The 56477-nt window shown below is 62.3% G+C and carries 52 protein-coding genes and 1 tRNA gene (1 of these 53 running past the window's edge); 22 read left to right on the top strand and 31 right to left on the bottom strand.

Translation table 11 applies throughout. From position 1 onward, the window contains the following. Positions 1–182 carry the 3' portion of a quinoprotein relay system zinc metallohydrolase 1 gene (locus tag ACP153_RS16475; RefSeq protein WP_424972113.1) on the top strand. Its footprint begins 760 nt before the window's first position, so 182 of the gene's 942 nt are visible here — the last part of the coding sequence; the start codon falls outside the window, past its left edge; its stop codon occupies positions 180–182. Positions 183–200: 18 nt separating this feature from the next. Here ACP153_RS16475 and ACP153_RS16470 read toward each other — a convergent pair whose 3' ends face one another. Then, the gene (locus ACP153_RS16470; RefSeq protein ID WP_424972112.1) at positions 201–779 is read right to left on the bottom strand and encodes a PQQ-dependent catabolism-associated CXXCW motif protein; all 579 of its coding nucleotides are present in this window, start codon (positions 777–779) and stop codon (positions 201–203) included. Between the two features lie 128 nt (positions 780–907). Here ACP153_RS16470 and hemP point away from each other — a divergent pair, with 128 nt between their 5' ends. Then, positions 908–1069 (top strand): hemin uptake protein HemP, encoded by a 162-nt coding sequence (hemP, locus tag ACP153_RS16465; RefSeq protein WP_424966194.1) that lies wholly within the window; start codon positions 908–910, stop codon positions 1067–1069. Positions 1070–1077: 8 nt separating this feature from the next. Continuing rightward, positions 1078–1335: a DUF1289 domain-containing protein gene (locus tag ACP153_RS16460; protein ID WP_424966195.1), complete on the top strand. Its 258-nt coding sequence runs from the start codon at positions 1078–1080 to the stop codon at positions 1333–1335. A gap of 27 nt (positions 1336–1362) precedes the next feature. Here the strand turns inward: ACP153_RS16460 and ACP153_RS16455 are convergent, their stop codons facing one another. The 6 genes from ACP153_RS16455 to ACP153_RS16430 form a co-directional block, all read right to left on the bottom strand. After that, a complete protein-coding gene (locus ACP153_RS16455; RefSeq protein WP_424972111.1) occupies positions 1363–1833 on the bottom strand; it encodes a Dps family protein in 471 nt (156 codons plus the stop codon). Between the two features lie 69 nt (positions 1834–1902). After that, the gene (locus tag ACP153_RS16450) at positions 1903–2319 is read right to left on the bottom strand and encodes a hypothetical protein (RefSeq protein ID WP_424972110.1); all 417 of its coding nucleotides are present in this window, start codon (positions 2317–2319) and stop codon (positions 1903–1905) included. A gap of 87 nt (positions 2320–2406) precedes the next feature. Next, positions 2407–3291, bottom strand: coding sequence for an L-threonate dehydrogenase (ltnD, locus tag ACP153_RS16445; RefSeq protein ID WP_424972109.1), 885 nt, complete (start codon positions 3289–3291; stop codon positions 2407–2409). Between the two features lie 3 nt (positions 3292–3294). Next, complete coding sequence (locus tag ACP153_RS16440) at positions 3295–4779, bottom strand: tripartite tricarboxylate transporter permease (protein ID WP_424972108.1); 1485 nt, start codon at positions 4777–4779, stop codon at positions 3295–3297. Then, entirely contained in the window at positions 4780–5235 is a 456-nt protein-coding gene (locus tag ACP153_RS16435) for a tripartite tricarboxylate transporter TctB family protein (protein ID WP_424972107.1), read from the bottom strand. A gap of 66 nt (positions 5236–5301) precedes the next feature. Continuing rightward, entirely contained in the window at positions 5302–6258 is a 957-nt protein-coding gene (locus ACP153_RS16430) for a Bug family tripartite tricarboxylate transporter substrate binding protein (protein ID WP_424972106.1), read from the bottom strand. Between the two features lie 125 nt (positions 6259–6383). Between ACP153_RS16430 and ACP153_RS16425 the strand changes: the two genes are divergently transcribed. Continuing rightward, positions 6384–7391 carry a LacI family DNA-binding transcriptional regulator gene (locus tag ACP153_RS16425; protein ID WP_424972105.1) on the top strand — a complete coding sequence of 336 codons (1008 nt, stop codon included), beginning with the start codon at positions 6384–6386 and terminating at the stop codon, positions 7389–7391. Here ACP153_RS16425 and ACP153_RS16420 read toward each other — a convergent pair. The 5 genes from ACP153_RS16420 to ACP153_RS16400 all read right to left on the bottom strand — a co-directional run bounded on the left by ACP153_RS16420 (position 7388) and on the right by ACP153_RS16400 (position 13860). After that, positions 7388–8710: an ABC1 kinase family protein gene (locus tag ACP153_RS16420; RefSeq protein ID WP_424972104.1), complete on the bottom strand. Its 1323-nt coding sequence runs from the start codon at positions 8708–8710 to the stop codon at positions 7388–7390. The two genes, ACP153_RS16425 and ACP153_RS16420, sit on opposite strands and share 4 nt — an antisense overlap. Positions 8711–8749: 39 nt before the next feature. Next, positions 8750–9391, bottom strand: a complete 642-nt coding sequence (locus ACP153_RS16415) for a DUF3047 domain-containing protein (protein ID WP_424972103.1) — start codon at positions 9389–9391, stop codon at positions 8750–8752. Between the two features lie 81 nt (positions 9392–9472). Beyond that, the gene (locus ACP153_RS16410; protein ID WP_424972102.1) at positions 9473–10333 is read right to left on the bottom strand and encodes a DMT family transporter; all 861 of its coding nucleotides are present in this window, start codon (positions 10331–10333) and stop codon (positions 9473–9475) included. Continuing rightward, the gene (locus ACP153_RS16405) at positions 10330–12675 is read right to left on the bottom strand and encodes a PIG-L family deacetylase (protein WP_424972101.1); all 2346 of its coding nucleotides are present in this window, start codon (positions 12673–12675) and stop codon (positions 10330–10332) included. Before ACP153_RS16405 ends, ACP153_RS16410 begins: the two co-directional genes overlap by 4 nt. A 12-nt stretch (positions 12676–12687) precedes the next feature. Continuing rightward, positions 12688–13860: an ROK family transcriptional regulator gene (locus tag ACP153_RS16400; RefSeq protein ID WP_424972100.1), complete on the bottom strand. Its 1173-nt coding sequence runs from the start codon at positions 13858–13860 to the stop codon at positions 12688–12690. A 114-nt stretch (positions 13861–13974) separates the two neighbouring features. Between ACP153_RS16400 and ACP153_RS16395 the strand changes: the two genes are divergently transcribed. The 10 genes from ACP153_RS16395 to ACP153_RS16350 all read left to right on the top strand — a co-directional run bounded on the left by ACP153_RS16395 (position 13975) and on the right by ACP153_RS16350 (position 24112). Further along, entirely contained in the window at positions 13975–15240 is a 1266-nt protein-coding gene (locus tag ACP153_RS16395; RefSeq protein ID WP_424972099.1) for an extracellular solute-binding protein, read from the top strand. Positions 15241–15348: 108 nt separating this feature from the next. Further along, positions 15349–16245 (top strand): carbohydrate ABC transporter permease, encoded by an 897-nt coding sequence (locus tag ACP153_RS16390; RefSeq protein ID WP_424972098.1) that lies wholly within the window; start codon positions 15349–15351, stop codon positions 16243–16245. After that, the gene (locus tag ACP153_RS16385; RefSeq protein WP_424972097.1) at positions 16242–17120 is read left to right on the top strand and encodes a carbohydrate ABC transporter permease; all 879 of its coding nucleotides are present in this window, start codon (positions 16242–16244) and stop codon (positions 17118–17120) included. Before ACP153_RS16390 ends, ACP153_RS16385 begins: the two co-directional genes overlap by 4 nt. A gap of 304 nt (positions 17121–17424) precedes the next feature. Next, the gene (locus tag ACP153_RS16380) at positions 17425–17856 is read left to right on the top strand and encodes a VOC family protein (protein WP_424972096.1); all 432 of its coding nucleotides are present in this window, start codon (positions 17425–17427) and stop codon (positions 17854–17856) included. Beyond that, positions 17853–19337 (top strand): argininosuccinate lyase, encoded by a 1485-nt coding sequence (argH, locus tag ACP153_RS16375; RefSeq protein WP_424972095.1) that lies wholly within the window; start codon positions 17853–17855, stop codon positions 19335–19337. Before ACP153_RS16380 ends, argH begins: the two co-directional genes overlap by 4 nt. Continuing rightward, entirely contained in the window at positions 19338–20390 is a 1053-nt protein-coding gene (locus tag ACP153_RS16370) for an ABC transporter ATP-binding protein (protein ID WP_424972094.1), read from the top strand. Next, positions 20387–21277, top strand: coding sequence for a carbohydrate kinase family protein (locus tag ACP153_RS16365; RefSeq protein WP_424972093.1), 891 nt, complete (start codon positions 20387–20389; stop codon positions 21275–21277). Before ACP153_RS16370 ends, ACP153_RS16365 begins: the two co-directional genes overlap by 4 nt. Positions 21278–21305: 28 nt before the next feature. Continuing rightward, positions 21306–22289 (top strand): SIS domain-containing protein, encoded by a 984-nt coding sequence (locus ACP153_RS16360; protein ID WP_424972092.1) that lies wholly within the window; start codon positions 21306–21308, stop codon positions 22287–22289. A gap of 303 nt (positions 22290–22592) precedes the next feature. Next, complete coding sequence (locus tag ACP153_RS16355; RefSeq protein ID WP_424972091.1) at positions 22593–23174, top strand: sulfotransferase family 2 domain-containing protein; 582 nt, start codon at positions 22593–22595, stop codon at positions 23172–23174. Positions 23175–23290: 116 nt separating this feature from the next. Then, positions 23291–24112 carry a sulfotransferase family protein gene (locus tag ACP153_RS16350; protein WP_424972089.1) on the top strand — a complete coding sequence of 274 codons (822 nt, stop codon included), beginning with the start codon at positions 23291–23293 and terminating at the stop codon, positions 24110–24112. Between the two features lie 15 nt (positions 24113–24127). On the opposite strand, the gene ACP153_RS16345 is transcribed toward ACP153_RS16350, so the two are convergent. Together ACP153_RS16345 and ACP153_RS16340 are read right to left on the bottom strand one after the other, a co-directional pair. After that, positions 24128–25450 (bottom strand): glycosyltransferase family 2 protein, encoded by a 1323-nt coding sequence (locus ACP153_RS16345; protein WP_424972088.1) that lies wholly within the window; start codon positions 25448–25450, stop codon positions 24128–24130. Beyond that, a complete protein-coding gene (locus ACP153_RS16340; RefSeq protein ID WP_424972087.1) occupies positions 25447–27102 on the bottom strand; it encodes a glycosyltransferase domain-containing protein in 1656 nt (551 codons plus the stop codon). Before ACP153_RS16340 ends, ACP153_RS16345 begins: the two co-directional genes overlap by 4 nt. A gap of 382 nt (positions 27103–27484) precedes the next feature. Here ACP153_RS16340 and ACP153_RS16335 point away from each other — a divergent pair, with 382 nt between their 5' ends. Next, the gene (locus ACP153_RS16335; protein ID WP_424972263.1) at positions 27485–28195 is read left to right on the top strand and encodes a dimethylsulfonioproprionate lyase family protein; all 711 of its coding nucleotides are present in this window, start codon (positions 27485–27487) and stop codon (positions 28193–28195) included. A gap of 62 nt (positions 28196–28257) precedes the next feature. On the opposite strand, the gene ACP153_RS16330 is transcribed toward ACP153_RS16335, so the two are convergent. The 3 genes from ACP153_RS16330 to ACP153_RS16320 form a co-directional block, all read right to left on the bottom strand. After that, entirely contained in the window at positions 28258–29538 is a 1281-nt protein-coding gene (locus tag ACP153_RS16330) for a PQQ-dependent sugar dehydrogenase (protein WP_424972086.1), read from the bottom strand. 162 nt (positions 29539–29700) lie between these two features. Then, positions 29701–30012 carry a c-type cytochrome gene (locus tag ACP153_RS16325; protein WP_424972085.1) on the bottom strand — a complete coding sequence of 104 codons (312 nt, stop codon included), beginning with the start codon at positions 30010–30012 and terminating at the stop codon, positions 29701–29703. Positions 30013–30070: 58 nt separating this feature from the next. After that, complete coding sequence (locus ACP153_RS16320; protein ID WP_424972084.1) at positions 30071–31495, bottom strand: helix-turn-helix domain-containing protein; 1425 nt, start codon at positions 31493–31495, stop codon at positions 30071–30073. Positions 31496–31781: 286 nt separating this feature from the next. On the opposite strand from ACP153_RS16320, the gene ACP153_RS16315 reads away from it, so the two are divergent. The 3 genes from ACP153_RS16315 to ACP153_RS16305 all read left to right on the top strand — a co-directional run bounded on the left by ACP153_RS16315 (position 31782) and on the right by ACP153_RS16305 (position 36750). Next, positions 31782–33677 (top strand): propionyl-CoA synthetase, encoded by a 1896-nt coding sequence (locus ACP153_RS16315; RefSeq protein WP_424972082.1) that lies wholly within the window; start codon positions 31782–31784, stop codon positions 33675–33677. A 22-nt stretch (positions 33678–33699) separates the two neighbouring features. Continuing rightward, the gene (locus tag ACP153_RS16310; RefSeq protein WP_424972081.1) at positions 33700–34884 is read left to right on the top strand and encodes an acetyl-CoA C-acyltransferase family protein; all 1185 of its coding nucleotides are present in this window, start codon (positions 33700–33702) and stop codon (positions 34882–34884) included. A 75-nt stretch (positions 34885–34959) separates the two neighbouring features. Next, positions 34960–36750: a PHA/PHB synthase family protein gene (locus ACP153_RS16305; RefSeq protein ID WP_424972080.1), complete on the top strand. Its 1791-nt coding sequence runs from the start codon at positions 34960–34962 to the stop codon at positions 36748–36750. A 66-nt stretch (positions 36751–36816) separates the two neighbouring features. Here the strand turns inward: ACP153_RS16305 and ACP153_RS16300 are convergent, their stop codons facing one another. From ACP153_RS16300 to pufB, 4 genes are all read right to left on the bottom strand, one after another. After that, the gene (locus ACP153_RS16300) at positions 36817–37839 is read right to left on the bottom strand and encodes a PucR family transcriptional regulator (protein WP_424972079.1); all 1023 of its coding nucleotides are present in this window, start codon (positions 37837–37839) and stop codon (positions 36817–36819) included. Further along, complete coding sequence (locus tag ACP153_RS16295) at positions 37836–39293, bottom strand: PucC family protein (protein WP_424972078.1); 1458 nt, start codon at positions 39291–39293, stop codon at positions 37836–37838. Before ACP153_RS16295 ends, ACP153_RS16300 begins: the two co-directional genes overlap by 4 nt. A gap of 83 nt (positions 39294–39376) precedes the next feature. Then, positions 39377–39727 carry a light-harvesting protein gene (locus ACP153_RS16290; protein ID WP_424972077.1) on the bottom strand — a complete coding sequence of 117 codons (351 nt, stop codon included), beginning with the start codon at positions 39725–39727 and terminating at the stop codon, positions 39377–39379. Positions 39728–39739: 12 nt separating this feature from the next. Continuing rightward, on the bottom strand, positions 39740–39895 hold the full coding sequence (pufB, locus tag ACP153_RS16285) for a light-harvesting antenna LH1, beta subunit (RefSeq protein WP_424972076.1): 156 nt from the start codon (positions 39893–39895) through the stop codon (positions 39740–39742). Between the two features lie 630 nt (positions 39896–40525). Here pufB and ACP153_RS16280 point away from each other — a divergent pair. Continuing rightward, positions 40526–40601 (top strand) — tRNA-Thr (locus ACP153_RS16280). 263 nt (positions 40602–40864) lie between these two features. Here ACP153_RS16280 and ACP153_RS16275 read toward each other — a convergent pair. The 7 genes from ACP153_RS16275 to ACP153_RS16245 all read right to left on the bottom strand — a co-directional run bounded on the left by ACP153_RS16275 (position 40865) and on the right by ACP153_RS16245 (position 50319). Continuing rightward, positions 40865–42115 (bottom strand): HNH endonuclease family protein, encoded by a 1251-nt coding sequence (locus ACP153_RS16275; protein ID WP_424972075.1) that lies wholly within the window; start codon positions 42113–42115, stop codon positions 40865–40867. A gap of 17 nt (positions 42116–42132) precedes the next feature. After that, entirely contained in the window at positions 42133–44838 is a 2706-nt protein-coding gene (locus ACP153_RS16270) for a DEAD/DEAH box helicase family protein (RefSeq protein ID WP_424972074.1), read from the bottom strand. A 4-nt stretch (positions 44839–44842) separates the two neighbouring features. Then, positions 44843–46882 carry a site-specific DNA-methyltransferase gene (locus ACP153_RS16265; protein ID WP_424972072.1) on the bottom strand — a complete coding sequence of 680 codons (2040 nt, stop codon included), beginning with the start codon at positions 46880–46882 and terminating at the stop codon, positions 44843–44845. A 646-nt stretch (positions 46883–47528) separates the two neighbouring features. After that, positions 47529–48137 (bottom strand): Arm DNA-binding domain-containing protein, encoded by a 609-nt coding sequence (locus ACP153_RS16260; RefSeq protein WP_424972071.1) that lies wholly within the window; start codon positions 48135–48137, stop codon positions 47529–47531. Positions 48138–48164: 27 nt separating this feature from the next. Continuing rightward, entirely contained in the window at positions 48165–48404 is a 240-nt protein-coding gene (locus ACP153_RS16255; RefSeq protein WP_424972070.1) for a hypothetical protein, read from the bottom strand. A 97-nt stretch (positions 48405–48501) separates the two neighbouring features. Next, a complete protein-coding gene (locus tag ACP153_RS16250; protein WP_424972069.1) occupies positions 48502–48825 on the bottom strand; it encodes a helix-turn-helix transcriptional regulator in 324 nt (107 codons plus the stop codon). A gap of 114 nt (positions 48826–48939) precedes the next feature. After that, entirely contained in the window at positions 48940–50319 is a 1380-nt protein-coding gene (locus tag ACP153_RS16245; RefSeq protein WP_424972067.1) for a tyrosine-type recombinase/integrase, read from the bottom strand. A gap of 401 nt (positions 50320–50720) precedes the next feature. On the opposite strand from ACP153_RS16245, the gene ACP153_RS16240 reads away from it, so the two are divergent. The 3 genes from ACP153_RS16240 to ACP153_RS16230 are packed head-to-tail and all read left to right on the top strand — an operon-like array spanning position 50721 to position 51538. Continuing rightward, positions 50721–51089: a hypothetical protein gene (locus tag ACP153_RS16240; RefSeq protein ID WP_424972066.1), complete on the top strand. Its 369-nt coding sequence runs from the start codon at positions 50721–50723 to the stop codon at positions 51087–51089. A gap of 3 nt (positions 51090–51092) precedes the next feature. Next, positions 51093–51428 carry a DDE-type integrase/transposase/recombinase gene (locus ACP153_RS16235; RefSeq protein ID WP_424972065.1) on the top strand — a complete coding sequence of 112 codons (336 nt, stop codon included), beginning with the start codon at positions 51093–51095 and terminating at the stop codon, positions 51426–51428. After that, the gene (locus ACP153_RS16230; protein ID WP_424972064.1) at positions 51344–51538 is read left to right on the top strand and encodes an integrase core domain-containing protein; all 195 of its coding nucleotides are present in this window, start codon (positions 51344–51346) and stop codon (positions 51536–51538) included. The genes ACP153_RS16235 and ACP153_RS16230 overlap by 85 nt, the downstream gene beginning before the upstream one ends. A 354-nt stretch (positions 51539–51892) precedes the next feature. Here ACP153_RS16230 and ACP153_RS16225 read toward each other — a convergent pair whose 3' ends face one another. The 3 genes from ACP153_RS16225 to ACP153_RS16215 all read right to left on the bottom strand — a co-directional run bounded on the left by ACP153_RS16225 (position 51893) and on the right by ACP153_RS16215 (position 56337). After that, the gene (locus ACP153_RS16225; protein WP_424972063.1) at positions 51893–53542 is read right to left on the bottom strand and encodes an FAD-binding dehydrogenase; all 1650 of its coding nucleotides are present in this window, start codon (positions 53540–53542) and stop codon (positions 51893–51895) included. 665 nt (positions 53543–54207) lie between these two features. Beyond that, entirely contained in the window at positions 54208–55416 is a 1209-nt protein-coding gene (locus ACP153_RS16220; protein WP_424972062.1) for an IS91 family transposase, read from the bottom strand. A gap of 6 nt (positions 55417–55422) precedes the next feature. Continuing rightward, complete coding sequence (locus ACP153_RS16215) at positions 55423–56337, bottom strand: tyrosine-type recombinase/integrase (RefSeq protein WP_424972061.1); 915 nt, start codon at positions 56335–56337, stop codon at positions 55423–55425. Positions 56338–56477 lie beyond the last annotated feature (140 nt).

Here is a 56477-nt window from a genome sequence, read left to right as displayed (position 1 = left end):
TGCGCTGGCTCGAGGAGACGTTCCGCGGTGCTGCCGCCTCGGGTCTCGATATGATCGAGGTGATGGATCTGGAACTGCCAGCGGAGTTCGCCCGGCTCGGCTCGGAACCGGAGGAGTTCTACCGCTCGGTCTCTCACCTCTATCCGCAGATCGAGCGGGAGGTGATGCCCCGTGCCAACTAGGCGCGGGCGCGTCCCGCATCAGTCCACATTCACGGGCACCGGGGTGGCGGGCACAAGGACCCGTTCCTCATCCAGCCAACCATCGGTGCCCAACCGGAACCAATAGACCGCGCTATAGCCCAGATCCGAGATCCGCTGCGCCGCGTTCCAGCTCATCCAGCAATCGGCAATGCAGAAGACCACGATCGGCTGCGCGAGGTTCCCCTCGGTCGCGGCGGCGAGATTGCTTTCCAGATAGGTCTGCATGGTCGGGCTCAGCCGTCCGCGCCCGGTTTCCGGCAGCCAGAGCGCGCCGGGCAAGCTGAGCCGTTCTTTTGACACGAGCCATGTGCCGTCCAGCTCATCGAATCGCGACTGGGCCGCGCCGAACACATCGAGCACCAGCGCGCCTGCCTCGATCAGCGCAGCGGCGGTTTCCGTGTCCACCAGCACCGCAGGCGGCGGGATATCCGTCGGCGTCGGCGCGCGCTGCCGCCCGATCCGGTATCCGGTCTCTGGATCAAACAGATCCGGACGTTTCGCGCGGGCTTCTTCATAGGTGGCGGCCAAGCCGGGCAGCGGGGCGAGCAGGGCAAGACAGAGCAGGATCCGGAGCATGGTGCAGCCTAGCCCGGCGCTCTGCGCAAAACCATGCTCGAGACAACTGAGTAAAAGACTCGGAATTGACTTTCCCGACTAAAGCTGTCAACTTTGAGTCCAACACCTCCAAACCCAAGAGCCCCGGCATGAAAATCGAGATGACGACAATCGCGGAAGGACCCGTCCGGATCCCGGAAATAGATGTTCGAAAGATGCTGGGCGACGATTTGCGCGCTTACCTGCGCCTTGATGAGCAGATCTACACTCTTCGCATCACACGCAACGGCAAGCTCATCCTCACGAAATAGGAGCGGATATGGCCAAGACCCCCAGCCCCTGCATTGATGTCTGCAAGTTCAAGCGGCAAGGCCATTGCATCGGCTGTTCCATGACGAAGGCTCAGAAGTCGCTGTTCAAGAGCCTCAAGAAGGACAGTCACCGGGAGGCGTTCGTGGCCATGCTGGTCCAGCAGCAGAAAATGCTCGGAAAATACAAGCATTGGGCGCCGGTCTATATGCGGAAATGTCTGAAGAAGAAGGCCAAGCCTGTGCAGGCCGTGCGCGACGCAGCCTGAGGCCCCGTCGCGCCAGATCGTAAGGGTTCAGCGCAGGTGCGAGCGCAGGAACCAGGCAAATTTTTCATGGGTCTGACCGCGCGCGATGCAGAGATCCTCGGTCAGGGTATCGCCATGCTCGGCGGCCAACTCTCCGCAGCCCGCCAGGGTCGCGGCCAGGGTCTCCTGCGCAGCTTGCATCGCCGCGATCATGGATGTTGCATCCCCATGGCCGTCATTCTCGGCGACTTTCGAGCGCGCGATCATGCCCGCGAGCGTGCCTTCGGCATGGGCATCCAGCGCCTTGATCCGCTCGGCCAGATCATCCTGGGCCTGAAAGTGGTCTTCATAGATTTCCTGAAACAGAGCGTGGAGCGGGCCAAATGCCATGCCGGTCACGTTCCAGTGGAAGTTTTGCGCGAGCATCGTGGTGACAGCGGTCTCAGCAACGGACTGATTCAACGCGTCTGCAATCGCCGTTTGCGCGTCCTGTGACAAGGCGGCGGCGGTTTGGGTCATGCTACCCTCCGTAAAGTATGTATGATTTTTGGCTGGCGTCGGGCTGGCTGTCACCCAAACCTAGACTTGTTATAAGTCTTGGCAAGCACCAAGCAGCATGCGCACCGCGACACGGGCGGGTCGGCACACGCGTCGCGCGATCAAAAAGTGCAAACTATCCCAATCGGTTGCATCGATCCGGTCCAGCATGGCCAGGATCCAGGCCTCGTCGAAGGACAGACTATCCTCTCCGACTCGGTAGATGGTCAGACGCCGGTCGATGGCTTCGGGCAGACAGGCGGTGAGGCTTTCGAACGGATGCGCCCGGTGTCGGTCCAGAAGGCAGGTCTGCTCCAGCGAGCGATAGGGCCGGAACCGTGTGGTGCGCGCAGCCTCCCGCAGAGCGGTGAGGTGCGCTTGGCTCCTCTTCGACAGCGACGCAACTGGTCGCTCAGGCGCCTTGGCGGGACGGAGGTCGGAGGAAAGAGGCACAGCGTGCAGGGGCATTGCGACGGTCTTCTGTCGAATCTATTCCCGAGTAGATTTATCGGAAATCGACCTGTTTGGCAATGCATCCGGGTAAAATTGTCAGGATTACGTGTCACCCGGAAGTGTTAATCCCGCATTACGGGCATAGACCTTGGCCACAGCCGCATCATCCTCGGATCCAAGCCCGGAGCCCGCCGCCGCCATGAATTGCTGCAAGGCCGCTGCCGCCAGGGGGGCCGAGAATTTTGCCTCCGCCGCGATGTCGAGGACGATGCCCAGATCCTTGGGCCAGATATTGACCGAGCTGCGCGGTGTGTAGTCGCCGTCGACGATATGCGGCCCGCGATTCTCGAACATCCAGGAGGAGCCTGCGCATTTCGAGATCACCTCGACCGTTTTGGCCGGGTCTACGCCCTGGGTCATGCCAAAGGTCACCGCTTCGGCCATGGCGGCGATATGGGTCCCGGCGAGCATCTGGTTGATCGCCTTCATGGCGGAGCCCGCGCCCGGCTCTGGCCCGAGGCCGAACACCGTCTCCGCCATCGCCTCCAGCGCCGGGCCCGCGCCAGTGAACGCCTCGGCGGAGCCGGACGCCATGATGCTGAGCGCCCCTTGTGCGGCCTTGGCCGCCCCGCCCGAGATCGGGGCATCGAGATAGTGGAGGCCAGCCTCTGCACAGCGCGCGGCCATCGCCCGGGCAAAACTCGGCGGGACCGTCGCGCAGGCAATGACCGTGCCGCCCTTGCGCAGGCGCGGGGCCCAACCATCTTCGCCAAACAATACGGCTTCGGTCTGGGCTGCGTTCAGAACCGCGATGACCAGCGTGTCGATGGCCTCGGGACGCGCGGCCAGCCCGCCTTCGGCCTGAAACCGGGACATGGGCTCGGGCGCGATATCCGCGCCAAAGACCGCGTGCCCGGCCCGCAGCAGGGATTGCGCCATTCCATAGCCCATGGAGCCCAACCCGATCAGAGCCATCGTTTCCGTCATATCCTAGTCCTTTCGAGTCCGCAGCGCGCGGATCAGGGGCAGGCTGAGCATGCCCGCCGCCGCAATGGTCAGGCCGAGCGCGATCGGGTGGCCTGTGAAGAAGGCCCCGAAATTGCCGTCGGTGATGATCAGCCCCTGCCGCAGGCTGAGCTCCAGCGTCGGGCCCAGCACCATGCCGATCACCAGCGGCGCCATCGGGTAGCCTTGCCGCCGCAGGATGAAGCCAAGGATCCCGGCCCCGGCCATCACCAGCAGGTCAAACGGGTTCCCGCGCACGAAGAAGACGCCCACGGTGCAGAGCAGCGTGATCACGATCAGCATATAGGCCTCGCGCATCCGCAGGAGCGGCGCGGCCATCTTCGACACCATCATGCCCAGCGGCAGCAGCATCAGGTTGATCACGAAGAACCCGGCAAAGATCGAGGCCATGAGGACCGGGTTGTCTTCCATCAGCCTGATGCCCGGCGTCACCCCATGCAGGGTCAGGGTCGCGAGCATCACCGCCGTGATCGCATCCCCGGGAATGCCGAGCGCCATGGTCGGTACCAGCGCGCCGCCAGTTACCGCGTTATTGGCGGATTCCGAGGCGATCAGGCCATCAGGTTCCCCCTTGCCGAAATTGTCCTTGGTGGGGGCGGAGCGGCGCGCTTCGGCATAGGAGATGAAGGCGGCGGTCGCAGCACCCGTGCCGGGCAGGATGCCCACGCCATTGCCGATGGCCACGGATTTCACGAGGCCTCGGATTCGACCCTTCCATTCCGCGAGCTTGGGCAGAACGATCCCCTTGAAGTCCACCAGCATCCCCGCCGGGTCCGGCCCGGAGCTGGCGCGGATCAGCACTTCCGACAGGGCAAAGACCCCGATCACCACCGCCAGCAGGTTGAACCCTGCGATGAGCTGGAACTGCCCGAAGGTAAAGCGCGCCTCGCCCGTGATCGGATCGCCGCCAACCGTCGACAGAAAGATCCCCAACATCCCCGCCATAAGGCCCTTCACAAGGCTGCCTTCGGAAACCGAGACAATGCACGTCAGGCCCAGCAGGATGAGGGCAAAGGTCTCGATCGGTCCGAAATTCAGGGCAAAGGCGGCCAGTTGAGGTGCCGCGAAGATGAGAACGATGGCCGATACAAGGCCACCGGTGACCGAGGCGATGGTCGCCCAACCAAGGGCCTTTCCGGCCTCGCCGCGCTGGGCCATGGGGAACCCGTCAAGGCAGGTCGCTGCCGATTGCGGTGTCCCGGGTGTGTTGATCAGGATGGCCGAGATCGAGCCGCCATAGACTGAACCCGCATAGATCGCCAGCAACAGTAGGATCGCCGGGGCCTGATCCATGGTCAGGGTGAAAGGCAGGATCATCGCCACGGCCACGGTCGAGCCGATCCCCGGAAGGGCGCCAAGAATGATCCCCAGCATGGTGCCGAGGCTCAGCACGAGGAGCCCTTGTGGCGACAAAAGCAGGGCGAAGGCCTGGGGCAGAAGCTCAACCATTCAGAGCCACCAGACAAATGGCGAGACCGGCAGGGGCATGGTCAGAATGTGGTTGAACAGGAGCACAAGCCCGCCGGGCACCCCAAGGGAGATCCCCGCAAGGGCCAGCGGATTGCGCACCTCCAGCACCCAGAGCATCCCGAAGGCGAGCGGTACGGAGCAGAGGAAAAACCCAAGCTTCGGCAGCAGGATCACATAGGCCACGAAGGCCACCGAGATCACCGCGACCGTGCCCAGCCGGATCGGTTTCGACGCGCTCTGGGCCATGACGTCGCTCATCACGTTGAGCAGGGCGAGCGCCACCCACATCATCAGCACGATCCGGGGGAAGAACATGGGGCTGAACGCACCGCCCAGATCCGCGAATTGCAGGCCGAAGGTGCTGAGCATCAGCCCCGCCCCCACCAGCAACAAGATCACTGAGACGACCGATCTTTCGGTCAGCATACGCGTCATCCCGCCCCTCCCCGAGCAAGAAAGCGCCGCGCCCGGAGAGGTCCGGACGCGCCAACTGCGTTTGTCTTAGAGGCCCGCGGCTTCGATCAGCGCGCCATTGGACTCGTATTGCGCCCGGAAGAACGCTTCGAACTCCTCGGAACCGCGATAGTTGATCACGGTGGAGGTGTTGGTCGCGAACTCCTGGAACCCGTCCGAGTTCACAGCCGTCTCGCAGGCAGCCTCAAGCTTGGCGACAACCTCGGGCTCAACACCGGCGGGCGCAAAGAGGCCACCCCAGAGATAGAGCTCGTTCAGGGGCGCTTCGATCCCGGCCTCGGCGGCGGTGGGCACATCCGGGTAGTTCTCGAGCCGTTCGTCATTGAAGACCATCAGCGGACGGAAATCGCCGCGGGTCATCAGGATCTCGGTATCGCCGAAGAACTGAATGGTGCCTGCGGCCATGGCCTGCACGGCGGGGCCGGAGCCCTGGAAGGGCAGGTGCTTCAGCTTGTCGAGCACACCCAGACCGGCAAAACCCGCCACGGTGGTCAGGTGGGTCATCGCGCCCGGACCCGAGGAGCCGTAGATCAGCTTGCCCGGATCCGCCTCGATGGCCGCAACAGCTTCTTCGATGGTGGTGTAGGGGCTGGAGGCCGTGGTGAACAGGAGCGTCGGCGAGGCCGCGACCGAGCAGATCGGCGTCCAGCTGTCCACGTCATAGGGGACGTCCTTGATCTGCGGCTGGATCGTCGAGACGGTGATCGAGAAATAGCCCAGCTGGTAGCCATCCGCCCGCTGCCCGGCCAGCGCGCCCGCCGCCACAGTGCCGGAGCCCCCGGCCATGTTCGACACGAACGCGTCGCCGCCAATGGCTTCGGCGAAATGCGGAGCAAAGCCGCGCAGCAGCAGGTCCGTGCCGCCACCCGCGTTGAACGGGGCAATCAGGTTGATCGGCCGCTGCGGGAAGTCGTCGGCAAGCGCCGCTGTTCCCACCATGGCCACGGTCGCGCTCAGGAGCGCGGAGAGCGTCAAAGTCTTCATGTCTTCCTCCCTGGTATCGCCATTATTGCGATTGGTAACGTTGTCACGGCATATGGTAACGTTGTCAATAACCCTGTTATAGGGCTATGCTTCCCCACATCCACCGATTGCAACTGGAGCTTGCCGTGCCCGATGGGGACTCTCGTCCGACGCTGAAACATGTGGCCGCCCGGGCGGGTGTGAGCCTGATTTCGGCGTCCCGGGTGATGCGCGGCGCGGCCAATGTCTCGGCGGATCTGCGCGCGAAGGTCGAGGCCGCCGCGTCCGAGCTCGGCTATAGCCGCAACCGGATCGCGGGCTCCCTGCGTGGCCAGTCGAGCGACCTGATCGCGGTGATCGTGCCCTCCATGTCGAACCATGTGTTCCCGCCCATTGTCGACGGGATCGACGCCGCTCTGCAGGGCAGCCGGTTCCGCCCGGTCCTCGGCATGACGGGCTATGACATCGCCACGGAGGAGACGATCCTCCGCGATCTCCTCTCCTGGACCCCGTCGGCGGTCATCCTGAGCGGGGCAGAGCATACGGAAGGGGCGCGCAAGCTCCTGTCGCGCCATTCCGGGCCGGTGGTCGAGATGCTCGACACGGATATGGAGCCGATTGATCTTGCGGTCGGAATCTCCCAGCGCGCGGCGGGGGAGATGATGGCCCAACACCTGATCGCGCGGGGCTATCGCCGGATCGGCTTTGTCGGCGCCTGGGGCGGGCGGGACATGCGTGCGGCCAAACGGCTCGCCGCACTTGCCGCCGCGATCGAGGCGGCAGGGCTGCCGCCGCTGGTCCAGCATATCGCGCCCGAGCCGTCTTCCCTGCCCGTGGGGGCCGAGGCTGTGGGGACCCTGCGCGCCATGGCCCCGGATCTCGACGCCGTAGTCTTTGCCAATGACGATCTGGCGCTGGGCGCGCTCTTTGCCTGCCAGGGGGCGGGGCTGTCCGTGCCGGACGACCTGGCGCTTGCGGGGTTCAACGGGCTCGATATGTGCCAGGTGATCGCGCCGCGGCTTACCACGATCCAGACCCCGCGTTTCGAGGTGGGGCGCAGGGCGGGAGAGAGCCTGCTCGCGGCGCTGGAGGGGGACACGCGGCCCGATCCAGCGACGCTGCCACTGCGCCTGATTGAGGGCGAGACGACCTAGAGATAAGGCTCTAACAAAGGGCGAATCGCGATCTGGGCGCGCAGGCGGGCGGCCAACAGAAACATGCCGCCCATCTTGCGCTGGAGATAGAGCGCATCCATGGGCGGGATCACCCAGAAATCCCAGTCCTCGGCAAACTCCATCCCGGCCTGCCGCAGCTCCCGCACCAGCGGGGTCGTGGCAAAGTCGGTCGGGTCCGGGCTGTGCAGGGGCTCCATGGCCAGCTCGACCATGTCTAGGATCGGCTCGCGGTGTTTGGGGGCCGTGTCCGGCTCGAGAAACCCGATATCCTCCATCGCGACCCGGGTCGCGGCGCGGTTTCCGGAGAGCCCGGCGCGCATCAGGGTGCGGTACTGGGCAACCAGTTCGGGGGCAAAGGCGCGCGATGCTCCGAAATCCAGCAGCACGATACGACCGCTCTCGGGCTGGTAGCGATAATTGGCGAAATTCGGGTCGGTCTGCATCAGGCCGAACTCAAAGAGCTCCCGCAGCATCAGCCGGATCAGGCCCGAGACGACCCGGTTCCGCGTCTCCGCATCAGCCTCGGTCAGATCCTCCACCGCGACGCTGTCCACAAAGGCCATCCCGAGGATGTCGGGCGTGGTCAGATCCGGCTGACCCGCGGGCACGAGGTAGTCCGGATCCCCCTCCAGCAACGCGCCGAACCGGGCGAGCATCTCGGCCTCGCGCCCGTAATCCGCCTCCTCATGGAGCTGGCGGCGCGCTTCCTCCATCAGGGGGGCGAGGTCGATCTCCTTCGGGACGAGGCCAGACATGCGCAAGAGGCTCGCCACATTGCGCACGTCGCTGTCGATGCTGTCGCGGACGCCGGGATACTGGATCTTGAGCGCCACGTCGCGCCCGTCCTTGGTTCGGGCCCGGTGGACCTGCCCGATGCTCGCGGCGGCCACGGGGCGGACATCGAAGCGCGCAAATTTCCGGCGATACTCCGGCCCCCAGTTCCGCTTGAGCACCTGATCGAGCTGTTGCGGCGGCATGAAATGCGCATCCGCCCGCAGATGACCGAGGACTTCGGCCAGCTCTGTGGGCAGAAAATCTCCGGCTTCGAGGCTGAGGAGCTGACCGACCTTCATGGCCGCCCCACGCATCTGTGCAAGTTGCGCTGTGATCCGGGCGGCATTGCCGGGGGTCAAGAGCAGCTCTTCGAGCCTGGGCCTCTTGCCGGTCAGAAGCTGCCGCCCGCCCGCCACCGCCATGGAGCCTGCGACGCCCGCGGCCATCCCGCCGAGCCGCGCCATGCGCGACGCGCGGGAGTTAGGCACGGGCAACCCGCGCGGTTCATGGACATATTTGGTCATGGGGGGCGAGCTAGGGCGCAGTCGCTCCCCCGCCAGCGGTTACTTCAACTGCAGGCTGCTGACCCGGGCCGCGATCTTGCCGTCCGTGTCGTCACTATCGGCGGAGACGCCAAGCCCGATCAGCACCGGGGCTTCCTCGCCAAAGGCCTTGCGATAATCCGCGCGCAGATCGACATTTTCAGCGAACTGACCGGTGCCCGGCCCGCGCTTGACGATGGTGACAAGGCTCGGGTGATAGGGGCTCGGCAGCACGGCGTTCTTGGCGTGATCGCCACCCCAGACGTAAACCAGCGCCCGGGTCCCCGGTGCCTTGAGCAGCTTGCGCGCGGAGTTCGGGTTCACCGAAGCGGCGGTCCCCTCATCGGTGAAGACGAAATAGAGCGCGAGGTTGCGGTCATCGCCCCCCTTGCGGCGCAGATCCGTTGCGCCCACACCCTCGGCCACGGCCCATTGCCAGGAGGCCTTGCCCGCATCCCGCGCGCTGGTCGGCACGGCCCGCCACAGGAGCGAGACCGTCCCCTTGGAGATCACGTCGAGCGATCCGCCCTTTTGCACGAAGTCATTCGTGAACAGGCGCAGGAAGCCCTGCTCGCGCCAGGACCCGTCAAAGGGCACAGGCTCCGCAAAGGCCGGGGTGGACAGGGCAAGGGCGAGGGCGGTGAGTGTGGCACGATATGTCATGCCCTCTGAGCTAGCGGGCCGGGATGCGTCCGGCAAATCAACGGCTCTCACGCCTGTGTGACGCTCTGTTGCAATGGGCGCTTAGCGCAGTCGGACCCAGAGGCTCGCCGCGACGATCAGGGTGGATCCGGCAAGGAGCGACAGGGTCGGCACCTCGTCAAAGACGAAGAACCCGACTGCCGTGGTCAGCACGAGGCTGAGATAGCCGAGAATGGCGAGCATTCCGGCCTCTCCCAGCTTGTGGGCCCGCAGGAAACAGAACTGCGCAGCCTGGGCGAAGGCGCCGATGGCCAGAAGGGTCGGCCAGTCCCCGGGCGCGACCGGGGTCCATTGAAAGGCGGCCACCGGGGCCAGCACAAGCGTCAGCCCGGCTGTGTAGAAGGTCATCAGCACCACCGTCGGCGCGGCCTTCAACCGCCGGGTGACGATCACCGCACCAGTGCCCGCGAGGATCGTCACCGCCAGCGCCCAGAGCGCCGGGTCATAGGCCACCGCCCCGGGTTGCAGCGCGATACCAACGCCGCAGAGGCAGACGAGCCCGGCCACCCATTGGCTCCGCCGGATCGGTTCGGCCAAAAGCAGCGCCGCCATGGCCATCAGGACCAGAGGTCGGGTGAAGTTCATCGCCGTGAAGAGTGCGAAGGGCACCCGTGCGATTGCGTAGAAGGAACAGGTCAGCGCCAGCGCCGAGAGCCCGACGCGCAGCCCATGGAGCGGCAGTTCCGTGATCCCGCGAAACGCCACGCGGTCACGCCAGATCCACGGCAGCATCAGGATCAGGCCGACGCCTGCCCGGATCAGCACGAGCTGGACGGCGGGCACCTCCAGCCCCATGGCCTTGACGATGGACAGCGCCCAGATGTTGAGCGCCATATCCGCCAGAAGCCACCCGCCCCCGCGTCGGTTGTCACTGGCGGGCGCGGCTTGGGCGGGCGTCGTCACCGGGGGCGCGGCGCGGTCAGGTTCATCATCAACCGGAACGCGCCTTGGGTCAGACGCTCCATCTGGTGATGCAGGATCAGGGCGCAATGGATATGCCGCCCCGCGCCGATCTCGGCCGCCAGAAGCGCGCCGCGATGGGGGGCCTCATCCGGGTCAGCCATCTCCAGAAGCGGGGTATAGGCCGCGTCCCATGACTTGGCGAAATAGAGCCCACGCTCCTTGTGCCAGCCCTCCCAATCGGCTGGGCCGATCACGTTCGGACTGGTCAGGCAAGGATGATCCGGGACGAGATGGGTGACCTCCGCCCGCTCATCTGTGACCCGCCAGCGCAAGGAAGGTTGCCCGATCTCCAGCGGACGGGGCGCCGTGCGGCTTGCGTCCCAGTTGTCCCAAGGCCGGTGATAGAGGGTCAGCAACGTGCCGCCCTCCTCCACCCAGTGGTGGATCGCGGGCAGCGCCTCGGCCAGACCGGGCCGCATACGGATCGCAAAAATCCCGATCACCAGCGTGTCGTATTGGGCGAGTGCCGCGGCATCGCCAAGCTCGCGATCTTCCAGCGCGGTAACATCCGCCCCGACAGCGCTCAGCCAATGATCGACCCGATCATTGCCGCCGCCGATATAGCCGATCCGCCCGGTATGGGGCGTGGCCTCCAGCACGCGGATCTGAACCTCCGCAGGTCGCGAAAGAAGCCGCGGCGCGGTATGATCATAGGCGATGAGCTGGCTCTCATGGGCGGGCGCACCGTCGAGGGTCAGGGGCAGGCGATAGAGCCTGTCGGTCAGATCCGCAGGTAGAGCTACGCGCAGACCGGTGGCCGTCGGCTCCGCCTGCCAACCCTCGGGCAGGGTGATCCCGGCCTGCGCGCCATGGGGACGGATGTCGTGCAGGGGGATCTCGATCGTTTCTGGCGGCGCTGCGCGGTTCACGACGATCCGTGTATCGTCACAGACGAGGCTGCGCGCGGGCTGCACGAGGGGAGGCGTCTCGAAGGGCAGAAAACTCTCGCTCTCGATCCCAAGCGCGCGGGTCACCACGCGCAAGGCCGGGGCGGGGGGCGCGTCGGGCAGGAAGATCGGCGGATAGGGGTCGGAGGGCGCGGCCTCAGCGTCCGGGCCTATGCCCGCTTCGGTTTGGCTCCAATCCGGGGGCAGATGCGGTGTGACCGTGATCTCTGCGGTCTCCGCAAAGGCCTCTAGCGCCCAATCGGTCGTCTCGCCCGGGTTCAATAGAGCCGTGTCGCAACGCCCCCGCACCTCAACCCCAGCCGCGATGCGGATCAGGGTCGAAAGCTGGGTAATCTTGCGCGCGATCCGGTGGGCGCTGCGGGGCGGGTTCCGAGCTTCCGCCGCCCGGCGCAGGGCCGTGAGGGCCGCCGTGGCCGCCTCCAGGATCACGGTCTGGTCCGGGAAAGCGGCCATCGCCCGGGCGATCTGCGCCTCCGCCTCAGCCAGATCCGCCTTTGCCGCGCTGTCGAGGGCGTTCAGCGCTGCGGGCAGACCTGCGGACACCGTGTCATCGGCCCCGGATGTCCGCCGCTGGGCCAGATGCAAGGGAATGTCGCGACCCGCGCCGCTGGGCACCCAACGCCCCATGGCTTGTGTTCGGTGACAGGCGCGCGATTGCTGCCCGATCTGGGCATAGTCCCACCCGGTCACCGGATCGGTTCCGGCGGCAGGGACGGTCAGGGTGGCTGGCGGCGGCGGCAGATCATCGTCATAGGCCTGCCCCGCGCCGGACATGGCGGGCAGATAGAGCTTTGCGATTTCCCAGGGCGCACCGAGCTCCGGGGCATAACTCGGGTCTGCGGCCAGATCGAACACCTCATGGGCGGCTTGGGTCATGGCCCGGTGATGACCGTGCTGGCCCGGCACATTAAGAAAGGTGGTGCAGAGAATATCCGGCATCTCGGCCCGGATGACCTCGACGAAGCGGCGCAGAGTGCGCTCGCGCCCCCAGTTGCGCAGGGTCTCTTCACCGGATTTCGAGAAGCCGAAATCGAAGATCGCGTCCTCGGGATGTTCGGACAGCCAGTAGAGCCGCAGGGGCAGGACCTCCGCCGCGCGCTCCATCTCGGCGGTGCGCAGGGTGCCGAGCGCGGTGGTCGCCTCGGTCCCGATATCGTTCTGCCCGCCTTCGCCGCGATTGGCGCAGACATAGCTGAGGTCGATCCCGTCGCGCCAACTGAGCGCGGCGAGCATATCCGAGATCTCATCATCCGGATGGGCGCCGGAATTCATGAAACTGACGGTGGTCTGCAGCGGGCGTAGGGCGCGCCAGAGCGCGACAATGCGGGGGACGGCGCGCTGGGCGGCGATGCGGGTCTGGTCCGGGGTCGGCATGGCGACGGTTCCTCAGGCGGAGAGGCTGAATTGCGGCGAGAGCGCGTTGCTGAGCACAAGGGCAGCGGCCCCGCGCGTGGCGGTCAGACGCCCGCAGGTGCCGACCTGCAGACGCGGGTGCAGGCGGTCGGGGCGGTTGGCGACCGAGATCTCCGGGAGGGTGATCCGTGCGACCATGGCCTCGACAATCTCGGCGGGCATGGCGCCACCGAGCAGGATGGTCTCGGGGTCAAACAGGTTCTCCAGCAGGGGAAGAACCTGCGACAGCGCCGCCGCGGCCCCGTCGATCCAGGAGAGCAGCGCCGGGGTTCCATCCGCGTAATGGCGCGCGAGGTGCTCGATCTCATCCCCGGGCAGGCCGGCGCTGGCCAGATGGCTTTGAACCGCGTTGCGACTGGCGCAGGCCTCCAGCGTGCTGGGGCCCTCCGGGGTCATAACGGGGATCTGGCCCATCTCGCCCGCATTGCCAAAGGCGCCGGTGATGAGTTGACCATGGGCGACGAGCCCCAGCCCGAGCCCCGCGCCGAAATAGAGATAGGCGAAGTTCTGCAGCCCTTGGGCGATGCCGCCGAGCCGCTCCGCCATGGCCGCTGCATTGGCATCGTTCTGAACAAAGACCGGTCCGTCCAGCGTGGCCTCGAACGCGCCCTGCACATCCATATCCGTCCAGCCCGTCAGATCCGCCGAGGCCCCGGAGAGCCCCGTCGCGCCAAAGGGTCCGGGCATGACAAGCCCCGCGCCCAAGAGCTTGTGGGTGGCGCGCGGGCAGCTCGCCAGAAGCCGCTGTTTCAGGCTCTTCACAAGGGGCAGAATGGTCTCGGGCGAAGTGTCGGTCAGGGACATGCGCTGGGTTGCCTGCACCCCTCCGCCCAGATCCAGAAGCGCGCCGACAAGGGCGGTCTGGCGCACCTCGATCCCCAGCGCGTAGGCGCCGCCCGGATTGATCTGATACTGCATCGCCGGCAGGCCTCGCCCGACCGTGCGCGCGCCGCAAGGTTCCAGCAGGCCGTCGGTCTCCAGATCGGCGATGATATTGCTCACGGCCTGGGTGCTCAGCCCGGTGGAGCGGGCGAGGGCCGCGCGCCCCATGGGACCCGCGGCCTGGATCTGACCGAGGATGACATGCCGATTATGGCTGCGCGACCGGGGTGCATTGGCACCGGGGGAGGGAGGGATCAGAGCCATGTCCTCAGGATTAAGTCAAATCAGTTGATAGCTCAAGTGACTTGACCTAAGCTCGCCCCCAGTGCGGGGCGCGCGCCAGCTGCGGGCCAGGAGACACCATCAGGGAGACGATAGATGACGACAGAATTTCGCAAGCTGACCCTGGCCGGGATGACCAGCCTTCTGGCGCTGGCTGCCGGGGCGGCGCAGGCCGAAAAGGTCGAGATCGAGTATTGGCAGTATTTCTTCGATGCGCGTGTGACGGCGATGGAGCAACTGATCGAGAGCTTCGAGGCGGCCAATCCCGATATCGACGTGACGATGACCCATTTCCCTTACGCGGATTACCGCACCAAGGTCGCCGCGGCGGTGCCTGCGGGTGAGGGTCCGGATGTGGTGCAGCTCTTTTACGGCTGGCTGAACGACTATGTGGAGGCAGAGCTGATCCAGCCGCTGCCTGCGGCGGATTTCCCGCCGGAGACCATCGAGGCGGAGTTCTTCCCCATGGTTGCCGCCATGCGCGAGGGTGACAATTACTGGGCCCTGCCGACGGCGGTGCGCTCGCTGGCGCTCTTTTACAACGAGCGGCTCTTTGACGAGGCTGGCATCGACGCGCCGCCCACCACGCTGGACGAGTTGGTCGAGACGGCGGCCAAGCTGACCAAGCGCGATGGGGCGGGCAATATCACCCAGGTCGGGATCACGGCGGGCATGACCGCGCAGGATCACCACTGGTTCCGCGAAGTGCTGGTCCGGCAGATGGGCGGGGAGCCTTATCTGAACGACTACCAGACGGTGAATTACAACAGCGAGGCCGGTCAGAAGGCGCTGGAGTTCTACACCAATCTCTTTACCGGCGATGACGCTGTGAGCGCGATTGGTTTCATGGATGAGCCGCAGGCCGCCTTCAAGGCGGGTCGTGCAGGTATGCATATTGACGGGTCCTTCCGGATCGGCTCGCTGAACAAGACGCGCGGGCTGAAATGGGGTGTGACCGAACTGCCGGCGACGGCGGATGGGACGCGCTCGAACTACTCATCCTATTGGGTGAACGCGATCACGACCAAGGCAGAGGGTGCGAAATACGATGCCTCGGTGAAGTTCATGCAATACATCACCTCAGATGAGGCGATGCAGGTCTGGCTTGATGTGGTCGGTGAACTGCCCGCGAAACCCTCGGTGGGCATGACTGAGGCGAATGCCGCCGACGAGACCTTCGGACCGTTCATCCGCGGGCTGGCCTATGCCAACACCACCAAGTTCGCCAATGAGAGCGCCCAACGTCAGCTCATGGTCGAAATGGTGGAACGGATCACCCTGCAGGATGTCTCGCTTGCCGACAGTCTCGCCACGGCGGCGGAGGCTGAGCAGGCGATCCTCGACGACTACTACGCCGACTGAGATCGGTGGCACCGCCCGGGCGAGCCGGGCGGTGCGGACCCGCCCCGGACCACCACGATCCGCCCAATGGGATCCCGGGGTGGGTGAACCCCTTGCAGAGAGCCGCCTATGCCGGGCTATTCCAACCTGTCGATCAAACAGAAGCAGATCGTCTGGGCGTGGATCTTCCTCGCCATCCCTGTGCTGTTTTACGGGATCATCCGGTTCTATCCGACCGGCAATGCCTTTCTGATCTCGTTTCAGGAATGGAACCTGCTGGGGGACCGGACCTGGACCGGGTGGGACAATTACGAGAAACTGATCGCCGATCCAGTCTTCTGGAAGGTCTTCAAGAACACGTTCCTCTATCTGCTGATCGGCACGCCCGTGAGCCTCGTGATCGCATTTGCGGTGGCCTATCATCTGGACAAGCTGCGCTTTGCCCATGGCTTCCTGCGCATGCTCTATTTCCTGCCCTTCATGACAAGCGCCGTGGCCATGGCCTGGGTCTGGCGCTGGTTCTATCAGGGGGTGCCCATCGGGCTCTTCAACAACCTCTTGGCCTCTGTGGGGATCGCACAGATCGAGTTTCTGAACTCGACCACCAATGCGCTCCCGGCGGTGCTGGCCCCGGCGGTCTGGGCGGGGCTCGGATTTCAGATCATTATCTTCATGGCCGGCCTACGGGCGATCCCGACCTCTTACTATGAGGCCGCGAAGATCGACGGGGTGAGCAGTTGGACCGTGCTCACACAGATCACAATTCCGCTTTTGAGGCCGACCATCGTCTTCATCGTGGTGTTTTCCTCCATCGGGTTCCTGCGGATCTTCGACCATGTTTTCAACATGACGACGAACAATCCGGGCGGGCCTCTGAACTCCACCAAGCCGCTGGTCCTGATGATCTATGAGACCGCCTTTTCCAGCTTCGACATGGGGTATGCGGCGGCGCAGACCGTGGTGCTGTTCCTGATCCTGCTGGTGGTGAGCCTGATTCAGCTCTGGCTCTTGAGGACGGATAAATGAGCACGTTCGAGGAGATCCGCCCGACCGCCAGTACGGCGCTCGACGCCAAGGGGCCGAAGAAGCCGCGCAATATGGGGCAGGTGATCCGTTGGTGGATCCTGTTTATCGGCGGGATCCTGATGATCATGCCGATCGTCTACATGATCTCGACCTCGCTGAAATGGCCTCACGAGGTCTATAACGTCAATCTCATCCCCGATGAGCCGACGATCGAGAACTACACTTTCGTGCTGGAGGATGGGCGGTTCTATGGCTGGTTCATCAACTCGCTGATCATCGCGGTGCTGACGACGATCTCGAACCTCTTTTTCGACAGTCTGGTGGGCTACACGCTCTGCAAGTTCAAGTTTCCGGGCCGCACGCTTGTCTTCATCGCAATCCTGTCGACCCTGATGATCCCGACCGAGATGCTGGTGATCCCGTGGTACCTGATGAGCCAGAGCCTCGGTTGGCTGGACACCTATTGGGGAATTATGTTCCCCGGCATGATGACGGCCTTTGGCGTCTTCCTGATGAAGCAGTTCTTCGAGAGCGTGCCGGATGACTTCATTGAGGCCGCGCGGATCGACGGGCTGAACGAGTTCCAGATCTGGTGGACTGTGGCAATGCCTCTGGTGCGGCCAGCACTGGCGGCGCTGGCGATATTCGTGTTCCTCGGGAACTGGACCGCGTTCCTCTGGCCGCTGATCGTGACCAACTCGGTGGAGATGTACACGCTGCCCGTGGGCCTGTCGGGCTTCGGGGATGAAGCGGATGTGCAATGGGAGCTGATCATGACCGGGGCGGCGATCTCGACCATCCCGACGCTGATCGTGTTCCTTGTCTTCCAACGCTTCATCATCCGTGGCGTCGTCATGGCGGGGCTGAAGGGGTGAGCGGTGGTTCGGCGCAGCCGATGAAAGGTCCAGTGGACCTTTCAAGCCGCGAACGCGCGGAGCGCAGGCAAGTGGCCGGTCCGACACTGTCGGCAATCGGTCCAGTGGACCGATTGAGGCCCGAACGGACGGAGCCCAGGAAAAGCGGTGGTTCGGCGCAGGCGATGAAAGGTCCAGTGGACATTTCGAGTCGCGAACGCGCGGAGCGCTGGGAAGGTTGCGCGCCGAGAGCTTCTATCCCGATGGCACGCCCGTGGTGGCGGCGGGATTTGAGTATTTGGGGAACAATGAGAGGGGCGGTGTGATGTCTGCAGCGCTCGCGCCGGTGTCAGCCATTGATCATGGTCATTTTTATGTCGCGGATCTCGACGCGGCTGTGGATTGGTATGGTCGGGTTCTCGGGCTGACCGAGTTGCCGTTCCGACCGCGCGCAGCCGATGGGCGCTATATGGCGACGCCCAAAGGGCAGTATTGCGCGACGATCTTTCCCGGCAAGCCGCCCTCCGATGGGGACCACACAAAGGCCTTTCGGGTCACGGGCACCGTGTTTCTCGGCTTTGCTGCTGCCTTGCCCCATGCGGATGTCATGGGGCGTCGCGGAACCCTCCTGCAGGCCGAGGATGCGGATGATCATGGCCGAGCCTGGTCGTTCTATTTCCAGGATCCCGATGGCAATCATCTGGAGCTGACCACCTATGACCACGACAAGGTCCGCGCTGCTTTGGGGGCCCAATGACAGACCAGTCCACCTTTCCCGATCCGACCTATCGCGACACGGTGCTCGCCCCCCTCTTTGAAGGGGTGAAGGCCCATTACGCGGCGCATATGGGGGCGATCAATCGGGCGCATCTGGTGATGCTGGTGGAGACCGGAATTCTCAGCGCATCGGATGGCGCGGCCTTGGCGCGTGCGCTGACGGAGATCGATGCGGAGGTGGAGATCCCCAAGCTCACCTATACGGGCGAGCATGAGGATTACTTCTTCCTGGTGGAGGCTGAGCTGCGCGCGCGCCTCGGGGATCTGGGCGGAGCGCTCCACACGGCGCGATCGCGCAACGATATGGACCATACGCTGTTCAAACTGGCCCTGCGCAGCCGCGGAGCGGAGACACAGGCGCTGGTTCTGGCACTGGCGGAGGCGCTGATTGCCAAGGCGGAGGCGGAGCGGGACACATTGATCGTGGCTTATACCCACGGCCAGCCTGCGCAACCCACGACATTTGGACACTACCTGTCGGCGGCGGCAGAGGTCTTGCTGCGGGATGCGGCGCGGCTCGACGCGGCGTTGGAGGGGCTGGAGCATTGCCCCATGGGGGCGGCGGCCATCACCACCAGCGGTTTCGCCATCGACCGGCACCGGGTGGCGGAGCTTTTGGGCTTCGATGGTCCCTTGCGCAACTCCTATGGCTGCATTGCCAGTGTGGATTACGTGACCGGGCTCTATTCCGCGTTGAAGCTCGTGTTCCTCCATCTCGGACGGGTGGTGCAGGACATGGCCTTCTGGTCGTCCTTTGAGGTCGGGCAGCTTTATGTGCCAAACGCGCTGGTGCAGGTCAGCTCGATCATGCCGCAGAAGCGCAATCCGGTGCCGATCGAGCATATGCGCCACTTGGCCAGCGTGACCTGCGGGCGTTGCGATATGGTGGTGAACACGATGCACAATACCCCCTTCACGGACATGAATGACAGTGAGGGCGAGGTGCAGCAGGCGGGCTATGCGGCGTTCGAGAGTGGCAACCGGGTGTTGCGGCTGCTGGCGGCGATGGTGCCGCAATGCGGGATCCGGGCGGACCGGGTGCAGGCCAACGCGGATGCCGCCTGCGTCACGATCACGGAACTGGCCGATACGCTGGTGCGGGAAGAGGGCCTGACCTTCCGCCGCGCCCATGAGGTGGCTGCCGCGACGGCGAAATCGGTGATTGCGCAAGCCGCGCCCCTCTCCGACGGGTTTGAGGCGTTCAGCGCCGCCTTCACGGCACAGGAAGGCCGCGCGCCCGGGCTGGATGCGGCGGGCTATGGTGCGGCGGTCTCGGCCAAGAGCTTTGTCGCCCGTCGGGATCGGTTCGGAGGGCCGGCGCCGACCGTGCTCGACGCGGCCTTTGCGGCTTACCGCGCCGAGTATTGCGAATTGCGCGACGTGCTTGAGTCACGGCAGGCCCGCTGGCGCGCAGCCGATACGGCTCGCGATGGGGCCTTTGCACAGGTTTTGGAGGGGTAGATGGCTAATCTGAAGCTCACGGAGCTCACCAAGGCCTATGGCAGCACGCAGGTTCTGCATGGGATCGACCTGACCATCCATGATGGCGAATTCGTTGTGCTGGTCGGCCCGTCGGGATGCGGGAAATCCACCACCCTGCGGATGATCGCCGGGCTCGAAGAGGTCACCGGTGGCACGATCGAGATCGGCGGACGCGTGGTCAACAACCTCGAGCCGAAAGAGCGGGACATCGCCATGGTGTTCCAGAACTACGCGATCTATCCGCATATGACCGTGCGCAAGAATATCGGGTTCGGGTTGCGCGCATCGAAGATGTCCAAGGCCGACAAGGATGCGCGGATCGATGAGGTCGCGGGCATTCTCGACATGACCGACCTGCTGGGGCGCAAGCCGAGCCAGCTCAGCGGGGGGCAGCGGCAGCGTGTGGCCATCGGACGGGCCATGGTGCGGGACCCGGCGGTGTTTCTCTTTGACGAGCCGCTCTCGAACCTCGATGCGCAGCTTCGGACGCAGATGCGGCTCGAGATCAAGAAGCTGCACCAGCGGGTCGGCAACACCATCGTCTTCGTCACCCATGACCAGGTTGAAGCGATGACCATGGCGGACCGGATCGTCATCATGAAGGACGGCCACATCCAGCAGGTCGGCACCCCGGCAGAGGTCTATCACAGCCCCGCCAACACCTTTGTCGCGCAGTTTATCGGCGCGCCGGCCATGAACATGCTGCCGGGGCAGATCGCCGACGGGGCAGTGCGGCTCGCCTCGGGGCGGGACATCGCGCTGCCCCGCGCGAAATCGGGGGGAGACGTGCTTGTCGGGGTTCGGCCCGATGATCTGATTGCCGATCAGGGCGTACCCCTTGTGGAGGGGCGTGTGTCCGTGCGGGAGCCTCTGGGCTCCGAGACCCTGATCTATGTGGAGACGGAGGCTGGCGAGGTCGTGGCCAAGGCCGATGGCCGCACACCGCCCGAGGTTGGGGCGACCGTCCGTCTGGGGGCAGCGCCGGAGACCTTGCATCTCTTTGACACAGCCACGGGCACGGCCCTGCCATGAGCGGTGGGGTCCTCTGCGCCGGTCGGCTCTATTGCGATCTGGTGTTTCAGGGGCTCGGGCGGATGCCCAGCCTCGGGACCGAGGTTTTTGCCGAGGGGCTGAGCCTACATCCCGGGGGCGGTGCGGCCCTGACGGGCGCTTATCTCTCGGCTTTGGGTGTGCCGGTGACGCTCTTGGCGACCCTGCCCGCCGCGCCTTTCGAGGCGCCGGTCGCGTCGGCGCTCGGGGCCGCGCAGATCGATCTGAGCCTTTGCTCAACCGCGCCCGATGGGGCCGATCCGCAGATCACCGTGGCCATGCCCGTAGGGGAGGATCGGGCCTTTGTCACCCGGACCGATGGCCCGGCCCTGCCGCGTATCACAGGCGCGCAGATGCAGGCGCTGAAGCTTCAACATCTGCATATCGGCGAGCTGCGCACCCTGGCGGAGCAGCCCTGGCTCGTGGCTGCGGCGCGCGAGGCCGGGATGACTGTCTCGCTCGACTGTGGCTGGGATGACGCGATGGGGACGGAGGTGTTCGGGCTGATCGCGCAGGTCGATGTCTTCCTGCCCAATCAGGCGGAAACCGAGGCTCTGGAACAGTTGGGCATGGCCGAGTGTCCCGCCCCGGTGACCGTGATCAAGCGCGGCGCTGACGGGGCGGAGGCACTCACCCGGCAGGGCAGTCTGCGCCTCCCGGCGCGGAAAGCCGAGGTCGTCGACAGTACCGGCGCGGGGGACGCGTTCAATGGCGGGTTCCTGGCACGCTGGCTTGAGGGGGCCTCCCTGCGCCACTGCGTGGAGGAAGGCGTGCGCTGCGGGGCGGCCGCGGTGGCCGCACCCGGCGGGTTGAGCGGGGCGGAGGCCTTGCGCGAAACATGCCCGCAAAAGCTCAAGGTGCCGGGATGAGACCCCTCGCCTTGCGAAGGGTGCAAACATGACCGCTCTGCCAAGTTGCATGGCGCGGGAGATTGCCGAGATCCCCGAGGCCGCGGCCCGCCTGATACAACCTGACTGGCAGTCAGCGCTGATGGATCTGGCCGGGACCCTGCGCGGGGCGCGACCAACCTCCCTGTCGATCATCGCCCATGGTTCGTCGCGCCATGCGGGCGCGGTGATCGGGCATGCGCTCTGGCGCTGTCTTGGGCTGCCCGTGGCTTTGGAGCCCTTGGGACCGGGCGGTCTGCCGGAGGCTGTCGCCCATGGCCCCGTGCGTGCGGTGCTCGGGATCAGCCAATCGGGGCAAAGCCCGGATCTGAGCGCGGCGATGGCGGCGGCGCGGAGCACGGGGGCGCTGACCCTGACGCTCACCAACACACCGGGCAGCCCGCTGAGTGCCGCGGCGGCCCATGAAATCGACATGTTGGCGGGGCCCGAACAGGCGGTGGCGGCGACGAAAAGCTATGTGAACTCTGCCCTAGCCGGGCTGTGGCTGGTGGCTCATTGGGCCGAGGATCAGGGCCTGTCCGAGGCGCTGACCCGGGTGCCCGAGGCGCTGGAGCGCGGCGATCGGGTGGACCCGGGGTTGCAGAGGCTCTTTTGCGAGAGCAAGGGCCTCTTCATTCTGGGGCGGGCGGCGGCGGCCGGGGTGGCCTCCGAGATCGCGCTGAAGGCGATGGAGCTCTGCGGGCGCCATGCCACGGCCTATTCCGAGGCGGAGGTGCTGCATGGCCCCGCCGCCATTGCGGTGGATGGGTTCGGCGTGATTGGCTTTGGACCGCGGGCGCAGGCCTCGCTCGATCAGCTCGCGGCACAGGGCGCGCGCTGTGTCCGGGTGCCTGCCGGGCCATCCTTGCATCCGCTTGTTGACCCGCTGCTTCAGCTGCCGCCGGTCTACCGCGCGCTGGAGGCCGCGACCCGCCAGCTGGGCCGTAACCCGGACCGGCCGCAATTTCTGGCCAAGGTCACCAAGACCCACTGATCCCGGTGTTCAGAGCGCGCCAGCGCGCCGCGCCGTGATCGTTTCCGCGCCTGCGAGATGGGCGGTCCAGGGCAAGTTCGTCCTTTGAAACATAGTAGCTGTTTACCCGCTAAACGCTTCATGCCATGGTCTCGAGGCCGCGCCGTGCCAGGCGCTCAAACGAACGATGTGCAGACCAGATGCCTTTGACGTCTCGCAGGACTCTCCGCAGCCACCCTTGCAAACGTGCGATAAACGCCCCCGTTGCCTGTGTCCGGACCCATGTGCGCGTTTCTGGAGACGGTGCAAGCTTGGAGTTTAGCTATGCTCTATGAAGACCATAATCTGGTATTCATACACCAACGAAAATGCGCGGGCTCGACCGCCTACAAGTTCTTGGGACCGCTCTCGCGCGAGGACAAGGGCAAGTACCAGAACGGCGTGACCGACAAGTATTGGGATGAGGCGGCGCTGGCCGATCGGCTCAAGGTGGCGATCGTCCGAAACCCCTGGGATCGGTTCGTGTCCGGCTGGAAGTATTGCGAGTCCACCAAGGAGAATTCCTTGCTCGAAACCCTCAAGAACCCGCCCATGGAGGGCCATGACTACCGGCATCTGACGCGCAGCCAGGTCGCGGCCCTCAAATACCCGGACGGGCGCTGGGCGGTGGATATGCTGATCAGCTTCGAGGATCTGCAGACCGGCTTTGACATTCTCTGTGACCACCTGAAGATCGAGAAGAAGCAGCTGCCGGTGATCAATGCTCTGAAAGACCGCCCGACCTACCAGGCGGCCTTTGGCCCCGAGGAGCAGGAGGTGTTCGCCTCGCTCATGGCCGATGACATCGAGAGCCTTGGCTATTCCTTCGACAAGCCCGGCGTGCCGGGCATCACGATGTACCCCTAGGGATCGATTGCGACCCGTCGCCCGGGTCTGCCCGCCCCGGAGGATCCCGTACTGATCCATCCCGGGCCCTTATTTTCGGGACAGCCCCGGCAAGACTTATGGAGACCGCGTCTTTCATGAAACCCAATATCATCGTCATCGGCGCACAGAAGGCTGGCTCCACATGGTTTCACGCGATGCTGGGGGATCATCCGGACATCTTCATGTCCGAGAAGAAAGAGCTGAAGTATTTCGACAAGGTCAATCAGTCCGATGAGAGCTACGCGACCTATCTGAGCAACTTCGATGCGGCGGGCGCTGCGACCTATCGCGGGGAGAGCACGCCGGGCTATTTCTGGACCAATACGGAACGGGCCGCGACGCCGGAGCGGATCAAGCATCGGCTCGGGCTGGATGTGCGCTTCTTCCTTGCGCTGCGGAACCCGGTGGAGCGTGCGATCTCGGCCTATTGGCACCATTTCCGGAACGGGCGGCTCGATCTGACGAAACCCTTCATCGACAATGTGAAGGCTGGGGTCGGCCGGATCGAGGCCATTGGCCATTACAAGCAGCATTGGCTGGATTGGCGTGCGGTCTATCCGCGCGAGCATTTCTTCGTCGAGCGGTTCGAGAGCATCAAGAGCGATGGGCAAAGCGTGGCAGAGGCGGCCTATGCCTTTCTGGATCTGGCGCCGCACAGCTTTGAAGAGCAGGGCAAGCAGTTCAATCGTGGCCCGTCCTACGAAAAGGTCGATGGCGCGATCACGGTGCTGGGCGACATCCACCCGCGGATCCAGGGCCGGTATCCCGGCATCGATTTCGATGATCGCGCAGCCCTGCCCGGGATGAAGATCCCGGATGATGCCTTGGCCGAGCTCTATGAGATCTATGCCGAGGACATCGCCTTCTGCGAGACCGAGATTTTTGGCACGCCTCTCGGCTGGGCGCCGCGCGCCTAGACGCCGCGCCCGATCCTAGTTGGTCAGCCAGAGCCGCGAGAAGGTCAGGCTTTCGGTCTCTTCGGGCATCGCCCAGGCCTCGGGCCAGGCGGCGGTCGGCCCAGCGTCGCTGCCATCCTCGGTTTCTGCGGGCGGCCCGGGCGGGATATCCCAGCCGGTCACATAGAGGGTCTGGGTCAGCGAGGCCTGGCTGAGCGCGCGCAAGGCGCTGTCCACCGGTGCTCCGCCGACAAGTGTCAGGGTGGCGCCCTCCGGCAGGCTCACTTCCAGCGCGTCTGCATTGGCTGCGACGGTGATCCCGTCCAGAGGGGCGGCGATCGGCGCGGCGGTCACACCGCGTCCCGAGATCTGGTAGGTGCCGCCACCGCTCAGGGTGACACAGCTCGGGGCGCTGCTCTCCTGGATCAGGGTCACGTTGCCCGCATCTGCGGCGAGGGCCTGCACCTCCGGCGCCGTGCCCGTGGCGAGCGCGGCCTTGACCAGCGCCCGAATGTTGTTGAGCGGCAGTGACGCGGCCATCTGCTTGCTGAGGCTCGGGACCAGCTCCGGTCCGAACTTCTTGGACAGGGTCCGCGCCCCCCGGGCCGAGAGCGTTTCCTTGCGGGCGGAGCCGAAGGATTTGCTCTTCTGGTGGTGGACAAAGCAGTCGAGCAGCACGCAGAGGCGATAGCCCTCGGCCTTCAGCCGGATGCAGAGGTCGTTCTCCTCGCCATAGCCTTCGGGGTAGCCCTCCGTGTCGAACCCGCCGATGGCGTCGAGAGCGGAGCGGCGGAACACCGTGCAGAACCCGTTCAGGATCGGCACATCCACAAGGCCGCCCTTGCCGAGGCTGCGCAGCAGGGCCGCGACGGTCTCACGCTCTTCCGGGTCAAAGCCAAGCCCGTCATTCTCCGAGAATTTCCCGGTTTCGGGATCCACAAGATCCGGCACGGACTGATAGCTGGCCGCATTGGACAAGGGACCGACCCCGGCGAGATAGGCGTCGCTGTCCAGCCGCGCCACGAGGGGTCCGGCCCAGATCGCCGGCAGCAGCGTGTCGGAGTTCAGGATGCAGACATAGGTCGTGGAGGTCTGATCCACCCCCATGGAGATATTGCGCGTATAGCCGCGATTTCGGAAATGGGAGATCAGCGTGACATTGGGCTTGTCCGCATAGGCGCTGCGCAAGCTGTCCTGCACATGCCAGTCGGACCCGTCATCCATCAGGAAGATCGGGCAGCCACCCGCATCGCTCAGAAGCAGGGAGTCCACGCAGGCCAGCGTCTCTTCCAGCGCGCCATAGACAGGGATGACAATCGACAGATCGTCCAGATCGGGTGCGGCGGCAGGCGTACTCATACAAATCGTCCTGTCAGGTTCTTATGGGCGCGCTTGGTGAAAAAGCGGCTGTTCTTGGCGCAATAGCGGGCGTCCAGCGGCGTGATGTCGATCCCTTCCTTCCAGGCGGAGAAGGTGAAGGACATCTGATCCCGGCGCGAGCCCAGATAGATCCGCCGCCACCAGGTCTCGAAGAAGGCACGCACGCCGAGATCCTGATTGCGCGAGAAGAGCACATTGGTCTCGTAGAGCCCGTAATGCTTGGGCAGACCGGCCTTCTTCATCTCATCGAGCACGCGGTCGATGATCTGGGCCTGATCCAGCTTCAGCTTCTTGATCATCAGCGCCTCTTCATAGACGCAATCCCGGTCCGGATGCATGAAGGTGGCGATCTCGGACAGGGTTTCATGGGCGATCAGGATCTGCCCACTGGAGGACTTGCACTCCACATTGCTGTCGATCCAGGTGACGTATTCGGCATCTGGGAAGAGCCAATGGGGATGGGTCTTGTACCACAGGCATTGCCGCTTGATATCGGTCTCCTGCAGGGTCGGGCTGACCAGGGTCCAAGGGCTGTCCTCGGGGATCTCGGCGGCGTCGGTGATCAGGAAGTAGCTGCAATCCTCCATCTCCGGCGGGATCGGCAGGTCGTCATAGCCGCCAAGATTGACGCAATAAACCACCCGTTTGGTCGTGACCTTATGGGCTCCGGACATGAGATCGCGGTCGAGGATGGCCTCGGCGCCCACGGGTCGCAGGGCCGGTGCGGGTGTCTCGTCGTCGACCAGGACGGGGATCACCAATGTCTCGCGCTTGGCCATCAGATCCTGCAGCAGGATCAGGTTCTCAAGGTCCAGATCCGAGACCTCGTTCGGATGCGCCCGGTTCATGACGGAGCGCACGGCGAGGATGGTCGGATCGTCGGATGTGCTGAATTTGAGGCTCTGCGGCAGCAGCTCGGTGGGGTTCTGCGGCGTCAGCAGTGAGGGCCGGGACAGGTGCGTCCGGTAGACCGTGGCGCATTGGGTGAGGAAAACCCGCTCCATCGTCGCGTTGGAGGGGCGCCGGTTGCCGATGAATTTGAGCCGGTTCTCGAACGCGCCGTTCGACCAGAGATGGGCGAAGGCCGCCTTGGTCTTGCCCCGCAGATGGGTCAGATCCCGGTGGTTCGAGATGTAATGGGTCAGGTCGATCAGCGAGAGCTCTTCGTAATCCTCATCGCTGAGATCCTTGAACAGGGTATGGATCGGCTTTGCTTCGGTCACCGTGATCGGGCCAAAGCCCGGATGTAGGGACATCTTGCCCAGCGGCGCCTCCATGGCGAGCAACTCGGCCAGAGTGATCTCGTCGCCTGCGCCCACTTGCAGCTTGAGCCAGAGCGGGCAGATCAGCGGCGCGGGTCCGAACACCGTATCCCCGGGCCAGGCCATCAGCATATCCGCGAACGCGTCGATCGTGGCGGGGATCTCCTCGAGCGGATGCTCCTCTTGCGAGACGAGGAATTTCAGGAACCCCATCTCCACCATGCGCGAGGGCGCGCGGCCTTCGGCAAACCCGTTGGTCAGGAAGTGCTCGAAGCCTTCGATCCCGGCATCCTGCACATCCGTATTGGTGTCGTAGTAATGGGCCTCGTCAAAGAAGAGCGCGACGGCGCTGCGTTCTTCGTCGGTCATCAGGCTGGCCAGTTCGACACCGACATCACTCTCAAATTCGTCGTCCGGGTAAAGCAAGAAAGCCCCACAAGTTGCGGCATTCGAGTCTCGACGCCTGGGTGGCAGGAATGGACAGGTGGTGCCCGAGATCACGTGAATTTGCAAGTTGGTTTGCCCCATCCACCCTGCGGCAGAGGCGAAGTGTTAACCCACGGCCACAGGCGAACGGGCTTGCTCCGGGCGCTTTGCATGGGCGGGTGGCCCCGGATCGCGGAGCGCCTCGTGCAAGGGCCCGGAATGTGCCAATTGCGACATGAAAGATGGCGCAGATCGCGCGGACGGGTCCGGGTGAGTCGGGCATAGCTCGGCCAAACCGGATGTGCCTGACGAGAGACCCGAGATGATGATGGACACCCCCCCGCAGCCGCAAGGCGCCGAGATCGCGCCGACGCTTTTCGACCATCCGGACTGGCTCTACCTGCTGCGCGAGTTCGATGCGCTGTATCGCCAGGGCTCCGCCGGGGGCAGCAAGCTGATCCGGGGGCATCGCAAGCGGGTGCGGGACACCCTGTCCAAGACGATCGAGAGCAATCCGGCGCTGGTCACCCGCGCGCCCGAGACCAAGCCGGTGACAGCCCATCTGGCTCGTGCGCTGGATCTGGGGGAGCGGGGGGCTGTCTCCGGCATGGCCCGGGCGCTGGCGCGGGTCTCTCGGTCGCTGACCTGGGAGTATGGTTACACCAAGGTGCCCCGGGCGCTCGTTCGGAAATACGCCTATTGCGAGGTTCTGGGGCCGCGCGGCCCGGTGCAGTCGGACCGGCTGGTGCTGGGGTTCGTGCTCTTCGCGCCGCGCACCACCTATCCGCAGCACAGCCATTCGGAGATCGAAGAGAGCTATATCTCCATTGCCGGGGCATGGTCGGAAAATGACGTGGCGGTGCATGCGCCGGGGTCGCTGATCCTCAACCGTCCGGGAGAGGAGCACCGGATCACCACCGCGGATCTCGACCCGTGCCTTCTGGCCTATGCATGGGTCGGGCCGTCGACACGGCTGAGCGATCCGGGGATGAAGATGAGCTCGACCCGCAAGGCCCGGATGCGGCAGGGCATCTAGTCGCGCCTGCTCGGACCAGGCGGAGGAGCCGCGCCACCCCATGGCGGCGCGGCTCTGGGCGATCAGTTCCCGCCCGGTGCCAACATGTGGATGTCGCCCTGATCCACGGCTGCATAGAGATTGCCATCGGGGCCAAGCACCAGGGACCGGAACCGTCCGGTTTCCATGGGCAGGGTCATCTCGGTGACATCAACCACCTCGGTGCCGGCCTCGTTCAGCTCGACCACATCGATGCGCTGACCGATGGGCGTGCCACCAAAGCCGATGCCCATGATGCCGACCACCATGGCATTCTCCCAGTCGCCCCATTGGGAGCCAATGAGGAACTCCGCCGACGAAGTGCCCTGTGACCAGCCATTATTGTCCCAGATCGGCGGCATCGCATCCGGATAGGTCGCGGTGTCGGTCATCGGCATGAAGGCCGCGCGCTGGTAGCGGTCCATGCCCTCCATCTGGTTCGGCGAGTAGCCGCAGTAATTGTCCGGGCACTCCCCCCGACCACCGACATTCGGGCGCGGATCCCAGCCCGCATTGCCGCCATTGCTCAGCACGGTGATCTCGTCCGAGTGCCAGGGGCCATGCTCGGCTGTGATCGGTGCGCCAGAGGCCGGGTGGAAGGTGATGCCCTGCACATTGCGGTGGCCATAGGTATAGATCCGCGGATCGAACCCTTCGGGCGGCGTATTGCCCTCGGCGGCATTGCCGTCCCGGTCGATGCGCAGCACCTTGCCGCCGATCAGGGTCGGGCTCTGGGGCACTTCGCCGTTATGGGTGTCGCCGGTGGTCAGGTAGATGAACCCGTCCGGGCCAAAGCGCACGCGCCCGCCATTATGGGCCCCGGGTCCGCCAAAGGGATGGTCGGTCGCCTGGGGCTTGTACTGCACATCCTCGACGATATCGGTGCGGTCGGTGATCGAGGTCATGTCCTCGCTCACGGTCAGCCGCATCAACCGGTTCGTCCCGGGTGCGGTCATATCCGAGGTGGAATAGACGTAGATCTGCCGATTCTCGGCAAAATCCGGGTCCACGGCCACGCCCTGCATCCCGGCCTGTCCCTCGCAGAACAGATCCTCGGCCGTCGAGGCGTAATCGTCATCGGTGTCCTTCATCCCGAGCAGCTTGTTCACCGTCCCGTCGGTCATCCGAACCGAGAGACCGAGGCATTTCTCGGTGAAAAACATCTCGCCATCGGGCAGAAATGCCATGTCCCACGGGTTCTCCAGACCTGTGAGGACGAGCGTATGGCCGAGGCTCGTGGTGTTGGCTGCCATGGCGGGCGAGGCCAGAGCTGTCGCGGAGGCGATGGCCGCGCAAAGCGACAGTCGTGTGAAGTGATGGGTCATGAAACTCCTCCCTGAGTTCTTCCGATAATCACGACCCGGAGCGAGCACCCCTCTGTAATTCTGATGTAATCAAAGCACCCTCCCCAGGTTTCCCTAAGGTAAGACGATGGCGGACCTGATCAACAGTGATCGCCGATATCCGCCTCTGTCGCGCGTTTGCGATCAGCCAGATTTGGCGAGATAGGCCACGAGATTGGCGATGTCCTCGTCCGACAGATCCACTGCCATGGGGATCATCAACATCGAGTTCGGGCCCACCCGCTCCCCCGCGCGGTAGGTGGTCAGGCGGTCGGTCAGGTATTCCGCCTCCTTCCCGGCGATCCGCGGATAGCTGGCCATGCCCTTGCCTGTGCGCCCGTGGCAGGCGGCGCAGACATCCTTGTAAAGCCCCTCGCCGCTGGCGGCATCCCCGGCCTGCACCGGCATGGCGGCAATGCCTGCCAGCGTGGTGAGTGTGAACAAGTGTCGTATCATGTGTCTTCCTCCCGCTCCCTGAGCTAGGCCGCGGCGCGGGCAGGGCCAGCATCGGCGGTCAGTCGATGCGGAAGGGCACCGCCTGGCGGGAGTGGTGATCCACCGCGATCTCACGGGCCAGGGGCGGGACGGAACGGTGGCTGCAGTCCTCCCGCTCGCAAATCCGGCAGCCCGTGCCGATGGGCTCGAACCGGTCCACATTCGTGACATCGAGATCATCCGCGTAGACCAGCTGGGAGGCGTATTTCGCCTCGCATCCCAGCCCGATCGCGTATTTGCGCGAGCTCGTGTGGAAATCCCCGCTGCGGATGGTCTTGCTGAAGGCGAGGCAGAGGTATTGCCGCCCATCTGGGGTCCCGGCGAGCTGGCGCAGGATCTCGCCATGGCTTTCAAAGGCGCGGTGGACATTCCACAGGGGGCAGGAGCCGCCGAAGCGGGTGAAGTGCAGGCTGGTCGCGCTGTGGCGCTTTGTGATGTTCCCGGCCCGGTCGATTCGCAGAAAGTAGAAGGGCACGCCTTTGTTGCCCGGGCGTTGCAACATGCTGAGCCGGTGGCAGACCTGCTCGCGGCTGGCATCGAAACGAAAGGCGAGCCGGTCGAGATCGTGGCGCATCTCCGCTGCCGCGGCGCGGAAATCCCCGTAGGGCAGGACCACCGCTCCGGCGAAGTAATTCGCGAGGGTCATGCGGCAGACCTCCCGTGCGCTGGTAGAGTGGAAGGACGCGTCTTCGAGCAGGCCCTCGATCAGCCCGCGCTGCTCAATCAGGGCAAGCTGATAGGCCATCTGGAAGAGGTTCGTGGCCGCCGTTGAGGTCGCGCTCAGATGCAGGGTCCTGGTCGCCGGGTCATAGCGCCGAATGGCGCCCGCTTCGGCCGCTTTCTTGGTCTCCACCACGCGCACCCCATGGGTGTCGGCGAGGTATTCCACCAGCTGCGTCGCGCGCTGGTTTTCCGAGTGGTCGAGGATCTTGGCAAAGGCCTCCGCCTTGCGGTCCAGCTCGTCTATGTAATTGTCTTTGTAGTGAAAATAGTCGCGCACTTCCTCATAGGGCAGGGGGGTGACCGAAGCCTCGGTCTCGGCCAGCCGGTGATCGATCTGACCCAGCTGCGCGCGGGTCTGCTGGAACACCTGATAGAGGCCGAGAAAGGCGCGCACCATATTCGGAGTGTTCGAGGCTGCGACCTTCAACTCCTGCGGCAGGACCGTGTCATCGGCAAAGATCGGGTCCGACAGGATTTCGCCCAGATCCACGGCCACCTTGCCGGACTCGTCCAGCGCCAGTTCCGACAGGTCGAAATCGAATACATCAAAGAGGGCTAGGATAACCGAGGCCGAAAGAGAGCGATGATTGTTCTCGATCTGGTTGACGTAGCTCGTGGAAATCCCAAGTTCCTTGGCGAACTCGGCCTGTGTCAGCTTGCGGCTTTGGCGCAGATGACGGATGCGGGCACCGGCAAAGACTTTTCGCAGTTCATCGGCCATTCACATTTCCACATTTCACATAATTCATTTTGTGTATTCGTACATCGTAACACGTTCAGGGATCGACGCATAGCGGACCTGTCGCCTACCCCATTGGACAGATCGAGGACGAAGCGCCGCCAAGGTGCCGGACCAAACGGTCGAGGGGGGATCCAGAGATGACACTGCGCGACCGCATCCTGCCCGGTGAGCAAGATGAGGCCCGCGCCACCGCGTAGCGAGACGCGGACCAGACACAGCGCGGGCGGTCCCGGCTGCGCGATCCTAGACGTGAAGGGGGGATTTTATGGGGAAGTATTCAGAGATTTACGGTGCATCGCAGGCCGATCCGGAGGCCTTTTGGGCCGAGGCCGCGAAAGAGGTGTCCTGGAGCGTGCCGCCGACCAAGGTGCTCGATGACAGTGCTGCGCCGTTTTACCGGTGGTTTGCCGATGCGGAGGCGAACACCTGCTATAACGCGGTCGACCGCCATGTGGAGGCCGGGCGCGGCGATCAGCCCGCCATCATCCATGACAGCCCGGTCACCGACAGCAAGACGATCATCACCTATGCCGAGCTTCTGGAGCATGTCTCGCGCCTCGCCGGTGTGCTGGCCGCGCGCGGTGTGGGCAAGGGCGACCGGGTGGTCATCTACATGCCCATGGTGCCCGAGGCCCTTGTGGCGATGCTCGCCTGCGCCCGGATCGGTGCGATCCATTCCGTGGTCTTTGGCGGGTTCGCCGCCCATGAGCTGGCCGTTCGGATCAATGATGCCGCGCCCAAGGCGATCCTGAGCGCCTCCTGCGGGATCGAGGGCAGCCGGGTCATCGCCTATAAGCCGCTGCTCGACGAGGCGATCTCGCAATCCGAGCACAAGCCGAACTTCACGGTGATCCTCCAGCGTCCGCAGCTCGAGGCCTCCATGGAGGCCGGGCGTGATCTCGACTGGGCCGACAGCGTGGCCTGCGCCGAGCCGGTGGGCTGCACGCCCGTGGGCGGGGCGGATCCGCTCTATATCCTCTATACCTCCGGCACGACCGGGCAGCCCAAGGGCGTGGTGCGCCATGCGGGCGGCCATATGGTGGCGCTGCTCTGGACGATGAAGAACCTCTACAATGTCGAGGCGGGGGATGTGTTCTGGGCCGCCTCGGATGTGGGCTGGGTCGTGGGGCACAGTTATATCTGCTATGGACCGCTGCTGGCAGGCTGCACGACGATTGTGTTCGAGGGCAAGCCCGTGGGCACCCCGGATCCGGGCACCTTCTGGCGGGTGATCGAGGATCACGACGTCAAGGTTCTCTTCACTGCGCCGACCGCCCTGCGGGCCATCAAGCGTGAGGATCCCGAAGGCTCCTATATCGGCAAGTACGACCTGAGCGGGCTGCAGGCCCTGTTCCTCGCCGGAGAGCGCGCCGATCCCGACACGATCGCCTGGGCCCAGACCCATCTGGAGAAGCCGGTGATCGACCATTGGTGGCAGACCGAGACCGGCTGGGCCATCGCCGCCAACCCGCTGGGCATTGAAGAGCTGCCGGTCAAGCCGGGCTCTCCGGCGGTGCCCATGCCTGGCTACAGCATCGAGATCCTGGACGACGCGGGCCACCCCGTCGGTCCGGGCACCCTGGGGGCCATCACCGTAAAGCTCCCCCTGCCCCCAGGGACCCTACCCACGCTCTGGAACGCCGATGCGCGCTACGAGAGCAGCTACCTGCACGCCTTCCCAGGCTATTACGAGACCGGCGATGCGGGGATGATGGATGAGGACGGATACCTCTACATCATGGCGCGCACGGATGACGTCATCAATGTGGCGGGCCACCGTCTGTCCACCGGTGGGATGGAAGAGGTGCTGGCCGCCCATCCCGACATCGCCGAATGCGCGGTGATCGGCATCGGTGACAAGCTGAAGGGGCAGGCGCCTCTGGGGCTCGTCTGCCTCAATGCCGGGGCGGACCGGACCGAGGCGGATATCGCCAAGGAATGCGTCGCCCTCGTGCGGCAGGAGATCGGGCCGGTTGCGGCCTTCAAGACCTGCCTCGTGGTGAGCGGTCTGCCCAAGACCCGTTCGGGCAAGATCCTGCGCGGGACGATGGTCTCCATCGCCAATGGCACCCCGTGGAAGATGCCCGCCACCATTGATGACCCGGCGATTCTGGATGTCATCTCGGACCGAATTGCCGGTCTCGGGCACCCGGTCGATTGATTTCAGGAGTGAGGAAAACGCTATGACGAAAGATGTTGTTATTCTGGACGGGGCCCGCACGGCCATTGGCACCTTTGGCGGTTCGCTGGCGGGAACGGCCCCCACGGCGCTGGCCACCGCGGTCTCGAAAGAGGCCATGTCCCGCTCCGGTGTCGAGCCTGGGCAGATCGGCGCCTCGGTCTTTGGCCATGTGATCAACACCGAGCCCAAGGACATGTATATGGGCCGCGTGGCTGCTGTGGACGCGGGCGTGTCCGAGGATGCGCCGGGCCTGACGGTCAACCGGCTCTGTGGCTCGGGGGCGCAGGCCATCGTCTCGGCGGCACAGCACATCATGCTGGGTGATACCGATTTCGCGCTGGCCGGTGGAGCCGAGAGCATGTCCCGCTCCCCCCATGCGACCCAGTCGATCCGCACGGGTCAGAAGATGGGCGATGTCTCCTTCACCGACATGATGATCGGCGCGCTGAACGACCCGTTCGGGGTCGGTCATATGGGCGTTACCGCTGAAAACGTCGCCGCCGAGCATCAGATCAGCCGCGATCAGCAGGACGCCTTTGCCGTCGAGAGCCAGAAGCGGGCTGCCGCAGCGGTCGAGGCCGGGCATTTCAAGAGCCAGATCCTCCCCATCGAGGTGAAGGTCCGCCGCGAGATGGTCGCCTTTGACACCGACGAGCACATCAAGGCCACGACCACCATGGACAGCCTCGGCAAGCTGCGCCCGGCCTTCAAGAAAGACGGCAGCGTGACCGCGGGCAACGCCTCGGGGATCAATGACGGCGCGGCTGCGCTGGTCTTGGCCTCGGCGGATGCGGCAGAGGCGGCAGGGCTCAAGCCCCGCGCGCGTCTGCTCGGCTATGCTTTGGCCGGGGTGCGCCATGAGGTGATGGGGATCGGGCCGATCCCGGCCGTGTCCAACCTGCTCAAGAAGATAGACATGACCGCCGACCAGTTCGACGTGATCGAGAGCAACGAGGCCTTTGCCGCCCAGGCTTGCGCGGTGAATGCGGGGCTCGGGCTCGACACGGACAAGGTCAATCCCAATGGCGGCGCCATCGCGCTGGGCCACCCGATCGGGGCCACGGGCGCGATCATTTCCATCAAGGCGCTCTATGAGCTGGAGCGGATTGATGGACGGTTCGGCCTCGTCACCATGTGTATCGGTGGCGGTCAAGGTATCGCGCTGGCCTTTGAACGGCTAAGCTGACCATCCGGGGGGTGCCCCAAGGGGCACCTCCCTGATCACGCGTTTATTGATCGGCGCAGCAGGGGGGAGAGTGCCATGACCGATGTGACAACAGAAACCGAGGGCGTGAACCTGCCCGAGGCCACCCTGCGCATGATGTCGATTGCGCAGCGCAGCATGGCCGTGGCGGCCAAGATGCAGGCCCTGTCCGTGGCCAAGGCGAATGGCTCCGAATACTCGCTGATGGATGCCTCGACCCTGGCCAAGGCCTATACCAATGTCTGGACCCGGATGCTGACCAAGCCGCAGGAGCTCTGGGCCGCGCAGCTCCAGATGGGCACGAGCATGGCCCAGGCCTGGACCGCGATGCTCATGCCGCCCTCGGGCGATGCCGAGCCGGTCCGCGACCGCCGTTTCGCCAATGCGGAATGGAGCGAGGACCCGGTGTCCCGCGCCTATCGCGACGCATTTCTGGTGCTGGAGAAGTCGATTTCGGACCTCTTGGACACGATGACCGAAGAGGGGCGCGACGATATGCGGGTGAATTTCTATACCCGTCAGGCGGTCAGTGCCCTCTCGCCCGCAAACTACCTTGCGACCAACGCATCGGCCCGCACCAAGCTGCTGGAGACCGGGGGCAACAGCCTGCTCGACGGTCTTGAGAACATGCTCGATGATTTGGAGCGCGGGGACGGGCGGCTCGATATCGCCACCAATGACGCCCATGCCTTCGAGGTCGGGGTGGATCTGGCCACGACCGAGGGCGAGGTGATCTTCGAGAACGAGCTGATGCAGCTCATCCAGTATCACCCGCGCACCGAGAAGCAGAACAAGATCCCCATGCTGTTCGTGCCGGCCTGGATCAACAAGTTCTACATCATGGACATGCAGCCGAAGAACAGCCTGATCCGCTACGCGCTGGAACAGGGGCATTCGGTCTTCGTGATCTCCTGGGCGAACCCGACCAAGGCCCATGCGGATCTGGATTTCGGCGACTACATGAAGCTCGGCCCGCTCACGGCGCTGGACGTGATCCGCGACATCACCGGCGAGGAGAAGGCCAATGTGCTGGGCTTCTGCATCGGTGGGATCCTCGTGACGGCCATGCTCGGCTATCTCGCCGCCAAGGGGGATGATCGGATCAACGCCGCGACCACGCTGGCAACCATGGTGGATTTCAAGGATGTGGGCGAGATCGGTGTCTTCATCGATGAGGAACGGCTGGAGATCCTCCGCGCTCATATGGAGGAAAAGGGATATCTCGAATCCCATCATCTGCAGGACATGTTCTCGATGCTGCGGGAGAATGACCTGATCTGGTCCTTCTACGAGGCCAACTACCTGCAGGGGAACAAGCCCCGGGCCTTTGACCTGCTTTACTGGAACTCTGACAGCACGCGCCTGCCGAAGGCCATGCTGCTCTGGTATCTCAAGGAGGTCTATCTGGAGAACAAGCTGCGCCAGCCCGGCGGGCTTGAGATGGACGGTCAGAAGATCGATGTGAGCAAGGTCGAGACCCCGGTTTTCGTGCTGGCCACGATTGACGACCATATCGCGCCCTGGACCTCGATCTATCCGGCAACGGGTCTGTTCGGCGGCGAGGTGGAGTTTGTGCTTGGCGGCTCGGGCCACATCGCCGGGGTGATCAACCCGCCCAATGAGCGGATGAAATACGGCTACCGCACGGGCGAGGCTTATCCGGCGGAGGCGCAGGCCTTCCTGAACGCCTCGGAGCAGCACAAGGGGTCCTGGTGGCCCCATTGGACCGAGTGGCTCGCCCAGCATGACGGGGAGCTTGTCCCCGCCCGCAAGCCCAAGACCCGCGGCAAGTACAAGTCGATCGAGCCCGCCCCCGGCCGCTACGTCACGGCGCGCCCGGCGGACTGAGCGCAGGTGCGGACATGAAAAAAAGGGGCGCTGGGCGCCCCTTTTCTTTGTGCGGTTAGACCAGCTTCAGCGGCTGATGATTGTCGGCATGCCCAGCATCTTGGACAGGGAGAATCGCCCCTCGCCCTTGCTCAGAAGGCCGATGGGGAAGTTTGCCATCCGCGCATGCTTGGAGAAGATCGACCCGGTAAAGGGCTTGCGCTTGCTGATCAGTGAGATCGGGAAGTTCGCCATGCGCCCATGTCTGGGGATGAGCGAGCCAGTGAACGGCTTGCGATCGCTGGTGAGCGGGATCGGGAAATTTGCCATGCGCGGCGCACCGGGCATCAGCGCGTTGGTCCCGGTCTTGCCGTTGATCAGATGCGGGAAGGGCCAGTTCGCCATGCGCTGGTGGCGCGGGATCAGCGAGCCGGTATAGGGCTTGCGCTTGCTCAAGAGCGGCAGCGGGAAGTTCGCCATCCGGGCGTGACGCGGGAAGAGGAACTTGTCCGAGGGCTTGCGCCGAATGGTCAGCGGCAGCGGGAAGTTCGCCATGCGCGCATGGCGCGGGAAGGCAAATTCGTCGCGCGGCTTCATCCGAATGGTCAGGGGGATGGGGAAGTCGGCCATGCGGGCGTGGCGCGGGAAAGCGAACTCATCCTTGGGCTTGCGGTGGCTGATCAGGGGGATCGGCCAATTGGCCATGTAGTGGTTCGTCTGTTCCGGATCCTTCGCCCGGGTCAGGAAATGCGGATGATCGGTCAGGACGCTGCTCGACTTGCCGGGCTTGTCCGCGACATAGACCTCTTCCACGAGGTCTCCCATGTCCTTGGCGCCCATGGCGGCCGTGGTGTCCCGGGTGATTTGGGCCACACCGAGGGGCTTGTGCCCGGCCTTGACCACCATCACCGCGCCGCCCTTGCCCATGGCCTTGGTATAGGCCTTGGCGGTAGCAGCCTCGACATTGGCCGCAGCCAGGGCGTCGCTCAGGCCGTCAGCATCGGTGTAGACCCGCAGAATGCTGCGCGGAAACCTTTGTTCGAGGAACTTGCGCTCCACCGTCTTCGCTTGTTTCGCGTCTTCAAAAAACCGGGTGATGACTTTTGTCATGATGCCTCCGCCTGTTCGGAATGGGTGTCCGATACGGACCTTGCGGACCGCGTGGTGTCAGGGCCTTGCGCGAACCGCGCCTTACCCAGCAACGGGAGTAAGGTAGCGCAAGCAAGGCCAAGGAAAACGATCTCGATGAGAAAAACGGCATTATAGGGCGTGTGGACGGCGATCCCGGCCTCGGACGAGCTGCTGAGGATCACATCGCGGACGATGCCGGCCAAGGCCACGCCGAGCCCGGCTGCCGTGGCCTGAACCGCGCCCCAGGTGCCCAGGGCCAAGCCGATCTGGTCCTTCTGCGCCATGCGCATGGTGGCGGTGAGGGTCGCATGGCCAAAGAGCCCGGCCCCGAGGCCACAGGCCAGTGTGCCCGCGAGGAAGACCTGCGCGCCGCCCCCCATGGAAGACAGAATGATCGCCGCAAAGCCGGGGATCCCGATCAGCGCACCGATCAGTCCGAGCCGGATGGGGGGCCCGCCGGAGCCGAGAACCCGCGAGGCGATGCCAAACCCGATCAGGGTGCCGCCTGCGAGCAGGGCGGTGAGTTTCGTGGTCTCCGCCACGGAGAAGCCGAGCGCCTGTCCGCCATAGGGCTCCAACAGCACATCCGCCGCGCCGAACCCGAAGGTGCCAAAGGCGATCACCACCAGAAGCCGCATCTTGCCTGGCGCCTGCATCAGCTTGGCCATGGCCGTGCGGAACGGCTCGTGCTGGGCGACGGCCATCCGGCGCGCGCGGTCGCGGTCGCGGGCCTCCTGCTTCCACATGGCGTACATGTTCAGGGTGACGGTCACCACCGCCGCGCCCTGGATCACCTGGATCAGGCGCCCGGGCGTGTAATTCTCTAGAAGTGCGCCAAAGACGAGCGCGCTCACCACCATCCCGAAGAGCAGCATGACATACATCAGGCCGACCACCTTGGGCTGGTCTTCTTCCTCTACAAGGTCCGTCGCCAGCGCGAGGCCCACGGTCTGGACCATATGCATGCCCGCGCCCACGAGGAGGAACGCGAGTGCCGCCGAGGACAGGCCGATCCAGCGTGGCGCATCCACCGCTTCGCCGTAGCCCGACAGGACCAGCAGCGAGAAGGGCAGGATCGCAAAGCCCCCGAACTGATAGAGCGTGCCCTTCCAGATGTAGGGAACCCGTCGCAGGCCCAGAGCCGAGACATGGGTGTCCGACTTGTAGCCGATCAGGGTGCGGAAGGGCGCGAACAGCAACGGAAGCGCCAACATCACCGCCACGAGGGTCGCGGGCACGCTGAGCTCGACGATCATCACGCGATTCAGAGTGCCCACAAGCAGCACCACCGCCATCCCGACGGTCACCTGAAACAACGAAAGACGGAGCAGCCGCGACAAGGGCAGATCGTCGGTGGCGACATCTGCGAAAGGCAGATAACGCGGACCGATCGAGGTCAGTTTGCGCAAAGCGAAGTCGCGGTAATTCAGCATCACCCACTCATGGTCGGGGGTCAAAAGGGACCTGCGGACAGCGGCCCGCAGATCTCAGGATTGGTTGAGCTCTGACCGGCTGGTCAGTGCTCCAGCACCTGCGGGTGTGGCGCAGCGCTCGCCAGAACTGTGTCTGCCTGCAAAACCGCCGTGGTGGTGGTTCCATCCGGCATGATCACGAGGACCTGCTGTCCTCCATCCGGTGCGGGCATCACATAGGAGGCCTTGGCGGTCTCTGTGTTCTTCAGCATCGTCGCCGAGGCTTCTTCCTGATCGCCCGTTCCCAGAGGTTGGCCGGACAGGAAGTCAGACACCCAGGAGGTGTTGCTCAGAACAGCAACATGGACGGAAAAGGAGCCGAGCGCGACGGCACCGAGAAACACGGGCACGCCCACGGCAGGAGGCACGACAAGCCACATCTTTGCGTTGTTCATGTCGGTCCTCCGTTATCCGAGCCAGGGCGTAGCAGCCGCGACCAGGAAATGCGCAAGAAGCGCGATTGCACCGAAGACACGCGTGCCATCAATCAGATAGCTGTGCACCTCTTCAGCTTCGTTGAGGGTCAAGCCTGTTGGCCAGACCTTATCGGGGTCATCGGACATATGGGTCCTCCTTCAATGCGGCGTCATTTGAAGCGCAATGACGATCAGCAGTGCATTGCACCAATGATGCCACGCAACTTTACGGTCACGAGACGTCCTTCTCCGGACCGCAGGCTTAGTGTGTCATGATTTATGGACATTGCAAGTGTAAATACAGATTTACAATGCAGAGCTCCGATAGGTCGACCGAGGGTCAAGAAGCTCAAGCGTTTCAGATCTTTGCCTGGGCGTCGGCGCCGCGAAAGGGGGGCGATCTGGTCCCGGACATGCCGGAAACGTCATTGCCTTCGGACAAGATGGCGCGAGAATCGCTTTTTGCAAATCGATCTGGCTGTTTTGCACATAGTCGCTTGTTTGGGAGGCGCTTTTCCAACGGCTCAACCGGTGGGGGAGCCTGCGAGGCAGGCGGGAAACAGCGGTCGGAGGCGGTCTTAGCCCCGCCTTTGACAGCCTTTGAAAACACGTGTCCGATCGCGCCGGTGGCGCCCCTCAACAGGCCTTGCACGGCGCCCCCGGAGACGCTAAACGACCCGTCATCGTCTTGAGCGATCTGGTTCATCTGGGCCCCGTGCCTGCAGATCAGCACCGCCCAAGGCCGCAGCCCCACCAAGGCCGCGTGAAAAGAAGAAAGCCGCTGTAGCTCAGCTGGTAGAGCACGTCATTCGTAATGATGGGGTCGGGGGTTCGAGTCCCTTCAGCGGCACCAATAAATTCAAGAACTTAGCGCCATGTGGCGCGGGTTGGCGAGTTTACAGGAAGCACATAGGTATCACCGTAAAGGTCAATCGAGGTAAATTCGCCTCGCTCCCGTTCGCTTCCTCCCCCCTAACAAACAGTTAGAGATAGATAGCTACATAAGCTTGTTTTCCTCGGAGCCGCCTTCGCGCCCCTCACACACGCGGCGGAGGTGGCTGCGAGGGAAACAAGCGCGTTTTCCTTGGTGAGCAAGAGCATCCACCGAGGCCTTGATCATCCCACCGCACCTTTGGCGAAATTGCAGTCGGGACAGGCAACCTGACCATTCTCGACGGTTGTTTTTCCTCCCGCCGAATGCGGAACCTTGTGGTCTGCATGCCAATTATTCCATTTCAACTTCTCGGAACCGTCGCATTTGATCCGGAGCTGGCATCTCGCACCATCTCTCCTGTAAATTGCCAGCCGCTGCGCCTCGGAAAAGATGCGGGTCGGGTCAACTAGCTCGATGTCAGGTGCAGCGAGGAAAAAGCGGCGTTGCATGTGTTCAAGGCGTTTGGCTAGGGACTCCGCCGCATCGGTCGAGTAGCTGGTCAGGCGCTGATACTCGACCAGTTGAACGTCCCGGCTATCTTCGTCCTTTTCCATGTCAGCGCGACGTTCCGTTTCAAAGGCGATGAACCAGTCTGCTAGCTTCTTCTCGGTTCCTTGGTGGACATAATTGTCGATCAAGGATGAGGCCAAACTGTAGAGTGTGACGGCGTTGTACCGTTCCAGCTCGCGCGTGTGCTCGGGAAAAGCCTGCGTAAGGTAGTCAAGGGTCCGGCGGACCTTCTTTGCGACGTTCCCCTTGGGGTCGAAGTCCGTCTGCTCGGCATACATCTTGTTCAAATCGCTGTCGCGAAGGCTTACTGGTTCACCTGCCAATTCTAGGCAGGTCATTTGCGCGGCGATGTGATCGTAGGTGAAACGTGTGTTGCTGAATTTGCAGCTTTCAAAAAACGGGTGCTGCGCTACTTCTTTGACAAAGGCCCGCATCCGACCCGTCATGGCATTCCGTTTTTCCTGTGCTTTTAGCGTCGTGCCATTCTGGAGGCGCAGGAACATTTCGCGGACTTCGTCCTCTTCGTCGTTCTGGATCGCCTCTTCGACGATCACCACGTCAAAAGAATATAGGTGGAGGCGCTTTTTCAGTTCAGTGTTGAAGCCCGAGTATTTGAGCTTTGCAGTTGAAATGCCATCGACCGGATCACTGTCCTTTGGAAGAGCGAATCCATCGTTGCAGAACTCCCAAATTGTAGTCAGGCGCTGTTGACCGTCGACGACATGGAACTCGAATTGCTCTTCGTCAGGCTGCCGGTGCCAGTACATCTTCGGCACATCGTAGCCACGAAGTATCGAGTCGATCAGGAGCCGTTTTTGTTTCAACGTCCAGACAAGTGGCCGCTGATACTCTGGTCTAACGTCAATGCTGTCCTGTACCTCCTTGAGTACTGAAACAGGATACCGCTCTTTACTTAATTTCATCTGAAATGATGCCCTCCCTATACGCCTCCATCTGGAAGCTCAGCCGCAGCTGTCACCACACGATAACTTGCTGAAAGCGCATCGCCAAAATGCTTACGACCACAGATTATCTTTCGTCGTTCATCGGGTCGCAGGTCGTTCAAGTCGAGTGAACCTTTGGTCTCTCTGACCAAATAAAGCCGCCCTTCATCGTTCTCTGGATCATCCATGACGATTGCCCAATCTGGGTTGTAGCGCCCAATAGGCGTGCCGATGGTGAACCAGTCTGGCAGCTTGATGTAGAGTTTGACATTGGCCATTTTCTCAAGGCTTTCAGCAAATGGCTTCTCGATGGTCGGAGAGTCCCATTTCACTCCATCGTAGAGATGAGTTCCGCCCACACCTGCGATCTCTTCGCTGGGTATTAGATAGTCTTCCCAAGTCTGAATTTCCTCAGCGAACTGTGTCTGTTCGTACCAAGTACCGTCTTTCTCGTATTTGATCCCATTGACCATTTGGTCAGCAAGTTTGGCCTTGAGGATGTTGACCGCAGTGATCGCGAATTCATGCGGGTTCTCCGTGGCTTCACCACGCTTGGCGGTCTTCCGGAAAACTTCCAGAAGGGTGCGCCGTGACAATCGCATCGGAGGGGAAGTGTTCTCCATCAGGCTTTCCATCACCTCAATCAGGTTCGGGAGAGGATAGCGACCAGCGAGGTCAACAGCGGTCTTTGCGCCGCTCAAGACGATTGGTTCAAAGAAGTCTTCGGCCTCATCGACCCGAATGTTGGCTTTTGAAACCGTGATGCGGGGCTTGCTGATGGTCGCTTCGTCAAGTTCGGCAACAGTGTCGGCAACCAGTTTCGCGGTGTCGATCTGCACGGAATACCGGGTCTTGTGTTTGATCTTCTCCCAAAGCTCTTTGAACTCCGGTTTGAGCAGGAACTGTTTGCGCAGCTTTATCGTCTTGCGCTTGCGCCGGTCGGGCGGTGGCGGCGGAACGCCTTCTTTCCCGTACTCCCGCTCGATTTCGCTTTGCAGGCCCGCCACAAACCGTTCATAGGTTTCGCTGGCGATGACCGTCAGGACGTTGATCTGTTCGTCTTGGATGCGGTCACCATCCTGATTGACGGGAAGGCGCACACCGCGTCCGACCTGCTGACGGCGTTCGGTATCGCTGCCAACTTCGCGCATAGTGCAGATTTGGAAGACGTTCGGATTGTCCCAGCCTTCACGAAGCGCGGAGTGCGAGAAGATGAACGCAACAGGTTCTTCAAAGGAAAGCAGGCGCTCCTTTTCGCGCATGATGAGGTTGAAGGCCTCGTCGTCCTGCTTGGTCTTGCCTGTGCTGTCCAAGACTTCCGTCTCGCCCGTCTTCTTGGTCTTGGTGGCGAAATAAGCCTTCTGGACATCGGAAGCCTTGACGTCCTTCCATTCCTCGTACCGCTGCTTGATTTCGTCAAATGCCTTGACGAACATCAGTTTCAGCTTGCCATCGTCGGGGGCGTAGTTGTCCACCTTGTCGATGAAGAACAGGGATAAGACCTTGATGCCGTGTTCCTTCAAGCGCCGCTGGCGGCGGAAGTGCTCCTCGATAGTGAAGGCGACTTGGGCTTCGAAGATCGCATCGCGGTCGGAGCCTTGTTCGCCGCCAAGGGCCAGCTCCTGATTGTTGGCAAAGCGGATGAAACCCGATCCGGGGTTGATCTCGTCCACGACGAAACCTTCGTATTCTGCGCGCCCCGTCTTCTCGATTAGACTATCGCCGCTTCGAACCGTGATGGGCTTCTCTTGGATCTTCCCTGTCGCCATCAGCTTGTGAACGCTCAGCTTGGCGCTGACGGTTCGCTTGGTGGCGTTCAGCTCTTCGACCCGCACAAAGGGCAGGTTCTCATTGTCCTGCTGCACCACCGATGCGACCTCGATCCGCTTCACCAGCCCTTGGCGGTAGGCATCGAACGGGGTCAGCCGATAGACCACGTTGTAGGCGTTGCGGTGGGTCGCGCTGTAGCGCAGGGCGCAAATCGGATTGAGCGAAGCTAGTGCGGACACTGAAAGATCGCTTTCCATGTTTTGCGGCTCGTCCAAGATCAACACGGGGCGCGTTTCTTGAAGCTGGTAGATTGGCGGGTCCAGCCCCTCACGCGATTGGCGAATGACGGTTTCGGCGCGTTTGAAGGCATCGATGGTCATCACCATGATCGCGATCCCGTCAGAGAGGGCGAAACCGGATACCTGGCTCTTGCGGGCGGAGTCGTAGACTGTGAAGTGATACGGCGGCTTGCCGAAAAGCTTGTCGAAGTGGGTCTTGGTCACTTCCAGCGTCTTCTTCACCCCTTCGCGCACGGCGACCGAGGGCACGACGATGATAAATTTCCGCAGCCCGTAGGTCTCATACAGGCGCAGCGCCGTGCGGATGTAAACGTAGGTCTTTCCGGTGCCCGTCTCCATCTCGACCGAGAAGTTGGGGAAGGTGATGTCTTCCTCGCCGCGCAGGGTCTCGACCTTGGCAGTCAGAGTTTCCAGCTTGTCGTCTTGGTCCAGTCCCCGGTCGCCTTGCACCTTTTGCAGGTTGGAAAGAAGCTGGTCCGAAGTCAGGTCCAGCCGGTTCGGGACAACCTGAAAGGTCGCGCCTGTCGGTACGATGAGTTGATTGCGCACGAAGGCCTGACCGTCGAACAGACCCACGACGCTTTCGACGGCACCGACCTGATATTTCTGATCGCTGTCGAACTTGAACTTCATGGCCTCAGATCACCTTCAACCGGCATTGCAGGGCGAGGTTGGCGGCGAGTGTGTCGTCCAGCGCGGTGTCACGGCAGACGAACATGTCGTCCTTGTTCAGGCCCAGCGGGGCGACGGCATCAAGCGTCAGCGCATCGTCCAGACAGATCGTGAAGCTGCGATCCTCGTCCGACACGCGCCAGAAGGTCGGGCCAGTGTCGATCTCCAGTTCATCCACCGCTGAGGTCAGGCTGTAGCCTTCGCGCAAGGCAACCTCCCAGATCACGTCTTGCGGTTGCCAACCGGGGGCGAGGCTGTCGGTGAAAGCCTCAAGCTGTGCTGCATAGGCCTCGGGGTCTTTGGCTTCAACGCCGGTCCAGCGTTTCAACGATGTCTCGGAAAGCTTGAAGACGCGCAGACCAAGGCCACCTCCTCCCATGTTCTCGATCACCTTTGTGATCCGTGCGCGGGCCACATCAGCAATTGTAGCGAAGCCTGCTGCCAAAGCTGCCTTGCCAGTTTTATCTTTCGGGTCACAGGGTTCGGGAAGCTGCACCGTGATGAAGCGCATGTCGGGGTTGGTGTCGGCAGTAAGCGATAGTACCGCTTCCGCACTTGAACCTGACCCGCCGAAGAAATCCATGACTAAGGGTTTCTCTGTGCCGTTACAGACGTACTTGAACAAGCGTGCAAGCTCGACAGAGTCCTTGGGGTTGTCGAAGACCTTTGCAAAGCCTTTCTTTTTTCCGGCTGCAGGGATTTGCATGAGTTCTCGCAGGGCTCTCACCGCGACCTGAGATTGCTTGTAGAAGTAGGTTCCACGAACCTGGGTCGCTAACTCTTCCTGTTCTGCCTCATCTTCGCTGTCTATCTCGTCTTCGGCTTCTAGCTCTTCGACTACCGGGCGAATATGCGCTTTGCGGAAGGGTGGTTCGGTGTGGTCATCGCGGAAAACGACTAGACCAAGGTCAATGAATTTCTGCATCTCCTTTGGGTTAGAATAAATCCAACCACGGTCGGGAACGTTGCAGGGTTTTTTCGTTTTGGGGTGAATTACATCATAGGAAGGGCCATCACCTCCGGGCCACGAAATGTCCCGATCTCGCCAAGGTCCGTATTTGTCTACGCGCTTATACCGGGACCATTTCTTCGACGGGTCACCTTTGGGAAGGTCACTGAACCACTTTTGCAAGGCGACGCTGATAGTCTTATCATCTTCGCCATATTCTTCGCGGAGTTCGACATACTTGTCCCAAATCTCTCGCGCACCCGGCTTTTCTTCTCGCCAGACAGTCTTGTCTTCTTTCAGCGCAGCAACTGATTTCCCATAGACGATGATGTATTCATGACCGACCGAGAATAGCTTTGCGTCGTTCTTCCGACCCTTTTCCCACACAAGTTGTGCGATGAAGTTTTCTTCCCCGAACACCTCGTCGGCCAGCCTGCGTAGGTTCGGCTGCTCCTTATCGTTGATGCTCATCATGATGACGCCGTCGTCAGCTAAGAACTGCCGTGCCAGTGACAGCCTTGGATACATCATCGACAGCCAACCGGAATGCAGCCGCCCTGCTGTCTCCGTCTTGCTGGTAGTGTCGTCCCCATCCTCGGTGCGCTGTCCGGTCAGTTTCAGGTAGTGATCCAGCGGGTCCGCGAAGTTGTCGGGATAGATGAAATCGTTGCCCGTGTTGTAGGGCGGGTCGATGTAGATCAGCTTCACCCGGCCAAAGTAGGACCGGTAGAGCACCTTGAGCACTTCAAGGTTCTCACCTTCGATGAACACATGCTGCGCGTCTTCGAAGTTGATGCTGTTATCGGGGTCGGGTGCGAGCGTGGCCGAAGACGGCGCTTGCAGCATCGCCATAGCCTCCCGCTTGCCAGCCCAAGTGAAAGTGAACCGCTCCGGCCCGCCCTCTACCTTATCGCCCAATAGGCTTTGCAGGGCTTCGACATCCAGCTTCCCGTCCGAAAACGCCTCAGGCACGGAAGCCTTGAGGCGGTTCAGCAGCTCGTTGCCCTGGTCCGGGGTTTCTGGGTCGATCTGCTCAAGCTCTGGTCTGTCGGTCATCTGCGGCCTTCGCGGCTTGGACGCCGCCTGATTTTGTTAACGATTGAAAGGGGAAACCCCGTTGGCCTGACTGTCGCAGATCGTCCCCCTAGTGACCAGTTCAAACGAAAAGTGTCCGGGGTAGGTTCTACCCTATCCCAGACACTCCAACGGTATATCCCAACCGTTAAGGGGTATGATCCTGTTCGTTTTGATCCTGTTCCGTCAAACTATTCTTCTTATCCATCGAATAAAGAGTGTTCTTTCCTGTTTCATTATCCCGGGGGCATTTAGCCGATTTGGTTTGGTTGTGTTTCCGGTCACTTCGCCAGTTTCTTAGGGCACACCATCTCAGCGCCGGGTGGGAACGGGTGCGCCAGCGGGTTTTCTGGCCCGCAAAGTATCATACGCCCGCACTGACTCTTTCACACAATCCGCCGGTTGCGACTCCGTGGTGGGATACTGCGTTGCCTTGCTGTTTCGCGTTGGTTCCTAAGCCAGCCGTGAGCGGGGCTACTGTTAGGCGCTGTGGTCCAGTCAGAACGCTCCATCGCGTTTCAGGCTTTGTTTCCCTTGGAGTTGGGATTTGACTGTCGGCCTGTCTGTATCCGACAGTCTTAGGCCGACAGTGTTTCCCGTTTTGCCGGGGTACCACAGGGGAACCGGCTCAAGACGGACTGGATGAACGCGCCCTTCGCATCAATTCGCCGCTTTTGTGCATGGATTGCGGGTCAAATCCAGCCCTCGCTTCGATCAAGACTTCTCTGGCGATGTTTCTTGCGAGGTCCAACGGTAACGTTCCGGCCTTTCCAAGCGTGATCTTGCCTTGGCGTTCACTTCCAGCGATCCGATATTTGACGATGAAGCTGCGACATCCACTTGGCCGAATGCGTAGGCCGAAGCATGGAAGATTTGGCGACCAGATCGTGTATTCCTTTTCCTCTGCTGGGGCAGACGCGACAATATCCTCTGTCAGGTCGGGCCGTACTTCCACGGCCATCTTGGTAAACTCGACATTTACCTGCGGCACGATCAGCAGGTCTTCCGGGTCTACATCCCGAAGGTATTCGTCGTCGTCTGGAACGGCCTTGTTTTCGGCAATGTAGTAGCGCGGAGCGATGCTACGGATTGCACGGCGGGCGACTGCGTCTGGGTAGCCTTGGTGCCTGAGCGCCCAGTAGGCATCGTTCCTGACGCGAGGATTGTGTGGCCCGACAGGCTCTTTCTGCTTGCGTCTAGTAAGCTGTTCATCTGTGGGATTGCTGCGAGGCTTCATGTCGAAACCTCGCAGGCTTTGGGGCCGTTAGCGCGCCATTTCGGCGCGGCTTGCGCCAAGGTACTCCGCAAGCTGCGGAATGCTGGCCGTCGTGTAAACCGACGGACCGGAGGCCAGATAGAGGATGGCGCCATCGGCACCGTTTGCGCGGCCTCCCGCGACTTGGCTGCGCCGAACAAGCGCGCCGCCACCACTTTTGGCGGGAATGAGGATGAAGTTGTCATTTTGATCTTCCATGACGAGACCCTTTCTGTTGGTTGGCGTCATGGTGAAGGCCGGGTGGCCTTCACCTATCTATACAAACCAGACCCACAGAGGGTGTCAACTTTTGATTTTATTAAACTACTGATAAGGCTTGTTAATTTCAGCCCGGCTTTCCTTCGAGTAAGGCGAATATGTCGTAGTCTCGGCTCAGACCATTGCCTGCCGCGTGGTTGTCTTCGCCCTTGAACTTCGCCACCCATGCGCGGTTTGGTTTTGGCATAGCGGTATGTGCGCGGACGTGGCTCCGTGAAGCGATCCACGCTTCAAGGTCTTTCATCTGATAGTAGATGCGACCGTTTCCGAGTTTTGTATGGATTGGGCCACCGCCTTCGCACCTCAAACGTGCGAGGTAGGACGGGCTGTAGGAAATGTTGAAGGTTTGGCGCAGATACTGGACTGCTTGCTTTGGGCAGAGGTAGGTCATTTGACACTCCATGAGGTTTCAAGAGTGCAGCGAGGGTCCGCTACCCACTATAATACAGTGAAACTCATTTTCAGCGGGTGTCCGGCGATAGAAAACATGCGCTGAAATGCCAAGCTATTGTTTGGAATGGATTCTTTTTTTGGCGACTGGAGGCAATCCGGCGCTCATTTCATCCAACGCACGCCGCAGTGGGTCATCAGCAAGGTGCGCGTATCTAGCAGTGGTTTGCGGGGATTTATGGCCCAAAAGCCGCCCGATCATTGGAAGGCTTAGGCCGTGGGCTGCACCTCGTGAGGCAAACGTGTGGCGCAGATCATGGATGCGGGTGCCTTCGATGCCAGCATGCGCAGAGATGCGTTTCCAAGGGCGCTTTAAGTCTGCTCTTGGTTTGTCTGGCGTGCCACCTGCGATGACGTAGGCGCCGGCGCGGGGTAAGCTTTCCAGAACTTCAATGGCGGGCAGGGACAGCAACACCGATTTCTTCCCTGTCTTGCTGTCGGGGAGGAATAGCATCGCCCTTTCAAAATCCACCTCGGACCATCTGAGGTGAAGGATTTCGCGCAATCGACAGCCCGTCAGGACAAGTAGTCGGATCGCCCCGGTGACGTGTGGCGACATGATCTCGCGCATGTGATCTGTGCTGGGTCGGTGCTTGGCTGCGGAGTTGTCACGCAAGGTCCAAGGCAAGCCTTTGGTTTCGGCAAGGACAAGCGTGTCAAAGAGCTGTTCGATCTGATTTTGGGTCAGATAGTGCTCTTTGGCTTGATCCTTAAATAACTTCACGCCACTGCACGGGTTCGCCTCCGCAATGCCGTGGTCGATGGCGTAGGTGAACATACTGCTTAGGACACGGACGGATCTCGTGGCGGCGCTCTTTCCACCTTTCACGATTGAGCGGCCCTTTTCCGTTCGCTCGTCCTGCGCCGTTTTGCCCTTGGCGATGTCGTGCAAGAGGCGTTCAACGTCCTGTTTGGTGAGTTCGGAAATCCTCTTCCCGCCAATCAAAGGGCGGATGTGTCGCTTGATCTTGCTTAGGTCGGTCTCAATGGTTGAGGCCTTCTTCATCGTCATCCCATGCGCGATGTAGTCGTCGCAAAGATCGTTGATGGTTAGCGCGGCCCTAGATCGGCGCTCGGACTCGATCAGGTCGTTCCCAAGCTGTGCTGACGCAAGATATTCCTCGGCCTTCTTCCGGGCCGCTTCTACCGTGATCGTTCCATAGGTGCCGATGGTCTTGCGCTGCGTCTTCGATCCGCGTCCGCCAGTGCGATACTGCACCACGAAAGCCTTTCGCCCTTTTGGCCAGACTCTTACCCCAAAGCCTGAGAGCTTCCCGCACCAGACAAAGTAGTCCTTCGCGGCTGGTTCCAGCCGATCAACGAGCGTTTTGGTTAGGCGATCTGAGGGCATCGGTGTAATAGGTATCACATAGGAAGCACGGTTGAGGTAAAGCGAGGGAATCCATAGCTGTGCGAATTTCCCGCTCTCTACCACTTAGAACACTATTTTCACAATAAAATCAAATGCCGCGGGTGTTTCAAGTAATCTCAGGAAAAGCCAAGTAGACATATTCCTTGGCATTCGTAATGATGGGGTCGGAGGTTCGAGTCCCTTCAGCGGCACCACTCCACGATCGGATATGCCGATGACATCCTGAAGTGGCTTGTATGCAAGGCTCCGGTGGTATTCCTTTGTTCGGTCCAGAGGGAACCGGAGACATGTACCTCCGTTGTCGTGCTTTTTTGGGAGTCTCTCAAAGCTCCTCAAGAGCGATACCCCGAGAGATGCGCTCAAGAGGCACCAAGGCTCGAAACGCAAAACCAAAAGCTTAGATACACGCCGACTTCGGTAGGCTGTTTCTTAAAGTAAATCCTAATGGATAAAAGCTCTGGCGCATGAAGTATGATGCGTCGCGGTTGGCAATCATAAGGCTGCGAAGCACTAAGGACGATATGGGTATTGCAAGGTCGCTGACCTGCCTCACGTCGCGGGCTGGCCCCCTCTCGGTAGATTTGGCATTGCCAAATCGCCTGCCGGGCAAAGGGTCAATCACAAGAAGGTCGAGCGACGAGACATTGTCCACCGTTGGTCCGAGGACAATGGTCGAGTGGCGCGAGGACGGGCTGCAGCTTTCGCAGCGGCATAAGAAGCGCAAGCGGATCTACTACAAGGACAGCGCGAACATCCGGCTTCGACCCACCTATCCGAACCTTGTTTGGGCAATAGACTTCGTGCGTGACAGGCTCGGCAATGGGCGCAATTAAAAGATGCTGACGGTTCTCGATGGGTTCGCGCGGCAGGTCTTGGCTGTTGTGGTCCGCACCAAAATGGGTGCCGACGATGTTCTCGAAGCGCTCTTTCCACTCCTGCTGCGCCACGGTTCCCCGAAGTATTTCCGATCCGATAACGGCCCCGAGTTCGCAGCGGAGGCGATGCAGAACTGGCTTCGACGTGTGGGGATCAAGCCCATCCGCAGTCACCCGGGATCGTCCCTTGCGGGACATCGCCATGCGATGCCGTGTCGGGCAATGCATGGGAGAACGGAGACAAGGAACACTTCAATGGAACACTGCGCCGGGAGGTTCCCAATGGGGAATGGGTGACAACAACCGAGCAGGCCCAGATCGGTACCAATCACTGGCTCAGGCAATACAATCATGCTCGACCGCATCCGGCTCTCAACATGCGCCCACCAGGTCCAGAAACACCATGAGAGAAACGCCCGATCAGTGGCCCAAGCACAAGGGGGTTAGACAGTCTGAAAAGCAACCTTTGCCGACATTCGGCTTCGCGGTTGCAAAACCGGCAACGCAGAATGCTCTGCAAAGCTCGGAAGCGGCTGGCGTTTAGATCAAGGTCGGGTATGGGCCATTTGGGGTGGCCGGTGATAGGCAAGTTGCTCTGTACTCGCTGGGATCAATGCTGCAAATCGCGCGTTGATGAACCTGCCCGATTTCAGCACTGCGCTCTCAATTGAAGCCAACACCGCGCGAATTCGTGCTGACGAGTTTCAAACAGGCTCGAAATTTGGGGCTAGTTTTTCCATGGCACTGGCGTTTAACACGCATCAGCCAGCGTTCCGGCCTGCAGCGCGGCCCGAGAAGATACACCCGCCGAGGAATGTCCCTTCTAGAGAGTTGTAGCCGTGGTAGCCACCTCCACCGAAGCCTGCCGCTTCGCCTGCCGCATAGAGGCCGGCGATGCGGTCGCCTCGGGCGTCAACCAACCGGCTGTCGAGATTGGTTTGAAGCCCGCCAAGCGTTTTGCGGGTGATCAGGTTGAGGCGAACGGCAATGAGAGGCCCATTTCCCGGATCGAGAAAGCGATGCGGCTTTGCGGTCCGGATCAGCCTGTCTCCTAGGTAATGGCGCGCGGCTTGGATGGCGGTGATCTGCGGGTCCTTTGAGAAAGGGTTGTCGACCTGCGCGTCCCGGGCTTCGATCTGTTTGCGTAAATGGTCTGCCTCGACCAAAGCCTGTCCCGTCAAGGCATTCATTCCTTTGACGAGATCCGACAGCGTGTCGGCCACAACAAAGTCTGCGCCATGCTCCTTGAACGCTTCCACCGGTCCGGTGGCCGACTTGCCGGACAAAATGCGTTCTTTCAGTACCTTTGACCATTTCGCGGAGGTCAGGTCGGGGTTTTGCTCCGAGCCCGAGAGGGCGAATTCCTTCTTGATGATCTTTTGGGTCAGAACGAACCAGCTGTAGTCAAAGCCTGTTTCGAGGATTGCCTTGAAGGTGCCATTGGTGTCAAAGCCCGGCATCGCGGGCGGAGCGAAACGGTTTCCGCGCGCGTCAAACCACATGGATGAGGGGCCCGGCAGGATGCGGATCCCGTGATGTGGCCAAATCGGATCCCAGTTCTTGACGCCTTCGGTGTAGAACCATAGCCGGTCGCGATTGATGGCGTGGCCGCCAGCGTCGGTGGTGATATCGATCATGCGGCCGTCGACATGGGCCGGAACACCGGAGAGCATGTTGTCTGGAGCGGGGCCAAGGCGGTCTGTCGGCCAAACTTTGCGAATGAGATCAAAATTGCCGCCGATCCCGCCAGAGGCGACGATGACAGCGTCGGCATCGATACGAAACTCCCCAATGGCGGTTCGGTTGGTTGCCCCCCCTTGTTGCGCATCATCCGGCGCCAGTTGCGTGCCGCTGACACCGACGGCAGCGCCGCTTTGCATTTCAAGGCGGTCTACTTGATGGCGGTAAAGGTAGGTCAGCAAGCCCGCATCTGCATGTGCGTGACACCGCCGGATAAAGGGCTCTAGCACACCCGGCCCGGTGCCCCATGTAATATGAAACCGAGGCACGGAATTGCCATGCCCCATGGCGTCGGACCCACCGCGCTCAGCCCAACCCACAACCGGGAACCAGCGGAGGCCCATGTCATAGAGCCAAGGACGCATTTCGCCCGCGGCGAAGTCGAGATAGGCCTGCGCCCATGCGCGGGGAAAGGCGTCTTCTGGGCGGTCAAACTGTGCCGACCCCATCCAATCGCTTGTCGCCAGGTCCAGGCTGTCTTTGATGCCCAGGCGTCGCTGCTCGGGGGTGTTGACCATGAACAGCCCGCCCAAAGACCAATGCGCTTGCCCTCCCAGGTTTTGCGGACCTTCCTGGTCGACGATCACCACCTTTTTGCCGCGATCACCAAGCTCGGCGGCGGTTACGAGGCCAGACAGGCCGGCACCGACCACAACGACGTTTGTTCTCATGATCTGCGACCTCGGATTGATGTTGGCTACGTGCGAGGGACAGTCGCATCGATCCGGGACCTTGGCCAGTTTTGAGCGTTTGAGGTTCGGTACGGCACGTAGGTCCCCGTTCAAGCACCATCGCTTTCCGTGGGGCGTTTTCCCCTGCGCAGTGCGCTGGTATCAGCGCGACCCATAGGCCTATCAGAAGGCCGCAGGTCGACCACGCCGCTCAGCGCCTTCTGTTCGAGCAGAGCCAAAAGCGAACAAGCGACACAGCGCCCCTGAAGTCTCCTCCGGGCCATTCCGGCCGCCTGAGCGCCCCGCTTCCCAGGTCTGCTGTGATTCGGGTTTCTCGGACGCCGTGCGCTTTCGTTTGAGTTGCGCGGGGCGCTGCCCGGCGTCGGAGAAGCGCTCAGGCGGGAAATCGCGGGTTTGGTCTTGGTGGGTGGGTTCTATGGGGATTTGTAGGCTGGGCTGGGCTGGGCTTTGGGCTAACCCTGCCAGGCCGTAGAACGACTCCCGTCTGGCTGGGCGCGGCATTGGCCTGGCTTGTTTCTGGGCGATATGGACGGTGTTTTTCACGAGCCCTCGCCTTTTGAGATTTCGGTGACGTGATCCACACATAACTATGGTGCCGCAGGTGGCTGCAGCTGAGGTGTCGTCAGTCCTATTTGGCGCGTGTGTCATGCTGCGTCTCTTGCCGATCTCGGCGGTGCTCTGGGATGTTGCGCAGGGGCGAAGGTGTCGGTGATCATCAACCGCCCACCGCAGCAGGGGCATGGCAGCGCGAGGACCCTGGGGTGCTGATCGGTGTCGCCTCCATTTGCATCACCGGTGTCGTTTCGGCTCGGCGCTCTGGCCCCGATCAATTCTCTGATCCGGGCGATATTGGCGGCACGGTTGCCATTTCCGTAGAAGCCGTAGTGGCGGATACGGTGCTGGCCTTTGGGCAGGACGTGGATCAGGAACCGGCGGATGAATTCCTCGGTTGCGAACGTCATAGTGGTGTGTCGTCTGGGGCCGTCGACCCTGTAATCCTTCACCTTGAAGGTCACGCTTGCCGCATCGAACCGGACCAGGCGACTGTTGGATGCCGCGATGCGGTGGGTGTAGCGCGACAGGTAGGCCAGCACGGCCTTTGGTCCGGCGAAGGGTTCTTTGGCGTAAACGACCCAATCGATCTTGCGTAGCGTTTGCAGAAATGCCCCAAAGACTGCGGGATCGGCAAGTTTGGCGTGATCGCCGAAAAACTGCAGCTTTCCTGCGCTGTGCAACTTCGCCAGCCCTTCCAAAAGCAGCCGCCGGTAGAGCCGGGACAGAACCCTGACGGAGAGCAAGAAGTTCTTGCGGCAAGTGATCCACTTGGTGCCGTCCGCAGACAGACCGCCGCCCGGCACGATCATGTGGACATGCGGGTGGTGCGTCATTGCGGAGCCCCAGCTGTGCAGTACCGAAGTAATACCGACTCGAGCACCAAGGTGCTTGGGGTCGGCGGCGATTTTGATCACGGTGTCGGCGCTCGCGCGCATTAACAGATTGTAGATCTCGCGTTTGTTCTGGCGGGCGATGTCGGCAATGGGCTTTGGCAACGTGAAGACAAGATGGAAGTACCGCACCGGCAGCAGTTCAGCCTCCGGCGCGGCAAGCCAAGCCTTTGCCGCGCCGGACTGACATTCAGGACAGTGCCGATTGCGGCAGGAATTGTAAGCGATGTGCTCGTGCATGCAGTCTTCGCAGCGTGTCACATGACCGCCAAGTGCCGCTGTGCGGCAGCGTTCAACGGCGCTCGTGACCTTCATCTGATCAAGGCTGATATGGCCTATATTGGCCGCGCGCCACGCCGCACCATGGTCACGGAAGATATCCGCGACTTCCAGGCCTGCCCGTGCCAACGCGGGCTATGGCGCGCCTTTCTTGCCCCTCTTACTTTTGGCTTGGCCAAGATTGTCCAGCGGGCTCTCCACCGCCGAGATCATGCCCGTGGCAACGCTGGCATAGCGCGCCGTCGTAGTCAGCTTGGTGTGTCCGAGCAGAGCTTGGATCACGCGGATATCCACGCCACGTTCCAACAGATGGGTGGCAAACCTGTGCCTCAGAGTGTGCAATGTGACTGGCTTGGTGATGCCCGCCGCCTTTGCGGCCTGCTTGAACAGGCGCGAGATCTGGCGCGGCGACAGGAGCTTGCCGTTATACCCTGGGAAGATCACCCGGTTCGGACCCGCCACGCCCTTGTCCTGACTGGTCGGGGCTTCTTTCCACCACTCGCGCATCAGGCCAAGAATATCAGCGGGCCGCATCACATTGCGATCCTTGCGCCCTTTGGATTGCACGATCCGGGTGATCTTCTGTTCCCCATCGATATCCCCAGCCTGCAGCCTGACCACCTCGCCCGCACGCATCACGCAACCATAGGCAAGCGACAACATCACCCGCGCTTTCAAGCTCGGGGCCATGAGTAGGATCCGTTTGACCTCGTTGCGGCTCAACACCAGCGGGATCTTGACGGGCTCCTTCAGGCTGAAAATCGCCGCCACCAAATCATGCCGCCGCAGGGTTACCCGGAACAGAAACTTCACCCCTGTCATCGTGCGATTGCGCGTGCAGATGCTGGTCCCGGTCTCAATCAGATGCTGCTGGAACTCGCGCACATCATCCGGCTCAGCGGTCTCCGGAGAGCGCTCCAACCACGCCGCGAACCTCTTGCAGGCCCGCAAGTGACCGAGCTGTGACGCGGGGCCAAGATTGCGCGATGTCATATCCGCGATCATGCGTGCACGCAGCGGCGTCATGTTCGTTGTTTGCTGAATGTTCATGGGAATATCCTCTGTCAACCAAGGCAAAATCACCTCGACCAACAGCAAACTTCCAACCCCACAATCCGCGAAACAAATCCCGGCTACGCCCAACCCACGCCAAAAGCACCCCTATCGCGAAGCGTTTTAGTGCGTGGGCC

Origin of the sequence: Dinoroseobacter sp. S76, assembly GCF_049801095.1 — a bacterium.
Classification (GTDB): domain Bacteria; phylum Pseudomonadota; class Alphaproteobacteria; order Rhodobacterales; family Rhodobacteraceae; genus Dinoroseobacter.
The sequence above is the reverse complement of the archived record's forward strand: the minus strand, read 5'-3'. Positions and strand labels throughout refer to the sequence as shown.

Bases quoted from the DNA above. Each gene is read 5' to 3' on its own strand.
- ACP153_RS16415 (WP_424972103.1), bottom strand. From the start codon at position 9,391: ATGACATATCGTGCCACACTCACCGCCCTCGCCCTTGCCCTGTCCACC.
- ACP153_RS16275 (WP_424972075.1), bottom strand. From the start codon at position 42,115: ATGAAATTAAGTAAAGAGCGGTATCCTGTTTCAGTACTCAAGGAGGTA.
- ACP153_RS16295 (WP_424972078.1), bottom strand. From the start codon at position 39,293: ATGCTGAATTACCGCGACTTCGCTTTGCGCAAACTGACCTCGATCGGT.
- pufB (WP_424972076.1), bottom strand. From the start codon at position 39,895: ATGTCCGATGACCCCGATAAGGTCTGGCCAACAGGCTTGACCCTCAAC.
- ACP153_RS16420 (WP_424972104.1), bottom strand. From the start codon at position 8,710: ATGACCAAATATGTCCATGAACCGCGCGGGTTGCCCGTGCCTAACTCC.
- ACP153_RS16360 (WP_424972092.1), top strand. From the start codon at position 21,306: ATGACCGCTCTGCCAAGTTGCATGGCGCGGGAGATTGCCGAGATCCCC.
- ACP153_RS16345 (WP_424972088.1), bottom strand. From the start codon at position 25,450: ATGAGTACGCCTGCCGCCGCACCCGATCTGGACGATCTGTCGATTGTC.
- ACP153_RS16350 (WP_424972089.1), top strand. From the start codon at position 23,291: ATGAAACCCAATATCATCGTCATCGGCGCACAGAAGGCTGGCTCCACA.
- ACP153_RS16395 (WP_424972099.1), top strand. From the start codon at position 13,975: ATGACGACAGAATTTCGCAAGCTGACCCTGGCCGGGATGACCAGCCTT.
- ACP153_RS16270 (WP_424972074.1), bottom strand. From the start codon at position 44,838: ATGAAGTTCAAGTTCGACAGCGATCAGAAATATCAGGTCGGTGCCGTC.
- ACP153_RS16300 (WP_424972079.1), bottom strand. From the start codon at position 37,839: ATGACAAAAGTCATCACCCGGTTTTTTGAAGACGCGAAACAAGCGAAG.
- ACP153_RS16450 (WP_424972110.1), bottom strand. From the start codon at position 2,319: ATGCCCCTGCACGCTGTGCCTCTTTCCTCCGACCTCCGTCCCGCCAAG.
- ACP153_RS16405 (WP_424972101.1), bottom strand. From the start codon at position 12,675: ATGCCGACCCCGGACCAGACCCGCATCGCCGCCCAGCGCGCCGTCCCC.
- ltnD (WP_424972109.1), bottom strand. From the start codon at position 3,291: ATGACGGAAACGATGGCTCTGATCGGGTTGGGCTCCATGGGCTATGGA.
- ACP153_RS16320 (WP_424972084.1), bottom strand. From the start codon at position 31,495: ATGGCCGATGAACTGCGAAAAGTCTTTGCCGGTGCCCGCATCCGTCAT.
- argH (WP_424972095.1), top strand. From the start codon at position 17,853: ATGACAGACCAGTCCACCTTTCCCGATCCGACCTATCGCGACACGGTG.
- ACP153_RS16385 (WP_424972097.1), top strand. From the start codon at position 16,242: ATGAGCACGTTCGAGGAGATCCGCCCGACCGCCAGTACGGCGCTCGAC.
- ACP153_RS16265 (WP_424972072.1), bottom strand. From the start codon at position 46,882: ATGACCGACAGACCAGAGCTTGAGCAGATCGACCCAGAAACCCCGGAC.
- ACP153_RS16330 (WP_424972086.1), bottom strand. From the start codon at position 29,538: ATGACCCATCACTTCACACGACTGTCGCTTTGCGCGGCCATCGCCTCC.
- ACP153_RS16460 (WP_424966195.1), top strand. From the start codon at position 1,078: ATGGCCAAGACCCCCAGCCCCTGCATTGATGTCTGCAAGTTCAAGCGG.
- ACP153_RS16365 (WP_424972093.1), top strand. From the start codon at position 20,387: ATGAGCGGTGGGGTCCTCTGCGCCGGTCGGCTCTATTGCGATCTGGTG.
- ACP153_RS16310 (WP_424972081.1), top strand. From the start codon at position 33,700: ATGACGAAAGATGTTGTTATTCTGGACGGGGCCCGCACGGCCATTGGC.
- ACP153_RS16260 (WP_424972071.1), bottom strand. From the start codon at position 48,137: ATGAAGCCTCGCAGCAATCCCACAGATGAACAGCTTACTAGACGCAAG.
- ACP153_RS16240 (WP_424972066.1), top strand. From the start codon at position 50,721: ATGAAGTATGATGCGTCGCGGTTGGCAATCATAAGGCTGCGAAGCACT.
- ACP153_RS16325 (WP_424972085.1), bottom strand. From the start codon at position 30,012: ATGATACGACACTTGTTCACACTCACCACGCTGGCAGGCATTGCCGCC.
- hemP (WP_424966194.1), top strand. From the start codon at position 908: ATGAAAATCGAGATGACGACAATCGCGGAAGGACCCGTCCGGATCCCG.
- ACP153_RS16235 (WP_424972065.1), top strand. From the start codon at position 51,093: ATGCTGACGGTTCTCGATGGGTTCGCGCGGCAGGTCTTGGCTGTTGTG.
- ACP153_RS16315 (WP_424972082.1), top strand. From the start codon at position 31,782: ATGGGGAAGTATTCAGAGATTTACGGTGCATCGCAGGCCGATCCGGAG.
- ACP153_RS16225 (WP_424972063.1), bottom strand. From the start codon at position 53,542: ATGAGAACAAACGTCGTTGTGGTCGGTGCCGGCCTGTCTGGCCTCGTA.
- ACP153_RS16380 (WP_424972096.1), top strand. From the start codon at position 17,425: ATGTCTGCAGCGCTCGCGCCGGTGTCAGCCATTGATCATGGTCATTTT.
- ACP153_RS16435 (WP_424972107.1), bottom strand. From the start codon at position 5,235: ATGACGCGTATGCTGACCGAAAGATCGGTCGTCTCAGTGATCTTGTTG.
- ACP153_RS16440 (WP_424972108.1), bottom strand. From the start codon at position 4,779: ATGGTTGAGCTTCTGCCCCAGGCCTTCGCCCTGCTTTTGTCGCCACAA.
- ACP153_RS16400 (WP_424972100.1), bottom strand. From the start codon at position 13,860: ATGGCTCTGATCCCTCCCTCCCCCGGTGCCAATGCACCCCGGTCGCGC.
- ACP153_RS16250 (WP_424972069.1), bottom strand. From the start codon at position 48,825: ATGACCTACCTCTGCCCAAAGCAAGCAGTCCAGTATCTGCGCCAAACC.
- ACP153_RS16470 (WP_424972112.1), bottom strand. From the start codon at position 779: ATGCTCCGGATCCTGCTCTGTCTTGCCCTGCTCGCCCCGCTGCCCGGC.
- ACP153_RS16290 (WP_424972077.1), bottom strand. From the start codon at position 39,727: ATGAACAACGCAAAGATGTGGCTTGTCGTGCCTCCTGCCGTGGGCGTG.
- ACP153_RS16340 (WP_424972087.1), bottom strand. From the start codon at position 27,102: ATGACCGACGAAGAACGCAGCGCCGTCGCGCTCTTCTTTGACGAGGCC.
- ACP153_RS16430 (WP_424972106.1), bottom strand. From the start codon at position 6,258: ATGAAGACTTTGACGCTCTCCGCGCTCCTGAGCGCGACCGTGGCCATG.
- ACP153_RS16215 (WP_424972061.1), bottom strand. From the start codon at position 56,337: ATGAACATTCAGCAAACAACGAACATGACGCCGCTGCGTGCACGCATG.
- ACP153_RS16455 (WP_424972111.1), bottom strand. From the start codon at position 1,833: ATGACCCAAACCGCCGCCGCCTTGTCACAGGACGCGCAAACGGCGATT.
- ACP153_RS16355 (WP_424972091.1), top strand. From the start codon at position 22,593: ATGCTCTATGAAGACCATAATCTGGTATTCATACACCAACGAAAATGC.
- ACP153_RS16255 (WP_424972070.1), bottom strand. From the start codon at position 48,404: ATGACGCCAACCAACAGAAAGGGTCTCGTCATGGAAGATCAAAATGAC.
- ACP153_RS16335 (WP_424972263.1), top strand. From the start codon at position 27,485: ATGATGGACACCCCCCCGCAGCCGCAAGGCGCCGAGATCGCGCCGACG.
- ACP153_RS16370 (WP_424972094.1), top strand. From the start codon at position 19,338: ATGGCTAATCTGAAGCTCACGGAGCTCACCAAGGCCTATGGCAGCACG.
- ACP153_RS16390 (WP_424972098.1), top strand. From the start codon at position 15,349: ATGCCGGGCTATTCCAACCTGTCGATCAAACAGAAGCAGATCGTCTGG.
- ACP153_RS16305 (WP_424972080.1), top strand. From the start codon at position 34,960: ATGACCGATGTGACAACAGAAACCGAGGGCGTGAACCTGCCCGAGGCC.